Source organism: Burkholderia sp. ZZQ-2, assembly GCF_050768715.1.
Classification (GTDB): Bacteria; Pseudomonadota; Gammaproteobacteria; order Burkholderiales; family Burkholderiaceae; genus Burkholderia; species Burkholderia cepacia.
The window spans coordinates 1-57,480 of the sequence record NZ_LDVA01000273.1 but is presented as its reverse complement, the minus strand read 5'-3'; the positions used below and the strand labels follow the sequence as shown (position 1 = coordinate 57,480).

Here is a 57,480-nt window from a genome sequence, read left to right as displayed (position 1 = left end):
ATCAGAAAAGCCGCGACCGCGGCGACGCGTGGCTGCGGGACCACGAGGGAACCCTCGCGAAGCTGTCGATGCGGCGAGAGATCCTGCGATGGGATGACCTGCTGCGCCGCGACGACTATTCGCAGTACTACCATCTGATCACGAACGAGTACTACTCGAATCCAGAATACCGTTACGCGATCAACGACACCATCGGCGTGTTCGCGGAGCGCAACGGGCTCGTGCAGGGCACCCGCGAACACGAGGACGCGTTCTATCGCTCGCTCTTCTACATTCTCGAGGAATGCCCGATCATCATGCCGATGTGGGCGCGGGACGGCATCGATTTCATCATCTACCCGAAGCAGATGACCGCCGCGATGAGCAAGACCCGCGAGATTTTCGTGCAGAACGGGAGCGATGCCCGCGCCAACTGGCTGGCGGTCAAGTTCAAGAAAAAATCGCAGTCGCACGCAGACGAGGAAACCGAGGCACTGGCGCATGACTAATTCATCGAGCAAGGTTCGGAAATACGCCGGGCTGACCGGCATCTGTATCGCGAGCTTCCTGGGATGTATCGATCTCACGGTCGTCAACACGATTCTTCCGGCGATCGGCCGCGACTTTTCGATCCCGATCCAGACGACGCAGTGGATCACGTCCATCTTCATGGTCGCGCTTTCCGCGTTCATGGTGCCGGTTGCGACGCTGGCCGACAACCTGGGCCGCAAGAAGCTGCTGATCGTCGGCCTCGTGATCTTCGGCGCGGCGTCGTTGCTGGCGGGTATCGCGCATCAGTTCTGGCTGCTGGTCGGGTTCCGCTTCCTGCAGGGCATCGGCTGCGCGATCCTGTATACGGTATCGGGCGCGATCGTCAGCTATACGTTCGACGAGAACGAACAGGGCAAGGCGCTGGGGATCCTGTTCGGCGCCAACGGCGTCGGGCTGGCGCTCGGCCCGATCATCGGCGGCCTGTTCGCCGGCGCGCTCGACTGGCACGACGCGTTCCTGATCAACATTCCGTTCATCGCGATCAGCCTGGCGCTCTGCGCCTGGGCGATACCGGAGTTCAAGGCGCAGGCGCGCAAGCGCATCGACGTGACGGGGTGCCTGCTGCTGGTCGTCGGCCTGACCACGCTCGTCAGCTATCTGTCCGTCGACGGCGGCCGGCTCAATCTCTGGTTGCTGCCGGTGTCGCTCGTCGCGCTGGCGCTGTTCGTCTGGCATGAGTTGCGCACGCGCGACCCGATCGTCGAGTTTCATTTCTTCCGCGAACCGAGGTTCCTGTCCGCGCTGCTCGCGACGTTCTTTCTCGCGTTCTTCTACTGCATCGTGCTGCTCACCCTGCCGATCTTCTTTTCGACCCAGCTCCACAAGAGCGACATCACCATCGGGCTGTATCTGCTGCCGGCGACCATCACGTTCTCCATCGCGTCGTCCTGGATCGGCGGCCGCAGCGAACGGCTCGGCCCGTCGCGGGTGATCGTGACCGGCCTGTCGCTGTTCGTCGTCGCGTCGATTCTGCTGTCGATCGTCGCGGGGCAGCCCGACGCAGCCTGGTTCGTCGTGCCGCTGCTGCTGTTCGGCATCGGCTGGGGCGCGATACTCGGGCCCTCGACGCTGGTGGCGCTGGGTGCGCTGCCGCGCGAAAAGGCGGCCGTGGCGATGGGCACGTCGTGGACCGTGCACAACGTGGGCGGCGCGAGCGGCATTGCGTTCGCCATCTTCCTGATGCGGCAGGTCGACGATTTCCGGCATGGCTACCAGACGCTGATGCTGGCACTCGCGGCCATCATCCTCGCCGCCGGCGCGCTGTATCACGTGCTGTCGCGCGAGTCGGTAGCGGTGGCCATCGACTGACCGGCCGCCGGATACGCATCGCTCGCGGATCGTCGAGCAGACGGGTTCCCATCAATAGCAGGCGGATGCCCGGGCGGTTGCCGGGCATCCGTCGTCTTGCCCGACAGGCGCTCGGCCTGGCTCGCGCGGGGCGCGCTCGCGCATGCGTGCTTTCCAGGCAGCGTCGACACGACGCCGCGGGCGATTCCCGTGCGGCGTCCATGCGATCCGGGCTGACGTGAAATCGGGCACGGCGCCCGAAACGTGGCAGACACCTCGTCGAGCCGGAACGATCTGCATTTCGAACATGAATTCGTATCTCTAAACAGATGCCGTTTCAAGAATACGCGCGGCCAGGCCGGCGATTGTGGGCGGGAAAAAAGATGAAGCAAAGCGTGGTGAGGGGGATTGCCGCAGCGTGGTTCTGCGCGTCCACGGCGGTGCCGGGAGCGTCCGCATGGGCGCAGTCGCAGCCGGCACCCGACGCGACGACGTCGACAGTGGCCGTGCCCGCGGCGCCGGCGTTGCCGGCATCGGGCGCGCACGAGGCGCTGACGGTCAAGCGTTTCGAAGTGACGGGGTCGTTGATCCGCAGCGCGGACAAGGTCGGCTTCAACCAGGTCCAGACGATCACGGCGAAGGACATCGTGAACAGCGGCCATACGACGGTCGCGGACTATCTGCGCAGCGTGACGGCCAATTCATCGAGCAGCTGGGGGGACGGCTCGACCGCGACGGCCAACTTCGCGGTCGGCGGATCGGGGATCGCGTTGCGCGGGCTGAGCGAAAAATACACGCTGGTACTCATCGATGGCCAGCGCGCCGCCCCGTATGCGTACGCGGCCAACGGCACCGATCAGTTCTTCGACCTGAACACGCTGCCGCTCAACATCATCGACCGGATCGAGATCGTCAAGACGGGCGCGGTGTCGCAGTACGGCTCCGATGCCGTCGCCGGTGTCGTGAACATCATCACGAAGAAGAACTATCGGGGCCTGGAGCTGACCGGCAGCTACGGCGGTGCGACGAACGGCGGCGGCGGCGCGGGCACGACCCGGTTCGCCTTGCTGGGCGGCTTCGGCGACATCAACGCGGATCGCTTCAACGTGACGGCGGCGCTCAGCTACTACAAGAACAACGGCGTGCTCGCTTCCGACCGGAACATGACGGAGAACCAGAATTTCTCGAACTATCCCGGCGGCCTGTCCAACCAGTCGACGTCGTACTGGGCGAGAGCGAACGGCAACGTGCCGCTCGACCCCTGTGCGTTTGGCGGCAAGGTCGCACCCGGCAACGCGAATTCCCAATCGTTCGGCGCAGGCGGCACGATCTGCCAGCGCAACACGGCAGGCGCGTCGTCGCTCTCGCCGTGGACCGAGCGCCTGAGCGCGAAGCTGCATGGCGAGTTCAGGATCGACGACGCGATGCAGGCCTTCGCCGATCTGTGGGAGAGCAACAACACGACGGTCGCGAACCGGGGCGTCGGCCGCCTGACGACCAGCACGCAGACCTACGATCCGGCGACGGGCAGCGTTGCGCTGGTATCGAACGTCGTGCCGGCCGGTAATCCCTACAATCCGTTCGGCGTGCCGACGCAGTTGCGCTATGCGTTTCCGGCGTCGCAGTCGGTGCATGTCAGTTCGAACTACTGGCGCGCCGCGACGGGCGTGAAGGGAATGTTCGCGGTGCCGTCCGCGGGCGACTGGGACTGGAGCGCGTCGTATGCGCATTCGCAGGACACGGTCTCGCAGAACTATTCGAACCAGATGAGCGCCAGCGCGCTGACGAACATCATCCGGAACGGCACGTTCGATTTCTCCAACCCGTCCGCGACGCCGAACGGACTGAACGGCCTTTACCAGAGCACGTCGAACCAGGCGATCACGAAGCTCGACGTGCTGGATGCGACGCTGTCGAGCCCGAACCTGTTCAGGCTGCCGACGGGCAACGTGGGCCTCGGGCTCGGCGCGCAGTTCATGCATCAGAGCCAGTACATCGGCACGGGAGCGGGCTGGGCGAGCGGCCAGCTGACGTCGCCGTCGATCCAGTCCGTCGACGGCGAGCGGAATGTCGCGGCCGTCTACTATCAGCTCGACATTCCGCTGCTGAAGACGCTGACGTTCAGCCAGTCGGGCCGCTACGATCACTACAGCGACTTCGGCGGCGCGTTTTCGCCGCGGTTCGCGCTGCGTTTTCAGCCGGTGCGGGAACTCACGTTGTACGGTTCGTACAATCGCGGCTTCCGTGCGCCGACGCTGATCGAGAACACGTCGTCGCGGACGTTCGGCTCGCAGGGCGTGGTGGACGCGCGAGATCCGAACAATCCGGGTTCGTACAACATCGTCGAGGAAATTCGCGCGGGCAATCGCGGCCTGCAGCCCGAGCGCACGAAGAACTATAACGTCGGCTTCCAGTTTTCGCCGACACGTACGACCGATATCGGTTTCGACTGGTACAAGATTCACATCGACAACGTGATCGGCACGGACGACGTGCAGGTCGTGGTCAATCAGAACGATCCGTCTCAGGTGGTTCGCAATGCCAACGGAAGCATCGCCTATGTCACGCTGCCGTATCGCAATCTGTCGTCGCTGGACACCGACGGTTTCGAGGCCACGTTCCGCCAGACGGTCGCGACGAAAATCGGTACCTTCACGTTGTCCGGCGATTGGGCGTACATGTGGCACTTCAAGATGCCGGTTGGCGGCGTGGAAAGGGATTACGCCGGCAACAACGGCGCACTTCACCAGCCGTTCGGCGGCAGTTCGCCGCGCTGGAAAGGGAACACCGACCTGAGCTGGAACCATCACCAGTGGAACGCGACCCTGAGCTGGCTCTATGTCGGCCCTTACGCGCAGGCCATTCTCGCGCCGGGCACGTACCCCGGCATGGCGGATGGCGTTGCGTCGTACAGCCAGTTCAACCTGATGATCGGCTACACGGGATTCAAGCACTGGACGCTGTACGCGGGGATCGACAACCTCTTCAATCGCAAGCCGCCGTTCGATCCGGTATGGATGGCGGGGCCGACCGGCTACGATTCGTCGCTCTATACGTATGTCGGGCGATTCGCGCAGGTGGGGGCGACGTACCGGTTCTGAGGGCCGTCGCCTTTGCCGTTGAATGGCAACCGCTGATGGTCACGCGCCGCGCGGCGGCGTGCCGCCGCCGGTCATGCTGCCGAGCCGCTTTCGATCAGCCCGGCGGCGCGACGGATGCGCCGGTGATGCCATGCCGTCGCAGCGCATCCGCGACGAAGCCCGACGCCTTCATTTCCTCGACGAACGCATTCAGCGCCGCCGCGGCGGATTCGCCGCGACTCTTCGGCACGCCCATTGCCTGCCGGATCACCATGAACCGTTCGTCGAGCAGGCGCAGGCCGGGCGTTTTCGCCGCGTCGGTCTCGAGCTGCTGCTTCACGCCCGCCGCGACTTCCAGCTGTTGGTCGACGAAGGTCTGCACGACGGCTTGCGACGACGGTGCACGCACGATCTGCGCGGCCTTCAGCTCGCGTGTGAGGAACAGGTCGTACGCGCTGCCCTTGCCGACGGTCACGCGGTTGTGCGGTTGGTCGACGTCCGCGTTCGTGCGGATCGGCGACGCGTCGCGCACGAGATAGAACCCCTCGATCAGCACGTACGGCGCCGTGAACGCGATCGTTTCGCCGCGCAGCGGGTCGACCGCGAAGAAACCGAAATCGGCACGCTCGTCGGTCAGCGCCTGCACCGATTTGGCCGCGGTGTCGAACACCACGAGTTCCAGCTCGGCCGACAGGCGTTCGGCGAACGCGCGCGCGAGGTCGATCGACACGCCGAACGGTTCGCCGGTTTCCGGGTCGCGGTTCGCGAGGATCGGGTTGCCGAGATTGATCGACGCGCGCAGCTTGCCGGTAGGCGTGAACGCGGAGAGGACGGAGGGGGCGAGAGGCATGGGTGGCTCGTTGCGGTCGTGGGGTCAGGGTTCCGGGCGTGTCGATGGGTGTGTCGATGCGAGTCGAAGCACGACAGCGCGCCGGCATCGAGCTTATCACCCGGCTTTCGTGACGGGGCAGCATCGAGCGTCGCGAGCCAGCGTTCGTCGCCGACCCGGAGAGAGGCGATACATCAGCCTTTCCGTCACGGCGCAGCCTGACCGTGGGCCATGAAGCCATGGAAAGGCAAATGACCGACCGGCGGCGAGCGCGCTTTTGAAGTGGAAAAGGGGCTGGAAGCGCTTTTTGCTTTACGCCCGTGGCGGCTTCCGGTTTGCCGTGCCGTTCCACGTCGCGGGCTTCCGGCCGGGCGCGGCGGGCCTTGATCCGTCCGGCAACCGCTAGAATTGCGGTTTTAGCCCGGAATACGTCCATGTCTTTTGCCTCGCTCGGCCTGATCGATCCCTTGCTGCGTAACCTGCAGGACCTCAATTACCAGGCTCCTACGCCGGTGCAGGCCAAGGCGATTCCTGCCGTGCTCGGCGGCAAGGACGTGATGGCCGGGGCCCAGACCGGCACCGGCAAGACGGCGGGTTTCGCGCTGCCGCTGTTGCAGCGGCTGGTGCAGCACGGCCCGGCGGTGTCCAGCAACCGCGCGCGCGTCCTGGTGCTGGTGCCCACGCGAGAACTGGCCGAACAGGTGCTGCAAAGCTTCATCGCTTACGGCAAGGGCCTCGACCTGCGATTCCTGGCCGCTTACGGCGGCGTGAGCATCAACCCGCAGATGATGAAGTTGCGCAAGGGCGTGGATGTGCTCGTGGCCACACCGGGCCGATTGCTGGATCTGAATCGCCAGAACGCGGTGCAGTTCGATCAGGTGCACACGCTGGTGCTGGACGAAGCCGACCGCATGCTGGATCTCGGCTTCGCGCGCGAACTGAACGCCGTTTTTGCCGCGTTGCCCGCCCAACGCCAGACGCTGCTGTTCTCGGCCACGTTTAGCGACGAGATCCGCACGATGGCGGCGAGCATTCTGCGCGGCCCGGTCAACATCAGCGTCAGCCCGCCCAACGCCACGGCCAGCAAGATCAAGCAGTGGGTGGTGCCGGTGGACAAGCGGAACAAGCCCGACCTCTTCATGCACCTCGTGGCCGAGAACAAGTGGGAGCATGCGCTGGTGTTCGTCAAGACGCGCAACGGCGTGGATTACCTGGCGGCCATGCTGGACGAAGCCGGTTATGCGGTCGACACCATCCACGGCGACAAGCCGCAACCCGCGCGCTTGCGCGCGCTGGAGCGCTTCAAGACGGGCGAAGTCCAGATGCTGGTCGCCACCGACGTGGCGGCGCGCGGGCTCGATATCGACGATCTGCCGCTGGTGATCAACGTCGATCTGCCGATCGTCGCGCAAGACTATGTGCACCGGATCGGCCGTACCGGGCGCGCGGGCGCCAGCGGCGTCGCGGTGTCCCTGGTGTGTGCCGACGAAGCGCCGCAACTGGCCGCGATCGAAGCGCTGATCCGGCAAACGCTGCGCCGTGAAGAAGAGCCGGGTTTCGAGGCCGAACACCGCGTGCCGGAAACCAGCGCGACGGGTCAGATCATCAAGAAACCCAAAAAGCCGAAGAAGCCGAAAGTGCAGCAAGCGGTGCCCGCTGCCAGACAGGTGCCCGGTAAAAAGCCGCGCCCGCAAGCGCAAGGTGGAGAAAGCAGGCACAAGCCTGCGGCGGCGCACGCAAAGCCGGCCGGTAACGAACCGGATTACACGATCGGCAGCCCGTTCAGCGTGCAGAAACCGCGCGGCAAACCGGCGGGCAAGCCGGCTGCGGGATCGCGCAAGCCGGCCGGCAAACCCGCCGGTGGCCGTGGCAAGCGGCAGCCTTGACGTGTCGGGACGAGTCACGCCGGTCGTTGAATATGGCTGGCGGCCCGCCGGCAGCTTCAAGGAGGTTGCATCGACGGGATGAATCCGGCGTAACGCCAGGCCATTCGCGTCGGCGATCTGGCAATATGCATCGACGGACTTCGGACACGGGCACCCCATGCACATCGCCATTCTGACCTTTCAGGGCTTCAACGAACTCGATTCCCTCATCGCACTGGGCGTGCTCAATCGCATCAAGAAGCCCGACTGGCGGGTCACGCTTTCATGCCCGGAGCATTTCGTCACATCGATGAACGGGGTGACCGTACAGGCGCAGTCGACATTGGCCGACGCATGCACGGCGGATGCCGTCATCGTCGGGAGCGGCATTCGAACCCGGGATGTCGTCAACGACGCAACGCTGATGGAGCAGTTGAAACTCGATCCTGCCCGGCAACTGATCGGTGCCCAGTGTTCGGGCACGCTGGTTCTGGCCAAGCTCGGCTTCCTCGACAACGTCCCGGCCTGTACGGACCTCACGACCAAACCGTGGGTAGTCGAGGCAGGCGTCGAAGTCCTCAATCAGCCGTTCTTCGCTCGAGGTAACGTCGCAACGGCAGGCGGCTGTTTTGCTTCGCAATACCTGGCCGCATGGATCATCGCGCGCCTCGAGGGCGAGGAAGCCGCGCGCAGTGCACTTCATTACGTTGCGCCGGTCGGGGAGAAGGATGAGTACGTTTCCCGTGCGCTGACGAACATCACGCCTTATCTGCCGTAGTGCGATAAAAAATCGCACTGCGTTCATCGCGGGTCATGCGGTGTTCGCGATGGCGGCTTCTTCGGCGCCCTCGGTTCGCAATCGCCTTGCCGGCGGCAGCCGTGATTTTCGTTTTCCCCTGCTTGCGGATGTCGGATACCACCGAATCGGGAAGCGTGATGGGGGGCCCGATCCGCGAGGTTCAATGCACGTCATTCGCGACGATGGACGCCAACGCTCGAGCGCCGTCGTGCTGGGCCGTGTCTTTAGTGGAAAAGATGTGGTGGCTGAATGCGATCAGTTTGAAGCCGGACCCCGTCGGACGAGGGACGGTGATACCCCAGTGCCAGCCACCGTCCTGCTGGAACACGTGGAGGGCAGGGGGTGCCTGATTCAGTGCTGATGAAAAAGTCGTCATGGCGTGCTCTCCCGTCATGGGGCGACTACAGGGCAACTACATCGGATGCGCGAACCCAGTCTACGGGCACTTTTGCTGCAGCGCAATATCCGGATGACGCGAACATGCCGATGTGCGGCGCGCCACAATTTTGAAATACAAATATGCAGCGTCGTCGATGGCTGGCATATTGATGTGACGATTAAGAATGTTCGGAGGCTTCATGGACCGCAGTTCGCTTGTGTGGGCGGGGGTACCGCATAGCAGCGATGGCGTCGTGTTTCAGGCTCGGGTCGGCCGCGGGCTTCAGCGCTTTCATGTTTCCCGGTTGATTCTCGAGAAGGCATGCGACCTCGAGCGACTGGCATCCGATGCGCGACAGCTCGAATGCTTTTACGAGCATCTGGCCTCGATCCTGGCAGTCGCCCGGAAGACGCGCTCGAATGCGAAAGCCGATACGGTTTCGCTGAAGGTTTCCGATTTTGCCCGAACGGGCAGCGTGCGTGCCGGGCAGGATGCCCGGGCGGGGATGCGATGAGTATCGCGGAGGCCTCAGATGTTGTCCGCGCGCCAACGACGCGGTGACACGCCGGTGACGCGCGTAAATGTTCTGGTGAAGTGGCTCTGATCCGCGAAGCCGCAGATATCCGAGATCATGTGCAGCGGCATGGATGACGTGCGCATGTACGTGATTGCGCGCTCGATGCGCTGATTGATCAGCCAGCGATGGGGCGGCAACCCGGTCGTCTGATGAAAGGCTTTGACAAAGTAGCCGCGAGACAGGCCGCACGCTTTTGCGACATCGGCAATCGAGACGTTCCCGGTCAGGTGCTCGAGAAGAAATCCTTTCGCCATTCGCTCCTGCCACGCCGTGAGCTTGCCCGTCGACTTCTCCCGCCGCTCGCTGACGCCGCCGTACTGGCGCGCGACATGCGTCTGAAAGGCGAGCGCGACGTGGTCGACGAAGAGCCGGGAGGCATGCCCGGGCTGCGCCAAAGCGGGGAGCAGGGCCTGGCCCAGGCGATGAATGATCGGGTCCACCTTGCTCAAATGCGGCGGCAGGTAAAGCTGTGGCCGCTGCCTGCCCCCGAGTTCATCGACTGTCTCCTCCAGCGTTCGGCGGGGGAGGTGAAAATGGATGCAGTCGAACGTTCCCTTCAGGTCGGAAACCCATCTGCGATCGAGGTCATGGATCGTGACGGTTCCTGCTTGATAAGGGACGAAACGAGCGACACGTCCGTCAAGCCACAATTCCTGTTCGCCGAACGCGCGCAATTGCAACACGACGAGATCGGCGTCTTCAAGTTCGTATGGCGCGGTTCGGCCGATATCCCTGCGAGATGTCTTCAGCCGACTGATGCTGACCTGTGAGTGCGGCAACGTCTGCGTGACGACGCTTTGCCTGAGGTCGGCCGGCATGAAATCAGATGATGCGTTGTCCGACTGTGCGGCAGTCATAAGTCCGCGGGAACGTGAAGAATGGGGCGGCGAAGTATATCAAAGCAAAATTTGGCTGGCGTGCGTCGTGTGTCGCCGATGTAGTGGCGGAGCGTGAATACGGCGTGACGTGGGCCGCGCTCCTGTCCCGGCCGAGCCGATGTCGGCGATTGGACATACGGACAATCGATCAGCGCGTAAAGGACGTTTTTCCCTCGTTTCAGGCGGAATGTCGTTATTTGAGGGTTCCGGATAAAATGCGACTTTCCGGGTTTTCAGTTAACGACTTCGTCATGCATCGAATCGGATTCTTCGTTTGCCGTGGCTACGATGTGCTCGATCTGGGTGGGCCGCTGTCGGCCTTCAATCAGGTGGCCACCGTGGCGGGCCACACGCCGTACGACCTCCAGGTCATCTCGCAGTCCGGCGGCCCGGTTCCCGGCAATACGGGCGTTTCGATCGAAACGCGGCCGATCGGACGGCGCACGTTCGACACCGTCATTTTCGTGGGCGGGGAGATCGAGCCGATGCGGGCTCCGGAGAACATCGCCGCTGCCAGGAAACTCGGCGCCCGGGCCTCGCGGGTGGCAAGCGTGTGTACGGGGGCGTTTCTGCTGGCGGAAACCGGCTTGCTGGACGGCGTGAGAGCCACGACGCACTGGCTGTACGCGGCTCAGTTGCAGTCGCGCTTCCCGCGCACCCGGGTCGAAGGCGACAGTATCTATATCGAGGAGGGCCGCATCTGGACGTCGGCGGGCATCGCCTCCGGAATCGACCTGGCGCTCGGCATGATTGAACGGGATATGGGTGCGGAGATTGCGCGCGCTGTCTCCAGGTATCTGGTCGTTCCGTATCGCCGACCGGGCGGCCAGTCCCAATTCTCGGCGATGTCGCAGATGGAGCCGGAATCGGACCGGATCCGCATCGCGCTGAATTTTGCCCGGGAGCACCTGGCCGAAGCGTTGCCCGTCGAACGGCTCGCCGATGCCGCACGATTGAGTGTGCGGCAGTTCGGACGCGCATTTCGCCGGGAAACCGGTGAAACACCTGCGAAGGCGGTCGAGCGCCTGCGAGTCGAGGCGGCGCGGCTGCGCCTGCAGAGTGGTAGCGAACCGATCGAACAGATTGCGCTGGCGGTGGGGTTCACCGATCCGGAGCGGATGCGCAGGGCCTTCATCAAACTGCATGGGCACCCGCCGCAAGCGATTCGACGCGAGAGCCGATCGAACGGCGCGCGCTGATCGGCTGCCAGCCGATCAGCGCACTGCCCATGAATGTCCGTCTAACGGATTAGTCGTGCTGCGGGCAGGTCATGATCCGTTTCGCCGGATGCTCAATGGTCATTCGTCGGCAGCGGACCGTAATCGTTCCACATGTCGCGATGCAGCTTCCACGCGCCGCCCTGCTTCAGGAAGATGAGCGTCTGCTTGCCGCGGTATTTGAGCTTTCCGTCGTGGTCATGGATCTCCGTATCCGAAACCTCGGTCACGACCCGGTCGTTGCCGTAGAACTCGTAGTTGCTGAACGATACGGTGACAGGCTTCGATCCGCCATACCCTTTGGTGAGGTATTCGGTGATCGCGCGGCCCCCCGTTACCTTGTCGCCGCCGGGCGGCAAGAGTGTGCCGTCGCGGGTATAGAGGCGACCGATTGATTCGTAGTCTCCTCGCGCGAAGGCATCCGCCCATCGTGCATTCTCGGCTTTGATGGCCGCTTCGGGCGGATGTTGCGAACCACCGGCAGATGCCGGCGTTGCAAACGCGAAAAAGGTGACGCAGGCTGCTGCAAGTGCGGTAGCGAAAGTACGATTCTGTTGCATCGGGTGATTTCCGGTTATAGCTCGAATTGAGAGGACTGCGAAAATTGTCAGGGCGGGCAGGCAATGTCGGAGCCGGCGATCATCGAGGCCTGCAAACGGCCCGCGCGCATTGCCTAGCCATGTTTCACCGAACGCCAGGAATGCGTGCGAGCCCCCTGGAGGCGCCGGGCAATTCCTTGTCGACCATTGCGACGACTTCCGGCCGCGCGTCCCTCGGATGGCCGGAGTGGAACGGCGGCGCGGGATCGTATTCGATCACGAGTTGCGTGAATTCGGCCGCCTGTCGGCCGCGCAGCTTCTCCGCCACGCGAAGCGCGAAGTCGATGCCCGCCGTCACGCCGCCGCCGCTCATGAACCGGCCGTTGTCGTCTTCCACGAAGCGGTCGGGAACGGGAATCGCGCCATATTCGGCCAGCTTGTTGACGAAGGCCCAATGGCACGCGCTTCGCTTGCCCTTGAGCACGCCCGTTGCAGCGAGCACGAGCGATCCGTTGCAGACCGACGTAACGTGCCTGGCGCTTTCCGCCAGGCGCCGGATCTGCGCCTGGTACGCGGGTCGCATCGGCGCCGTCAAATCGGACCCGCCGGGGACCAGAATCACGTCCGTCTTGTCGATGTCGGCCAGCCGCTCGGTCTTGCCGTACACGACGCCGAATTCGAGCGTCACGTTGCCGCCATCGAGGCTCGCGTAGCGAACGTTCGTATTCGGCAGCCGATGGAAGATCTCGCTGGGGCCGGCGAAGTCGAGCAGCGTCCCGCCGTCGTAATTGACGATCAGGATGTTGAGCGGTTCATTCGGAGCAAGTTCGCCCTTGCTGCCGGCCTGCGCAAGAGCAGGGGTGGTGTGCGCGAGCAACGCGCTGCCGCCCAGGATGGCGCCGAGGGTGGCGGCGCCCCCCAGCTTGAGGGCATCGCGGCGCGAACGGCCCGCTCTCGTGAGCGGTGTTCCGGAAGCATTGTCTTCGCTACGGTCGGTCAAGATCGTTTCTCCTTGCACTTCGGCCCCTCTGCGAGCGCAACCAGATTGGGCCGGATTGAATGGCCGCCGCGACGAACGGCGTGGCGGACGTGAGATCGGGATGGGGATGAGCCCGCATGATTTGCAGGGCTCAGGCATCGCGCGCCGCAGGCTTAAAGCTGCGACGCGCCGCCATCGACGACCAGTTCGGTGCCGACGACATACGACGATTCGTCGCTGGCGAGATAGAGCGCCGCGTACGCGATGTCCGTGGCGTTGCCCATGCGGCCCACCGGAATGGATTCGGCGAATTCGGCCTTGCGGTCGCGAACCCATTCTTCGGGCATGCCCCACTTGGTGAGCAGCGGCGTGTCGATCACACCGGGCGCGATCGCGTTGAAGCGGATCTTGCGGTCGAGAAACTCGTAGGACCAGCTGCGGGCGAGCGATCGCACGGCGGCTTTCGCTGCCGCGGTCAACGAGATGCCGTGCTTGCCGGTCTGCGCGACGAACGATGTATTGAGAATGAACGAGGCGCCTGGCCGCAGGTCCGGCAGCACCGCCTGAAGCGTGAACACCACGCCCTTGACGTTGATGTCCATGATCTCGCCATAGAGCGCGTCGTCGATGTCGTTGACCGCGGACGGGAACGCCCAGCCCGCGTTCGCGAATACGACATCCAGGCCGCCGAACGTCTCCTTGACCTCGGCGGCAATCGCCCGCATGTCGTCGAGCGAACGGACGTCGCCCTTGAGAACGAGCGCATGCTCGCCAAGCTCGGCCTTCACGCGCTCGAACACCGTCTCGTCGCGGCCCGTCACCGCTACGCGGGCGCCTTCCGCAATGAACAGCTTCGCGGTTGCGAGGCCGATGCCGCTGGTACCACCGGTGATTAATGCTGACTTGTCTTTAAGCCTCATCTTCTGCTCCATTTTTACGTCGTGATTGATCGGGCCGAAGGCTTCAAACGCAATTGCGTTTGTGTGCCTTTTCCGGCTCGATCTTCCACGTGCAGTATGGAACGCGAGGCGTATGGCGCAAAGGTCGTATAACCCTCAAAAAGCGCCACTCGGTTCAAACGGGGGGGATAACGCGGCTCGGCGTTTGGCGGGGGCAATGCCCGTTCGCACGCTTCATGTGTGGTCTCGCTGGCGGCGAGTGACATGTGAAGCAGGCGTGCGCGAAGGTCGGACGCGCAGCGGTCGCGATGCGGATGTCCGCGCGATCGCAACGAGTGGCCGGTATCTGGAGGCCGTCTGCTTCATTCCTCGCGCTCATAACGCAAACGGTATCCCCCATTCGTTCGCTCGATGCGTGCGAACCCGCGTTCCCCCAGATGCATGCCGGCGATCAACAGCCCCTCCGAACTGACCTGATCCAGAAGCCGTGACCGCGTAGCGGCGGCCAACGACGCATCGTGATCGAAGGCAATCGACACCTCCGGTCGCTGAATCTGGATATGCGGGAAATGAACCACGTCTCCCCACACAAGAAGCCCCTGATCGCGGGATTCGAGCACATATCCGGTGTGTCCATCGGTGTGCCCCGGTATCGGCAGTGCGTCGATGCCGGGGAGCACTTGTCCGCTGTCGAAAAGACGAAGCCGGTCGCCATAAGCATCGAATACGCGACGCGCCACCAGGAAATTTCCGCGTGCGCGTTCGCTGGCGCGACTCAGATTCGCGTCGTCCTGCCAGAACCCGACCTCGCGTCGATGCACGACCAGTTCCGCATTCGGGAACGCGATCTCTCCGGCACCGTTCACGAGCCCCCCGACATGATCGGGATGCGCGTGGGTCAGCAGGATGGTGTCGATCGCGGCGGGCTCGATACCGGCCAGCGCCAGGTTCGTCTTGAGTTGGCCGCCCCATTGCCTGAACCCGCCCGCCCCGGCATCGATGAGCACGGTGCGGCCCGCGCCGCGTACGACGTAGCAATTGATGTGTACGGCTTCTGGCTCTTTCTGTCCGGCGTCACGTTGCATGTTCGACGCGTCGGCCGGATCGATATTCGACAGAAAGTCGAGACTCGCGGTGAGGTAGCCATCGCTGATGGCGGTAATCGTGAAATCCCCGACTTGCTGGCCGGGAAAGGTAAGCGTGGCCATCGTGCTTCTCCGGATCGGCGAATGGTGGGCTAGTTGCGGGCGTGAATGTTCGACGCGGTGTAACCAAAACACCGGATGCGCGCGGTGAGGCCGGTGCGCTGAACGATCGCACGATCCAGCGCTTCCATGAACCGGTCCATGACCGCCGACGTGCGGGGCGCCCCGGCGCGATACCGAATGTCCGCGTAGACAGGATGCCCGTGCCCGTGCAGAACCGGCTGAAAAATGATGTGGACGTTCTTGAGTTCTGCGCCGAGCACATGCGTACAGAGCTCGACGCAGTCGCGCGACAGCTCGGCAAGATTTTCGTCAGCGGGCATCCGCTGTGCATCGATCGAGAAAGTGACGTTCGGCATCGTGGGCTTACTCCTGGGCGGTTGAAAGGGCGCGTGCGCTCGTCAGTTGCTCCGTCATCGGCGCGTAAAGGTGAACGCCTTCCGCGCGTTCGTCGACAAGCAGCGTGCTGTTGCGCGGCACGACGGCGAGCCAGCGTCGTGCCGGAAACTGCTCCAGCGCGACCGCTTGCATGGCCAGCGGGTCGAGGCCCAACCGGATCAGCGGATCAGGGCCGCCGGCGCACAGCGCGAGGTATTCGCTTTCCTCCACCGCCGGGGCCAATCCGATAGCGCCATAGAGATTGCGATGCCAGTCGGTGATGTGCTGCTGCCACTTCGCAAAATTGCCGCCGCCTTTCCGGCGATATTCGTCGCCGGTCAGGACATCGAGACCGTCGATCGTGTGAATCGCCAGATAGACGGGGCAACCGCTGCCGATCGCCTTGAACCGCTGCGACGTGTGAAACCCCGTCACCGAGATCAGGGCAGGCAGCTTTTCAAGGCTGTAGAAGTCGTTCCATTCGGCTTCGCTGTCGACGTCGGCGAAGCTGCATTCCACGGTGTAGATCATCGGATCGTCCTTTGAACAGGGTGCACTTCCGTCAGCGAGCGCTTGATGGTCAGTGCGGTAACGTAATGCTAAGCTCGCATTTGCAGCCCATAAAACGAAATAAAGTCAGCCTTCAGTGATATTTGATCAAGCTGACGTCGAACCCACCCTGACCGGCGAGCCACGCATGCCCCGCAAGATCCCGAGCAATTCCGCGCTGCAGGCGTTCGAAGCCGCGGCCCGACACGGCAGCTTTGCCCGAGCCGCTGATGAACTCGCGCGAACCGAGGGCGCCGTCAGCCGTCAGATCGCCCGGCTGGAGGCGTTCCTGGGTGTCACGCTGTTCGAGCGGATCGGCAACCGGGTACGGCTGGCACCGAACGGTGCGCGGTACGCGGTGCAGGTTCGCGAGATTCTGGACCGGCTGGAACGGGACAGCCTGTACCTGATGGGGCAGCCCGTCGAAGGCGCGAGCATCGATATCGCCGCCATTCCGACCTTCGCCACGCGCTGGCTGATCCCCCGGCTGAAACACTTTCAGGACCGGCATCCGAACGTCACGGTGCATATCGCCGAGCGCATGGAACCGTTCCTGCTGGCCGGGAGCGGTTTCGATGCCGCCATCCATTTCGAGCATCCGGCATGGGCGGGGATGCATCTGCATCCGCTGCTGGAGGAAGTGCTGGTGCCCGTGTGCAGTCCGGCGTTGCTGGCGGGCACCGGGGCGAACCCGTCGCTGGATGCACTGCCACGCCTTCACCGGCGGCAGAACCCGGACGCGTGGCAAGCCTATGCGCAGGAGTCCGGCATCGTGCTGGGCAATTCGGCGGTTGGCGCGCGCTACGATCTCCATTCGATGCTGATCGAAGCGGCGCTCGCGGGCCTGGGTGTCGCGCTGGTGCCGCGTCTTTACGTCGACGCGGAGCTCGAGCAGGGGCGGCTGGTCGCACCCTGGCCGGCGGGCAGGTCCGTCACGAAAAACTTCTGCCTCGTCCTGCCCGAACCGATCGAACTGGCCCAGGGGCCGTTGCAGGCTTTCGCGACGTGGATGCTGAATGACGCCCCGGGCCTGGCACCGTACGGCAGCGCGCGACGCACACCACGAAGCAGACGTCAGCGCGGCGCTTCCTCTCCACGTTGATTCGCCGCACGCAGGCCGCGATCGGGTGCGCTCGTTCTGCGAGACACCGCCTGCCGAATGCGCCCGTCAGTCGGGCGTATGCGCCCATCCGACTGGCCTGCAAAGCCCCAAGACCAACCGTGCTGCCGACACTGAAAACCGGTTCCACCCGCGCAATGCGGGTTCTTCCACATGATCGTTTGGTCTCCTTTGCATCCTCGATGACCATTGCTCCATGACGGCAACTCGATAAGGCACGTCGGGTGGGCGACGTGCCGGTGCAAAGCCGTCACGGCGGGATCACAAGACGTCGAGGAAGATCGGTGGATTTAGCGGTTGATGCACCCGTTGTCAACTGACTGGAGGGCCCTGTCTAACTGCCTGCACAGCGTTGTTGAACGTGATTCACTTCGCGTGCTGGTGCGAAAACGTTCGTTTGTGTTCGTTTTTATTCGTTTTCCGGCGTCGGAGCACGTCGGGCCAAACCGTCGCGCCAAGCCGTCGAGTCGGTACGGCCGACATCCCGCGCGCGGGCGACGCTTCAGTGCCGGAAGCGTCGCTGCATCAGCGATTTCCGCATCCTCATCCTCGAGCAACTGATATGCACGTAAAAAATGGAGAGAAAGATGAGCAGATCGATACGAGCGAAAGCAGTGGCGACCGTGGTGGCAATCGCAATGAACGCGGCCTCGGCCGCGAGTGTCGGAACCATTCTGTCGCTGGCCGGCGCGCAGGCTGCTACCGCCGCGACGACCGCCGTTGACGACTATGCGGCGACCCGGTACCCGATCATTCTCGTGCACGGGCTGACCGGCACCGACAAGTACGGTGGCGTCGTCGAGTACTGGTATCGCATTCCGGAGGACCTGCAGGCGCACGGCGCGGCGGTATACGTTGCCAATCTGTCCGGCTTCCAGAGCGACGATGGCCCGAACGGGCGTGGCGAGCAATTGCTTGCGTTCGTGAAGCAGGTGCTCGCGGCGACGGGCGCGCAGAAAGTGAATCTGATCGGCCATAGCCAGGGCGGCCTGACATCGCGTTATGTTGCGTCCGTTGCGCCGGAACTGGTCGCATCGGTGACGACGATCAGTACGCCGCACTGGGGCTCGCAATTCGCGGACTTCGTCCAGCAACTGTTGCAGACGGACCCGACCGGCCTGTCGTCGACCGTGCTCGGCGCATTCGCGAATGCGCTCGGCACGTTGACGAGCAGCAACTTCAATACGAACCAGAATGCGATTCAGGCGTTGTCGGTGCTGACGACGGCAAAGGCCGCCGCATACAACCAGAAATTCCCGAGCGCAGGGCTCGGTGCGCCGGGCTCGTGTCAAACCGGCGCGTCGACCGAGACTGTCGGCGGCAATACGCACCTGCTTTATTCGTGGGGCGGCACCGCGATCCAGCCGACAGCGACGGTGGCCGGCGTGACTGGGGCCGTCGATACGAGCGTGAGCGGGGCCATCGATCCGGCGAACGCGCTCGATCCGTCGACGCTGGCACTCCTCGGCAGCGGCACGGTGATGATCAATCGCAGCGCCGGTCCGAACGACGGCGTCGTGTCACAATGCAGCGCGCGGTTTGGCCAGGTGCTCGGCACGTATCACTGGAATCACACCGATGCGATCAACCAGATCCTCGGCGTGCTCGGCGCGAATGTGGAGGATCCGGTTGCGGTAATCCGCACGCACGCGAACCGCTTGAAGAATCAAGGCGTGTAATCGATGACAGGGAGCAAGCGCGGCATCGCGCGACGCCGGCATGTCCGGCGTCGCGCCTGCCGTGATCGAGCGGATCGTCGTGCATCGAGTGGTTTCTTTAGCGCGTCGTCGATAACGGTCACCAGGGCGTGGCCTGTCGGTGCTTCGGCGCGGTCGATACGCGCTTCATCGAGGAACCGTTCCGGAGGCGCCGGCGCGCTGTCGTGACGGCAATCGGCCATGCGGTCGCGTCAGTCTCGAACGCGTCAGGATCTCATCGTGCGGGCGCAGGGCGCAACGACGTCGATTACCCCGCACTCGCGAGTGCGGTGCCGGTCTAGAGCCACCGCTCTGGATTCCCGTTGCGCTGCCGCATAAAACGATCGTCATCCGCAGGGAGTGCACGGAGAAAATCGCTTCGTACTCCATCTAAAAAATTCATCGCGATCCGGGAGTATGACCGTCCAGCAAGGAATGCCGGGCGTTTGACGATTTCATTCCCGGCTCGCAGGGGACGCGCTCGATCGTCAGATTCGCGATCTGCATTCAAGCGACGAATGTGTGCATCGCAACAATCCATTTCATTCACGGCAATCGTAACGGTAAGGTGAACGCACGTTCGAATTTGATCGAGCGATGCGAAACCACCCTGTGACGATGCCATGACAACGAACCGCGATCGACCTGCCAAAGTGCCAGCCCCGCCTTCCGGTGTCACGCCGGCAGGCGGCAATGCGCGTGCGGCGGGCCCGCGCCTGCCGGCCAGGCTGGTGGGCCCCATCGTGCTCGGCACGCTGCTCAACGCGCTGAACTCGTCGATGATCGCGGTCGCGCTCGTCAGCATCCAGCAGGCGTTCAACCCGCACGGGCAGGAACGCATCGACACCATGTGGCTCGTGTCGGGCCTTTATCTCGCGACGGCCGTCGGCCAGCCGACGATGGGGCGGCTCGCCGACCGGTTCGGCGCGAAGCGGATCTTCTGCATCGGCCTCGCGATCGTATTGATCGCATCCGCGCTCGCGCCGTTCGCGCCGTCGCTCGGGTGGCTGATCGCGTCGCGCGTCGCGCTCGGCATCGGCACGTCGGCCGCGTATCCGGCCGGCATGGCGATGATCCGCATGTGGTCGCAGCGGCACGCGAACGGCGCGACGCCGACGGGCGGACTCGGCGCGATCTCGGTTGCGGCACAGGTGGCCGTCGCGTTCGGGCCGCCGCTCGGCGGCGCGCTCGTGCAGTTCGCCGGCTGGCGTGCGATCTTCTGGATCAACGTGCCGATCGTGCTGCTGGCGTTCGCGCTGGCATGGTTGTGGATTCCGGCCGACGTCGTCCCGCGCGGCGCGCAGCAACGCCGCACGCTGCGGGGCACGCTGAAGGAGCTGGACCTGCCGGGCGTCGTGCTGTTCGTCCTGACGCTCGCGAGCCTGCTGCTGTTCCTGCAATCGGTCACGCACGATCCCGACTGGCTGCTGCTCGTCGCGACGCTGGTGCTGTGCCCGGTGCTGGTCGGGCACGAGCGGCGGGCCGCGACGCCGCTGATCGACATCCGCATGCTCGGCGACAACCGTGCGCTCACGAGTACGTACCTGCGTTGCGTCGGCACCTACGCGGTGTTCTACGCGATCTTCTATGCGCTGCCGATGTGGCTGCAGGAGGCCAAGCATCTGTCCGCCGCCGATGCCGGCCTCGTGATGCTGCCGGTCGCCGGGATCGGCACCGTGGCGACGATGCTCGCGACCCGCCTCGCACACCGTCACGGCTCGCGGCCGGTGCTGATCATCGGTTCCGCGATGCTGTGCGTCGGCAGCGTCGTGATGAGCCTGCTTACCAGCGCGATGCCGGTCTGGTCGATCGTACTGCTATCTATCGTGTTCGGCGTGCCGAACGGTTTCAACAATCTCGGCAACCAGGCCGCGCTCTACCAGAGCGCGCCGCACGACCGGATCGGCACGGCTTCGGGGCTGTACCGCACTGCGCAGTATGTCGGCGGCAGCCTGTCGTTTGCGCTCGTCGGGCTGGCGCTCGGCCATCCGGCGAGCGATCGCGGCCTGCGCGAGCTGGCCATCGTCCTGGCGGTCATCAGCGTGCTGCTGCTGCTCAACGCAGCGTCGAGCCGGCACCTGGATACCGCCGCTTCTTCCATCCCCCAACAGAAGTGAGGTTTTGACATGTCCACTCCGACGCTCAATCGCACGGTCGCCCTGGTCGCCATCGATCTGCAGAACGGCATCGTGTCGCTGCCGGTCGTGCCCTACACCGGCGCGCAGGTCGTGGCGAAGACGGTCGAGCTCGCGACCGCGTTCCGCGCGTTGAAGCTTCCCGTGATCTACGTGCACACGAGCTACCAGCCGGACGGCGGCGTCGCGCTGAAGGTCAGGACGGATGCGCCGTCGGCGCCGCCGAATCTCGACCCCGAATGGAGCGCGTTTGCGCCGGCGCTCGGCGTCGGGCCGTCCGACATCGTCGTGACGAAGCACCAGTGGGGCGCGTTCACCGGCACCGACCTCGACGTGCAGCTGCGCCGGCGCGGCATCACGGACATCGTGCTGACCGGGATCGCGACCAACATCGGCGTCGAATCGACGGCGCGCCAGGCATACGAGAACAACTACAACGTCGTCGTCGTCAGCGACGCGGTCAGCACGTCGTCCACCGACGCGCAGACCTTCGCGCTGACGCAGATCTTCCCGAAGCTCGGGCAGGTCGCCGCGACGGCCGACGTGGAGGCGGCACTGAAGCAGGCGTATTCGCGCTGAACGAAGCGGTGTGTTCGGCGTGCACCATTCAAACAGAGTCATTTACCGAGGCATGACGATGATCAAGACCGATGCATGGGTTCTCTACGCAGGACCGGAACCGAGCAGGAAGCAGGCGCCCGTGGCGGGCGAGCTGCGTCGCGAGACCTTCGAATTCTCCGATCTGGAAGCCGACGAGGTGCTGGTCGAGCCGCTGTACGGATCGTGGGAGGCGAACCTCGACCACGCGCTGTCGCGCAATCCGGTCGACATCTGCCGGCAGCGCCGCGAGGACAAGATCGTGCTCGGCAACGGTGCGCTGGTGCGCATCGTCGAGCGCGGCAGCGGCGTGAAGACGCTGAAGGAAGGCGAGATCTGCATGGTGATGCCGTTCGGCAAGCGCGACGAATACGGGTTCGCCGAGCTCGTCTACGCGTACGACGCGCCGGGCACGATCGGCGTGATGGCGCAGCGGACCAAGATGCGCGCCGACAACCTCGTGGCGGTGCCGACGGACAGCCGTCATTCGCTGCTGCAATGGGCGACGTACGGCCGCTACTTCACCGCGTGGGACAACTGGAAGGTGGCGTCGACGTGCTGGCGCTCGCAGCTGCCGGACGTCGATCCGGCCGACTACCTGGTGTTCGGCTGGGGCGGCGGCACGACGCTCGCCGAACTTCAGCTCGCGAAGCGCGAGGGTTTTCGCGTCGCGATGACGGCGAGCAACGACCGGCGCCTCGAGGAGCTCGCGAAGCTCGGCATCACGCCGGTCGATCGCCGCAAGTTCCCGAACCTCGCGTATGACGACGAGCGCTACAAGACCGATCCGGAGTACCAGGCGAGCTATCGCGAGTCGGAGCGGGTGTTCGCGGAGACGATCGCGGAGCTGAGCGGCGGCCGCGGCGTCGCGATCTTCCTCGACAACCTCGGCGGCGCGCTGTATCGCGCGACGATGCGCGTGGTCGGCCGCACGGGTATCGTCACGACGGTCGGCTGGAAGACCGGGATGCGCCTGTGGAACCTGCGCGCGACGGAGTGCATCAACCGCCGCCTGCACATCCACACGCACGCGTGGCGCTACGACGACAGCATCACGATCCGCGATTTCCAGGAAACGAGCGGCTGGATCGGCGAGGAACCGACCGAGATCTTCGATTTCGACGAGGTGCCGAAGCTCGCGTCCGACTACCTGAACGGGAAGATCCAGACGTATTTCCCGATCTACCGGATCAACGCCGTCTGAGCGGCAGGTCGCGCGCCGCGCCCGCATCGCTGCAAGACGATTAGTCGTGCAGATGATGGCGATGTGCGGCGCGCCGTGCAATCCATCTGACTGGAGAACGGCATGGCCACTGTGGAAATGGGGGGCGTCGACGCCGGTGCGGCGTCGGACGCGTCCAAACCGGCGCCGCTCGACGGCATTCGCGTGATCGACGCCGCGACGTTGTTCGCGGGCCCGCTCGCGGCGACGATGCTGGCGGACTACGGCGCCGACGTGATCAAGGTCGAGCATCCGGACGGCGATCCGGCGCGCAAGTACGGCGCGCGTCGCGACGACGTGCCGTTGTGGTGGAAGGTGCTCGCGCGCAACAAGCGGGCCGTCACGCTGAATCTCGGCACGGCCGACGGCCAGCGGATCTTCCGCGAGATGGCGGCGCAGGCGGACGTGGTCGTCGAGAATTTCCGGCCCGGCACGCTCGAACGCTGGGGGCTCGGTTACGACGTGCTGTCCGCGATCAACCCGCGGCTCGTGCTCGTGCGGGTGACGGGCTTCGGGCAGTTCGGCCCGTATGCGAGCCGCCCCGGCTTCGGTACGCTGGCCGAGGCGATGAGCGGGCTCGCGTCGGTCACCGGCGAGGCCGACGGGCCGCCGCTGCTGCCGTCGTTCCCGCTCGCGGACACCGTCGCGGGGCTGAACGCCGCGTTCGCGATCATGACGGCGCTGAAGGCGCGCGAGCACACCGGGCGCGGCCAGGTCGTCGATCTCGCGATCATCGAGACGATGCTCGCCGCGATGGGCGCGCAGGTCGCGAGCTACGACCAGACGGGCCGGGTGCCCGAGCGCACCGGCAATCGTTCGCCGAACAATTCGCCGCGCGGGGTGTACCGCACGTCGGACGGCAAGTGGGTCGCGCTGTCGACGTCGGCGCACAGCATCGCGGAGCGCGTGATGCGCCTCGTCGGCCGTGAGGACCTGATCGACGAACCCTGGTTCGCGAACGGCGCCGAGCGCGCGAAGCATGCGGATGAACTGGATGCGGCGGTCGGCGGCTGGATCGCGCAGCGCTCGCGCGACGACGTGATCGCCGAGTTCGAGCGTGCGCAGGCGGCGGTCGCGCCGATCTACGACGTCGCCGACGTGCTCCGCGATCCGCAGTACGCGGCGCTCGGCTCGGTCGTGTCGGTGCCCGACGCGGAGCTCGGCGCGTTCCGCACGCACAACGTGCCGTTCCGGCTGTCCGACACGCCCGGTGCGATCCGCTGGGGCGGACCGGCGCGCGGCACGCACAACGACGAAGTATTCGGCGCATTGGGGCTGGAGCGGCACGAGATCGCCGATTTGACCGAACGGGGCATTGTATGAAAACCAGCGCAACCTACCGCAGTTACCTCTACGTGCCCGCGCACAAGGCGCAGGTGGTGGACAAGGCGTATGCAAGCGAAGCCGACGCCATCGTGCTCGACCTCGAGGATGCCGTGCCGGCCAGCCACAAGGCCGAAGCCCGCGAGGCGGCCGCCGCGATTCTCGCGGAAGGCCCGCCGAAGCCGACCTACGTGCGGATCAACCCGATCGGCAGCCCGTGGTGCCGCGACGACGTCGACGCGATCGCGCAGCCGGCGCTCCAGGCGCTGCGGCTGCCGAAATGCGACCTGCCGCAGCATATCCAGGAAGTGGCGGGCTGGCTCGACGCGCTCGGCAGCGATGCGGGCATCCAGATCCTGATCGAGTCGGCGTACGGTGTCGAGACGGCTTACCAGCTCGCGACCGCGTCGCCGCGGCTGGAGCGCATCGGGCTCGGCGAGAGCGACCTGCGCGCGGACCTGCAGATCGGCGTCGACAACTTCACGCTCGAGGTGTGCCGCGCGCGCTGCGTCGTGGTGTCTCGCGCGGCGGGGCTCGCCGGGCCGATCCAGACCGTCTATCACACGCTGCCCGATCTCGACGGGCTGAGGGAATCGACGCTGCGCGCCAAGTCTATGGGGTTTCTCGGCCGCTTCGCGATTCATCCGTCGCAGCTCGCGGTGATCAACGAGGTGTTCACGCCGTCGGAAGACGAGATTCGCGCAGCCGAGCGGGTGCTCGAGGCGGTCGATGTGGCAGCGGGCAAGGCCTCGGCGTCGTCGGTCTTCGTGCTGCCGGACGGCCGCGTGGTCGCGCCGCCGCTGATCGCCAACGCGCGCGTGACGCTCGCGCTCGCGAACAATCTTCGACTCAGTGGAGCACTGGCATGAGCACACCCGAGACGCTTTCCGCTCCGGCGGCCACCGCCGATCCGGTCGCACCGGGCCGGCCCGCGCCGCCCGACGGCATCGTCGGCGCGCTCGGCCGCTTTGCGGCGGAGGTGCGCGCCGGAGGGCTGGAATACCGGCTGCGCGTCGAGGCCGCCGCGCGCGTGCTGGACGTGGTCGGCAACAGCCTGATCGCGCACGACGAACCGGTCGTGCAGTCGGTGCTGCAAGTCGCGCGGCGCTGGGCGGGCACCGGCCCGGCGAGCGTGATCGGCGCGCCCGACCGGCTGCCGGCCGCGAGTGCCGCCCTCGTCAACGGCACGCTCGCGCATGCGATGGATTTCGACGATTCGCACATGCTGTCGGTGCTGCATCCGAGTGCGTCGGTGATTCCGGCCGCGCTCGCCGCCGCGCAGGCGAGCGGCGCGTCGGGCGCGGCGCTGCTCGATGCGATCACGGTCGGCACTGAGGTGTGCATCCGGCTGGGCGTCGCCGCCTACAACGAGCGGCTCGGCAATTCGGTGTTTTTCGAGCGCGGCCAGCACGCGACGTCGATCTGCGGCACGGTCGGCGCGGCGGCGGCCGCGGCGATGCTGCTCGGGCTCGACGCCGCGCAGATCGCGGCGGCGCTCGGCATTGCCGCGAGCATGGGCGCGGGCCTGCTCGAAGCGAACCGCACCGGCGGCTCGGTGAAGCGGATCCACTGCGGCTGGGCGGCGCATGCGGGCGTGAGCGCGGCGGAACTGGCGGGCGCGGGCGTCACCGCGCCGCCGACCGCGCTCGAAGGCCGCTTCGGCTTCTTCCATGCGTGGTGCGGCGACCTCGCCGACGTCGACGCGGTGCTGCGCGACCTGGGCGACGAATGGGAGACGAGCCGGATCATCTTCAAGCCGTATCCGTGCAACCACTTCACGCATCCGGGCATCGACGCGGCGCTGCAACTGAAGGCGCAAGGCGTGACGGCGGACGACGTGGTGTCGGCCGAGCTGCGGGTCGCGACGTCGACGCTGCGCACGATCGGCGAGCCGGCGGAGTTGAAGGCGAATCCGCCGAACGGTTATGCGGCGGCGTTCTCGGGGCCGTACACGGTCGCGGCGGCGCTGCTCGGCGGCGGTGGGCTCGGCGTCTGGTTCGACGATTTCGACGATGCGCTTGCGCGGGACCCCGCACGGCGCGCCCTGGCTGCGAAGGTGCGTTGCGTGGCCGATCCGTGGTGCGATGCGCGCTTCCCGCATTTCCTGCCGGCCGTGCTGCGCGTCGAGCTGCGCGACGGGCAAGTGCGCGAGGCGTGGATCGAGTCGAGCAAGGGCACGAATTCGCGGCCGCTGACCGAACAGGAACTCACCGCGAAATTCGTGCTGGCGGCGAGTTCGGCGCTCGGCATGGAGCGCGCGCTCGCGCTGCGCGACGCGGTACGGTCGCTCGCCGACGATGCGCCGCTCGATGCGCTCGCGGCGCTGACGTCGGGCACTGAAGGAGGACACCGATCTTGAATGCACCCCGCTGGAAAAAGCGGCCGCCCGGCTCGAACTGGGGCGACTTCGGTCCCGACGATCAGAAGGGGCGGCTGAACTGGCTGACGCCGGACAAGGTGCGGCAGGGCGCAGCCGAAGTGCGGGAAGGGCTGTCGTTCTCGCTGAGCCTGCCGCTCGACGTGCCGCGCGGCGGCGGGCTGAACGCGCGGCGGCGGCCGCCGGCGATCATGCCGGCGCTGCTCGGCGACAAGCCGTATTTCGGTTATCGCGCGGACGAACAGGTTGCGAACGCAACCGATGTGGTCTGCGACGATTCGTTCTGCATGCACTCGCAGTTCTCGACGCAATGGGACGGCCTGTCGCACGTGGGCGGCGTGTTCGACGCGGACGACGACGGCGTGCCTGAAATCGTGTTCTACAACGGCTTCCGGATGGGCGAGCATCTGCGGGTGCCGCAAGAGGGCGACGCGACGGGCGGCGCGCGTGCGCTCGGCATCGAGGTGATGGCGCAAACGGGCGTGCAGGGGCGCGGCGTGCTGATCGACCTGCGGCGTCATTTCGGCGACGCGCGCACGAAGGTCGGCTTCGCGCAACTGATGCAGGTGATGGAGGCGGACCGCGTGCAGGTCGAGCGCGGCGACATCGTCTGCATTCACACCGGCTTTGCGGATCTGCTGCTGCATGACGACGGCGGGTCGCCGGCGACGGTCGCGAGCGCGTGCGTGCTGGACAGCAGCGATGCGCGGCTGCTGCAATGGATCGACGAATCGGGGCTGGCCGCGCTCGTGGCCGACAACCATGCGATCGAGGAACGTCCGCAACATGCGCAGCCGCTCGCGCAACCGGGCGCGCTGATGCCGCTTCATGAACTGTGCCTGTTCAAGCTCGGTATTCACCTCGGCGAGCTGTGGCACCTGACGCCGCTCGCGAACTGGCTGCATGCACACGGCCGGAACCGGTTTCTGCTGACCGCACCGCCGCTGCATATCCGCGGCCTGGTCGGCGCACCGGCGAATCCGGTCGCGACCGTTTGAGCTCGCGGGCGGCCGCCGGGGCGGCGGTCGTCCGCATTTTTTTGCAATGCGACCTTTTTTCAAAAATCGCGAATCAAATGGCCGATTGGCACGGTACCCGGAAGAATCGATGCGAAACGGACCCACTAATTTAAAAAATTAACCAATACCGCTCGATACCTAAAAATATAGATACGTCAAGATTGGACTATTCTTGTGCATTGCACTAAATATCAGGGGATTGCTCCGATTGCGGAATTTCGCGATCGCAATCGGAGGCGGTGTTTAACCTGTTTAGTGGATGGTCGCAAACATGAATCTACGTTCGATCGATCTGAACCTGCTGGTCATACTCGATGCGCTATTGACGGAGAAACAGGTCACACGGGCCGGCCAGAAGGTCGGCCTCACGCAGCCGGCCGTCAGCAACGCGCTGGCGCGGCTGCGGTTCCTGTTCAAGGACGAGATCCTGGCGCGCACCGCGGTCGGCATGGAGTTGACGCCGCGCGCACAGGCGCTGGCGATGCCGATTCGACAGATCATGCAACAAATCGAGGAATTATTTGAATCGGATTATCAATTCAATCCTTTTACGTCCGAGCGCCATTTCACGTTGCGCATGTCGGATCTCACCGAATTGCTTTTGCTGCCGGCTCTGCTGCGCTGCATGCGCTTGACCAGTCCGAATATCGGCATGGACGTCGTGCACATGAGTGCCGCCAAGACCGCCGACGCACTCGAATCGGGGCTGCTCGACCTGGCGATCAGCGCCGGCCTCGAACATTCGGGCACGCTGTCGTCGCAAATCGTGTTTCATGACCGGATGGTCTGCGTGATGAGCCGCAGCCATCCGGAAGCGGGCACGCCGCTGACGCTTGAACGGTTCCTCGCGCTCGATTTCCTCAACGTGACGATCAATCCGGTCGACCACAGCCTGGTCGACAACCTGCTTGCGAACATGAACTGCACGCGGCGCATCGCGCTCAACGTGCCGCACTGGCTCGTCGTGCCGAACATGCTGGATGCGCTGCCGTACGCGGTGATCATGTCGGAGCGGCATGCGCTGAGCCTCGACGATGCGCGGCTCGTGATCCGCGACCTGCCGCTCGCGATGGAGCCCGTCGCGTGGTCGCTGTACTGGCACCGGCGCTACGACGGCAGCAACGCGCACGCGTGGTTGCGCAGCCGCATCGTCGAGGTCGCGGAAGCGCTCGAACGGCACGGCGTCGCGGCGGAAGCTTAGGGTTCGTTCACGCAGGTCAGCCGACGACGAGCAGCGGCGGCAGCGTCGCGACGTCGGGCTGCTCGTCGAGCCGCCACAGGTAATCGAGCGCCGCGCGGATCTGCGCCGGGCCCCAGTGCCGCCGGCAGTTCTTCGCGAACTTCGCTTCGTAGTCGTCGCGCCGCATCGGCCGCGTCGGCGAGCCGGGCAGGTCGTCCACCTGCTTCGTGCAGGTCGACCCGTCTTCGCACACGGCCGTCACCCGGTTCGGCGCGTGCGCGGGATAGCGGGCGGTCAGCGCCGGGTCCTCGCGCACCGTGATCCGCTCGATCAACGCGCGCAGCGCCGGATCGTGCAGCGCGTCGGGCCGGTAGCTCTCGGTCGTGATGTCACCGTCGAGCATCGCGCGCGCGACGATGTACGGCAGGCTGTGATCGGCGGTCTCGTGCGTCGACGGCGCCCATTTTTCGCGGTCGCGGCCGGCCGTCACATAACCGACTGCGGTCGTGTCGATCTCGATGCGCCGGATGCGGCGCAGGTCGCCGACTTGCGCGGCGACGTCGAGCGCCGCCGGAATCGCGGTTTGCGTGAGCCCTTGCGCGGGATAGAACTTCACGAAGCACTTGCCGATCCGGAACGCGCCGCCGCGCCCGCCGAATTCGCGCGTGTCGACGGCGAACGGCCCGGACACCTGCGGAAAGAATCCCGCCATGCCTTCGAAGATCGGCGCGGGGCCGGTCAGCCCGGCCCGCGCGAGCTGCGTCGAGAACACCGCGTTGCGCGCCGCGTCCGCATCGGCGAGCGCCTTCCAGTTCGACAATTCCTGGACGCGCGTCTGGTTCAGCGCGAGATGGCTGTTGATCGACAGGTTCACCGCCTGCACCAGCTGCGGCGCGGGCATGCGCATCAGCTTGCCCGCGGCGAGCGCGACGGCGGGCAGGCTGTAGCACGTGTGATCCCAGCCGCGCGGGCTGATCGCGGCGGCGTCCATCAGCCGGCACGCGATCTCGTAGGCGATCGCGATCGACAGGATCAGGTCGCGGCCGTTCGCATGCTGCGCTTCGGCGACCGCGAGGCACGCGGACATGTTGTCGCTCGGATGGCCGGTCTCCTTGCCGGCGTACGCGTCGTTGAAATCGTAGTAGCGCAGTGCGGTGCCGGTCGCGAACGCGGCGAGATCGGGGCTCGTGCGCTGGTTCGTGCCGACGATTGTCGACACGCCGCCCGGCGACGCGAGCGCCGCGTCGCGCGCGATCCGCACCGGACGTTCGTCGTGCGCGGCGATCGCGCAGCCGAGCGCGTCGATCAGGTGCGCCTTGATCGTTTCGATCGTCGCGGCGTCGAGGTCGCGATACTGCAGCCCGGCCGCGTAGTCGGCGAGCTGCTGCGCGAGATCGGGGCGGCCGGGGCTGACGCCGGCGGCCGGCAGTGCGCCCGCGCGGGCGTGAGCGAACGGCAGCGCGAGCGCCGCGCCGGTCAGCGTGGAAAGGAAGTGGCGGCGGTTCATTGTGCGAAGACTCCGAAGGTTCCTGAGGCTGGGGAGAGGCGAGGTCAGAACAGCTTGCGCAGGCCGAGTGCCAGGCCCGCGCTGCTGGCGCGGTCGCCGGCCAGCGTGTAGTGGAGGAAGTTGTAGTTGTAATTGTCGAAATCGAGCGCGGCGCGGCGCGCGTAGCCGCCCGCCAGGTACAGCGTGACGGCTTTCGACAGGAAGTAGTTCAGCTGCAGCGTGACCTGCTGCGGGTTGGCCGGGTGCGGCGTGGGTGTCTGCGCGTTCGGCGCATTCTGCGCGCGGATGTCCTCGTAATAGAACGCGCCGATCGCCTGCAGGTAAGGGGTGATCGCGTAGCGCACGCCGGCCCACCAGAACGTGTAGCGCGTCACGACCGACGGCGCGGCGACGCCGCTCTGGCCGTGCGTGACGCCGGCCAGCAGCTGCGCACGTCCGATGGACGCGATCGCGGCGGCGGCGTAGCGGCGGAAATGCGCGAAGCCGCCCGGCTGCGGCGTGTTGACGTTGTCGAACGCCGCGGCGAGCGAGAATGCGCCGCCGGCATAGTCGAAGCCGGCGCCATAGGCGGCGTTCGACTGGAACGCGCCGGGCGTGCCGCCGAACGAATAGTGCGTTTCGAGCGTCAGCGGGCCGATCTTCGCCAGGTACTTGGCGACGTTGTTCTCGCGGAAGTTGACGCCGACGATCGCGCCGGCCGGCTCGTACAGCGTCGAGTACGCGCCCGTCGGCGAATAGCGCTCCATGACGTCGAACAGCGTCGTGTACTGGTGGCCGAGCCGCAGCGCGCCCCAGCGCTCGTGCTGCAGCCCGACCCATGCGGAGCGGTCGAAGCCGCCCGCGCCGGTGCCGGTACCGTTGTTCAGGTTGATGCCGCTTTCGAGCCGGAACGCGGCCTGCCAGCCGCCGCCGAGTTCCTCGACGCCCTTCAGGCCCCAGCGCGAGCCGCTCTTGCCGCCCGACGCCATCCGCACGAGCGATGCCGACGACTTGTCGCCGGGCGCGGCCTGATGGGTGAGGAATTCCGTATAGATGTCGGCCACGCCATACAGCGTGATCGTGCTCTGCGCGCAGGCGCCGGCCGATACGAGGCCCAGTCCGCACAGTGCGGACATCCGCTTGCCCATGGTTTGTCTCCTTCCAGGGTTTGTTCTTTGTTTGAGTTCGGCGCCGCGCCGGTCGAGCGGTGCGGCGGTGCGGCGGGGCGGCGCTATCCGGGCCGGGTGGTGAACGGACGGCATCGTGACGCGGCGCGTGCGCGCACCGCGCGACGCGCGCATGGACGCGCGACGATGAAGGGCGGCGCCCGCATTACCGGGGCACGCCGTCGGCGCGCGCCTGTACCGCCGCGTGACGTGCGAGCACGCGCTTCGCGCGGGCGACGCCGGGCGCGTCGACCATCCGGCCGTCGACGCGCAGCGCGCCGCGCCCGTTCGCGCGTGCGTCGTCGTAGGCGGCCAGCACCGCGTGCGCGTCGCGCACCGCGGCGTCGTCGGGCCGGAACGCACGGTTGAGCGCGCCGACCTGCAGCGGGTGGATGCAGGTCGCGCCTGCATAGCCGAGCTCCGCGGATGCGCGCGCGATGCGCTCGAACGCGTCGAGATCGCGCAGTTCGTCGAGGCCGCCGATGAGGCCGAGCGGCAGGATGCCGGCGGCGCGCGCGGCGATGATCAGCAACTGTTTCGGCACGCGCAGCACATCGGCGCTCGCGCCGCTTTCGCAGTTCAGCGCGAAATCGCCGCCGCCCAGCATCATCGCGACGACGCGCGGCGACGCCTGCGCGATCCGGTCCATTGCCTGGAACGCGCGCGGCGTTTCGACGATCGCGACGATCCGTGTGCGGCCGGGCGGCGCGCCGGCTTCTTCTTCGAGCGCGGCCAGCAGTTCGTCGATCGCCTCGATGTGCGAGCCGCCGCGCACCTTCGGCAGCACGACGCCGTCCACGCCGGCCCGGACGGCCGCGCGCAAGTCGGGCACGAGCTGGTCGAGCGGGCCGTTGGCGCGCACCAGCAAGTCGCGGCCCGGCGCGCGCAGCGCCGGCACGGCGTCGGCCAGCCCGTCGCGGGCGGCTGCCTTGCATGCGGGCGGGACGCTGTCCTCGAGATCGAGGATCAGCGCATCGGCGTCGCTCGCGGCGGCCGATGCGACGAAACGGGGGACGTGCGCGGGGACGTACAGCAGCGAGCGCCAGACGGGTTGTGACGATGAATTCATCTACGGTCTCATAAAATGAAAGTCACTTTCATTTTTGTGATGGATGACCGCATTCGTCAAGATTATCGTTAACGCCTAGTATCAGGGATCATTGCAGGATGATGACCGAGCGAAGCTCTGCGGATTCATGTTGATGTCATCGATGATCTGCGTATAATGAAAGTAACTTTCATTTTTCTATGCCGGCCAGCGTAACGTGGCACCGACCTGACACGAACAGCCCGGCATCGCACGAGGTGGACATGAACAAGGTGGAGACAAGCAGTCCGGCAGAGGGCGGCGTGGCCGCGGTCAACCGCGCGCTGACCGCGCTGCTGGCATTCGGCAACGCGCCCGGCGGGCTGATGCTCGCGCAGGTGAGCGAGGAGACGGGGCTCAACATGAGCACGCTGTTGCGGATGTTCGAGTCGCTCGAGCAGTTCCGCTTCATCAAGCGCTTGCCGGACGGGCGCTATGTGCTGGGGCCCGCCGTGTTCCAGCTCGGGATGATGTATCGCGAGTCGTTCCAGCTGCGCGAGTACGTGATGCCGATCCTGTCGAGACTGTCGGCGGAAACCGGCGAGACGGCCGCGTTCTACGTGCGTGAAGGCGACCAGCGCGTGTGCCTGTTCCGCATCCAGGCGCAGCGCTCGGTGCGCACGCACCTGCGCGAGGGCGACCGCTTCCCGCTCGACGTCGGCGCGGCCGGCCGTGTGCTGCTTGCGTTCAGCGGCACGCGCGGCGGCGACTACGAGAAGACGGCCGAGCAGGGCTACGCGGTATCGATCGCCGAGCGCGATCCGGAAAGCGCGGCGATCGCGTGCCCGGCATTCGGCGTCGGCCGCGTGCTCAGCGGCGCGATCTCGCTCGGCGTGCCGCGGTATCGCTTCAACAAGAAGGTGCTGGCCGACTACCTGCCGCGCGTGCAGGCGGCCGCCGCCGAGCTGACGCATGCGCTCGGCGGCGATCTGCCCGCCGCAGGCGCGGCATTTCGCGCGGCCGACCAGCTCGGCGCGCTGCTCGAGTAGCGCCGCGCGCGGCTGAGCGCGCCTCGAAGTCCGCCTTGCAGTCCGCCTCGCACGACGCATACACCAACCAGGAGACAAGCATGTTCGTTCCCGACCCGCAGGCCGCTCACGCGGCCGGCGCGCACCGTCGCGCGTCCACCGGCCCGATTCATCCGAAACCGTTCGACGCCGGCGCGCAGGGGCCGCTCGCGGGCGTGCGCGTCGTCGACCTGTCGCGCCTGATGGCCGGCAACATGCTGAGCGTGCAGCTCGCCGATTTCGGCGCGGACGTCGTGAAGGTCGAGAGCGAGCGCGGCGATACGCTGCGCGCGGTCGGCGCGGGCGGGATCAGCACGAACTGGAAGGTATACGGGCGCAACAAGCGCAGCGTGTGCGTCGACCTGCGCGCGCCCGAGGGCATCGACATCGTCCGCCGGCTGGTGCGCGACGCGGACGTGTTCGTCGAAAGCTTCAAGCCCGGCGTCGCCGAGAAGATGGGGCTCGGCCCGGACGACCTGCTCGCGATCCGCCCCGAGCTGGTGATCGCGCGGATCTCCGGCTGGGGGCAGACCGGGCCGTATCGCCACAAGCCGGGCTTCGGCACGCTCGCGGAAGGATATGCGGGGTTCGCGGCGATCAACGGCTTCGCCGATCGCGAGCCGGTGCTGCCGCCGATGTTCCTCGGCGACATGACGGCCGGGCTGTCCGGCGCGATCGCCGTGCTGGTCGCGCTGCATGCGCGCGACGCGCACGGCGCGGCGGGGCAGGTGATCGACGTGTCGCTGTTCGAGCCGCTGCTGTCGATCCTCGGCCCGGCCGCCGCGAACTACGTGATGACCGGCAAGATCAAGGAACGCACCGGCAGCCGCTCGTCGAACACCGCGCCGCGCAACGCGTATCGGACCCGCGACGGCAAGTGGCTGTGCCTGTCGAGTTCGACGCAGGCGATGGCCGAGCGGCTGTTCCGCGCGATCGGCCGCGCGGAGCTGATCGACGATCCGCGCTACGCGACCAACGTGCAGCGCGTGCAGCACGCGGAAGCGCTCGATGCGATCGTCGGCGAATTCATCGCCGCGCGCGATCTCGATGCCAATCTCGCGTTCTTCGAAGAAGCGGGCGTGACGGTCGGGCCGATCCAGGATATCGCGCAGATCGTTCAGGATCGCTATGTGATCGAGCGCGAGGCGCTCGTCGAGCTGCCGGACGACGACGTCGGCAGCCTGCCGATGCACAACATCACGCCGCGCCTGTCGGCCACGCCCGGCACGTTCCGCCGGCCCGCGCCCGCGCTCGGCGAGAACAATCGCGAGATCCTGCTGCCGCTGCTCGGCGAACGCGAATACGAGCGGCTCGCGGGGCTGGGCGTGATCCGCACGCGGTAGGCGCGACGTGCGACGCGGCCGCGAAGGACGGCCGCCGCACCCTGGACATTGCATGGAGGAGACAACCATGAAGCCACGCTGGACCCATCGGCCGCCCGGCTCGAACTGGGGGGATTTCGGCCCGGACGATCAGAAAGGGCGCCTGAACTGGCTGACCGCCGACGCGGTGCTGCGCGGCGTCGCGGAAGTGCGCGAAGGCCGCGTGTTTTCGCTGAGCCTGCCGCTCGACGTGCCGCGCGGCGGCGGGTTGAACGCGCGGCGCCGGCCGCCGGCGATCATGCCGGCGCTGCTCGGCGACAAGCCGTACTTCGGTTATCGGGCGGATGAACAGGTTGCGAACGCAACCGATGTGGTCTGCGACGATTCGTTCTGCATGCACTCGCAGTTCTCGACGCAGTGGGATGCGCTGTCGCACGTCGGCTCGTTGTTCGATCCGGCGGGCGACGGCGAGCGGGCCCGCATGTTCTACAACGGCTACCGGATGGACGAGCACATCCGGGTGCCCGAAGCGGGGGCGCCGCGTGGCGGCGCGCGCGCGCTCGGCATCGAGGTGATGGCGCAGACGGGCGTGCAGGGGCGCGGCGTGCTCGTCGACCTGCGGCGCCACTTCGGCGACGAGCGGCGCAAGATCGGCTACGCGGAGTGGATGGCGGTGCTGCGCGCGGACGACGTGATCGTCGAGCGCGGCGACATCGTGTGCGTGCATACGGGCTTCGCCGATCGCCTGCTCGACGCCGACGCGCGCGGCGAACCCGCCGCGCCGGACGTGTGCTGCGTGCTCGACGGCGACGACCCGCGCCTGCTCGAATGGATCGACGCGTCGGGGCTCGCCGCGCTCGCGGCGGACAACCACGCGGTCGAGGAGCGACCGCGCGATGCGCGGGCGCGCGAGCGGCCCGGCGCGCTGATGCCGCTGCACGAGCTGTGCCTGTTCAAGCTCGGCATTCACCTCGGCGAGCTGTGGCACCTGACGCCGCTCGCCGACTGGCTGCACGCGCACTGGCGCAGCCGCTTCCTGCTGACCGCGCCGCCGCTGCACCTGCGCGGGCTCGTCGGGTCGCCGGTCAATCCGGTCGCCACCGTATGAACGCCGGCGCCGCGCGCATGCCGCGCCGGCGCCGGGTCTGCCGCTTCGCCGCTTCGCGCAGGCCGCGCGGGCGGATCATCGAGGAATCGCCATGTCCCATTCCCATGCGGCGTCGATCGCCGCCCGCATCGACCGCCTGCCCGCGACGGCCAGCATCTGGACGCTCGTGCTGTTCCTGAGCGTCGGCGGGTTTTTCGAGGTCTACGACCTGTTCCAGATGACCTACCTGCCGCCCGGGTTGATCCGCGACGGCATCTTTCACGCGGGCTCGCACGGCGTGCTCGGCATGTCGGACCAGGGCGCGCTCGGTGCGGCGACGTTCGCCGGGCTGTTCGTCGGCGAGATGTTCGTGTCGCGTCTCGCGGACCGCTTCGGGCGGCGCGCGTTGTTCACCGGCGCGCTGCTGCTCTACACGGCGGCGAGCCTGGCGATGTGCGTGCAGACGCATGCGCTCGGCATCCTCGTGTGCCGTTTCATCGCGGGCTGCGGCATCGGCGCGGAGCTGATCACGATCGGCGCGTTCCTGACCGAGCTGGTGCCGAAGGCGGTGCGCGGCCGCGCGTTCGCGCTGTGCTTCGCGGTCGGCTATCTCGCGATGCCCGTGCTGGCGCTGGTGTCGTGGTTATGGGTGCCGCACGATCCGCTCGGCATGTCCGGATGGCGCTGGGTCGTGCTGCTCGGCGGCAGCGGCGCGGTTTTCGTCTGGTGGCTGCAGTCGCGGTTGCCGGAGTCGCCGCGCTGGCTCGCCCACACGGGGCGCGAGGCCGAGGCCGAAGCCGTGCTGCGGCGGCTCGAGCAGGCCGTCGAGCGGGAATCCGGCCGGCCGCTGCCCGCAGTCCCGGCGCCGGTCGCAGCGGCCACGGCCGTGCAGCGCGCGCCGTCGATGTGGGATGCGCGGCATCGCGGCCGCACGACGATGCTGATCGCATTCAATGCATTCCTGAGCATCGGTTTCTTCGGCTTCAGCCAGTGGCTGCCGACGCTGCTCGCCGCGCAGGGCGCGAGCGTCACGAAGAGCCTCTGGTATGCGTTCGTGATCGCGTTCGCGTATCCGGTGTCGCCGTTCGTCGCCGGCCTGCTTGCCGACCGGATCGAGCGCAAATGGCTGATCGTCGCGTCGGCGTTCGGCGTCGCGCTGTTCGGCACCGCGTTCGCGATGTCGGCGCAGGCGCCGTTCGTGATCGCGTTCGGCTTGCTCGTCACGCTGTCCAACACGGTGCTCGCGAGCAACGGCACCGCGTACCAGTCGGAAGTGTTTCCGACCGAGATCCGCGGGCGCGCGCTCGGCTTCGTGCATTCGATCGGCCGCCTGACGGGGATCGCGAGCAGTTTCATCGTCGCGCTGCTGCTCGAACGCGCGGGGGTGTCGGCCGTGTTCGTGCTGATCGGCGGCAGCATGCTGATCGTGATGGTGTCGATCGGCGTGTTCGGGCCGCGCACCAACAACCGGGCGCTGGACGAGATCGCGGACGGCGCCGAGCACGCGGCGGCGTTGCGCGGGCTCGCCGAAGCGCCGACCGGGCGTGTCGATGGGCGGCGAAAATTGGGCTAGCATCCTGATTCATCGCGGCAACCGGGCACCTCGCCCATCGACCATCGCCATGAAACCCGTTGCCGTCGTATTGCACGGCCCGACCAGTGCAGGGAAGAGCAGCCTGGCCAGGGCGCTCCAGCAAGGGTCGGACGTGCCGACGTTTCACGTCTCGCTCGACGCGTTCGTCGAGATGTCGCGCCGGCGTGACATGCGATCGGACGAGGAGCTGAATCAGGCGCTGAGACTCCACCAGCTCAACCTGCAGTCGACACTCGCACGGATCGCGGCCAGCCATTTCGAGATCGTGCTGGATCTCGTGCTCCGGGATCCGGCCGCGCTCGACGCATGCATTGCCGCGCTGTCGCCGCGTCAGACCTTCGTCATCGGCGTGACGTGCCCGCTGGATATTCTCGAACAGCGCGAACGCGCGAGGCCGGATCGCGGCGAGGGCATGGCCCGCTCCCAGTTCGGGCATCCGGCTTATTCGCGGCCTTACGCGCTGCGCATCGACACGTCGACATGCACGCCGGAAGAGGGTGCGCGCCGCATCCGTGCCCACGTCGACGCGCTGCGCGAGTGATCGTCGTCGCGCTTGATCCTGACAGGCTGCGTTCTCCCTTAAACTCGCCGGCACCGAATGTCATCGGCCACGCGGATGATGTCGTTCGCACGCGACAAATCGCATTGTGCCGACAAGCGGGAAATTCGCGATGAAACCGATTCCGAAGCGTTCATGCCGATAACCGGTTTTGCATGTTTCGAACGAATTGAAAGCGAATTTCAAGCGGATTCACGCGCCGACAGGCCGTGCGAAGCGGTCCCAGCGGGTAAACGCCAGGTTATAGGCCCGTCGTGTCCAGACAGGGGATTCATGGATTGAATGCGCGCCAATTCAAAATATAAATTTCGGAAAGACTTTGGCACGGGATATGCTTCGCAGTTCTTATCCGAATGAATCATGCGCCGGCTATTCGTCGGAAAAATCAGGCTGGAGCATGAACCGCCCGGATCTGACAAGCCGATTGTTTAGAGGATGAACAGTTTGTGAATTCGGCGCGGCAGTGCGAAGCTGCCCGCGGAACAGCGTCGTACACGGATTGAGTTGGGTGACTTGAAACGCAGGCCGTAACTCCTAGCGACGGCCACTACTGACAGTTCAGGATATGACATTACTGATTGGGGTCCCTCTGGAGACGGCCAACGAGGAACGGCGCGTAGCGACGGTTCCCGACGTGGTCGAAAAGCTGATCAAGCTCGGGTTCTCGGTGGCCGTGCAAAGCGGTGCCGGCACCGGCGCGAACTTCAGCGACGACGACTACCGCACGGCCGGGGCCGAAGTCGTGGCGACGGCCGCCGATCTGTGGGGCCGCAGCGATATCGTCCTCAAGGTGCGCCCGCCGAGCAGCGAGGAAATCGCGCTGTTGCGTGAAGGCAGCACGCTGGTCGGCTTCGTCTGGCCGGCGCAGAACCCCGAACTGATGCAGCAGCTGGCCGCGAAGCGGGCCACGGTGCTGGCGATCGATTCCCTGCCGCGCACGCTGTCGCGCGCGCAGAAGATGGATGCGCTCACGTCGATGGCCGGCGTGAGCGGCTACCGCGCCGTCATCGAGGCGGCCCATGCGTTCGGCCGTTACTTCAACGGGCAGATCACGGCCGCGGGCAAGGTGCCGCCGGCCAAGGTGTTCGTCGCCGGCGCGGGCGTCGCCGGCCTCGCGGCCATCGGCACGGCCGCCGGCCTCGGCGCGATCGTGCGCGCCAACGACACGCGCGCGGAAGTGGCCGACCAGGTCAAGTCGCTCGGCGGCGAATTCGTCAAGGTCGACTACGAGGAAGAGGGCTCGGGCGGCGGCGGTTACGCGAAGGTGATGAGCGAAGGCTTCCAGCAGGCGCAGCGCGCGATGTACGCGCAGCAGGCCAAGGATGCGGACATCATCATCACCACCGCGCTGATTCCGGGCAAGCCGGCACCGAAGCTCATCACGGCCGAGATGGTGCAGTCGATGAAGCCGGGCAGCGTGATCGTCGACATGGCCGGCGAGCAGGGCGGCAACTGCGAGCTGACGGTGCCGGGCGAGGCCGTGGTCCGCCATGGCGTGACGATCGTCGGCTACACGGATCTCGCGTCGCGCCTGGCGCGACAGTCGTCGACGCTGTATGCGACCAACCTGCTGCGCGTGATCGAGGAGCTGTGCAAGGCGAAGGACGGCACGATCAACGTCGACTTCAATGACGACGCGATCCGCGGCCTCACGGTCATCAAGGAAGGCAGCGTGACCTGGCCGCCGCCGCCGATCCAGCAGCCGGTCGCGGCACCGAAACCCGCCACGCCGCCAGTCGCGGCAGCCGCGTCCAAGGGCCACGGGCACGGCAGCGGCGAGCCGATGTCGGCGAAGTCGCTCGCGATCGTGTTCGCCGTCGGCGCACTGGCGTTCCTGCTGGTCGGCCAGTTCGCGCCGGCCACGTTCCTGGCGCACTTCACGGTGTTCGTGCTGGCCTGCTTCGTCGGCTACATGGTGATCTGGAACGTCACGCCGTCGCTGCATACGCCGCTGATGAGCGTCACCAACGCGATCTCGTCGATCATCGCGATCGGCGCGCTGGTGCAGGTCGCGCCGCCGCTGGGCGAGGCCGCGGCCGGCGACCGGCCGTCGGGGCTGATCCTCGGCCTGGCGGTGGGTGCGCTGACGCTCACGGCCGTCAACATGTTCGGCGGCTTCGCGGTGACGCGCCGCATGCTGGCGATGTTCCGCAAGTAAGGAGACGACAACAATGACTTCCAACCTGACTACCGTCTCCTATATCGGCGCGGCCATCCTCTTCATCCTCAGCCTCGGCGGGCTGGCGAACCCCGAGACCGCGCGCCGCGGCAACCTGCTCGGCATGATCGGCATGCTGATCGCCGTGCTTGCCACCGTACTCGGCCCGCGCGTGTCGGCCGAAGGCATTCCGTATGTCGTGGCCGCGCTGGTCGTCGGCGGCGCCGTCGGCCTCGTCGCCGCGAAGAAGGTGCAGATGACGCAGATGCCCGAGCTGGTTGCGCTGATGCACAGTCTGGTCGGTCTCGCGGCCTGCCTGGTGGGCTTCGCCAGCTACATCGATACGTCGGTGCAGTTCAGCGGCGCGGAGAAGGCCATCCACGAAGTGGAGATCTACGTCGGCATCCTGATCGGCGCGGTGACCTTCGCGGGCTCGGTCATCGCGTTCGGCAAGCTCTCCGGCAAGATCGGCGGCAAGCCGCTGCTGCTGCCGGCACGGCACTGGCTCAACCTCGCCGCGCTGCTGATCGTGATCTATTACGGTCGTGCGTTCCTGCATGCGGAGACGATCCAGGACGGCATGACGCCGCTCATCGTGATGACGGTGGTGTCGCTGCTGTTCGGCGTGCACATGGTGATGGCGATCGGCGGCGCGGACATGCCCGTCGTGGTGTCGATGCTCAACAGCTACTCGGGCTGGGCGGCGGCGGCCACCGGCTTCATGCTCGGCAACGACCTGCTGATCGTGATCGGCGCGCTGGTGGGCTCGTCGGGTGCGATCCTGTCGTACATCATGTGCCGCGCGATGAACCGCAACTTCATCAGCGTGATCGCGGGCGGCTTCGGCACCGGCAGCGGTGCGCCCGCGGCGGCAGGCGCCGGCGCGCAGCCGGTCGGCGAAGTGGTGGCGGTGAGCGCGCTGGAGACGGCGGAGCTGCTGCGCGATGCCAAGAGCGTGATCATCGTGCCCGGCTACGGGATGGCGGTGGCGCAAGCCCAGCACACGGTGCATGAACTCACGAAGGTGCTGCGCGAGAAGGGCGTCGACGTGCGCTTCGCGATCCATCCGGTGGCCGGCCGCATGCCGGGGCACATGAACGTGCTGCTCGCCGAGGCGAAGGTGCCTTACGACATCGTGATGGAGATGGACGAGATCAACGGCGATTTCCCGGAAGCCGACGTGTCGATGGTGATCGGCGCGAACGACATCGTGAACCCGGCCGCGCAGGAAGATCCGGCCAGCCCGATCGCCGGCATGCCGGTGCTCGAGGTGTGGAAGGCCAAGACGTCGATCGTGATGAAGCGCAGCATGGCGTCAGGTTATGCGGGCGTCGACAATCCGCTGTTCTACAAGGACAACAACCGGATGCTGTTCGGCGATGCCAAGAAGATGCTGGACGAGGTTTTCGGGGCGTTAAAGGCCTGACGGTAGGGGCGCATGGGCGTGTGCGTGTTCGGGTCTAGCGCTCAGCCGGCCGTGGAGTCAAACGGCGGCTTGATCGGGGCCCGGCACGCCCGACATGCGCATCGGGAAGATCACGGAAGTGCGAGACGGGATCGGATGTTTCGCACTTCCGGGAAAAGAGCGCGATTGATCGTCGGTGCGCGGATCGACGAACCATGCGAATGATGCCGTTGGAGCGGGCGGCGGCTCCATCATCGGCGTGACGATTGCCGGAGCCTGGCCGGCCGCCGGAATGATGCTGGTCGACCGCTGTCCCGTGTGAACGTGCTATCGCACTTATCCGCACGAATCAGGCACCAGATCCTCGCCAGCCGCCGATACCGCAGCTTGCCGCAAACGGTACCGGCGCCTCTCCTCTCCGTTCCGCATGTCACGCAGCCGCGCCGGTGGTTCCCACACGACTGCGCGTGACGATGTCGCCTATCCAGCCGCTCCCAGTTCCGCGAAACCGGTGATCCTTGCGTCGCATGCACGCGCCAGCGCCAGGTCGTGACTCGAAAAAAAGACGGCACGGTCCGCGGCCAACGTCCTGAACAAGTCGACGAGCACCGCACGCGACGCGGCGTCGAGCCCGTTGCCCGGTTCGTCGGCGATCACGACGGTGGGCGCGCCGAGTGTCGTCGCCGTCAGGAACAGTTTCTTGCGCGTGCCGAGCGACATCTGCTCGAAGCGCTTGTCCATATGCGGGGCGAGCCCGAATCGATCGGCCAGTTCGAGGGTGCGGGTGTCGACGACGGTTTTCTTGGCCGCGGCCACGAGATCGAGAAACGCGCGTCCGGTCTGGAACGGATACGTCAGGCAATCGTCGGGTACATAGGCCAGCGCGGATTTCGCCGCGAGCGGCGCGGTGCGCAGGGAATGGCCGCCGAGCCAGACTTCGCCTTCGTCCGCGTCGATCGTGCCGGCGAGAATGCCGAGCAACGTCGATTTGCCGCTGCCGTTTTCGTCGCACAGCGCCACGCACCCGGCGCCGGATGCGAAGTTGAGCCCTTGGAAGATGACGCGCTTGTCGAAGCGCTTGCCGAGATTGTCGAAGCGGAGCATGGATCGGGTAATCAAACGAAAACTTGCCAGGCCAGCGTGACCCAGACTACGGTCAGCGCGATGCCCAGCAACACGGATTGTCGGGACGCGTAGCGTTGCGGCAGATAGTGTAATGCGACGAGCGGTGCGCCCGAGCACACGAGCGCCGCCGCCATCTGCGATGACAGCACGCCGTGCGTCACCAGCAACAGCGGGGCGACGGCGGCGAACGGCAGCGCCAGCGCGGCAACGGTCAGACAGTCGGCTCGGCGCTTCGCGAAGGTCGACAGCGGCAACGATTGCATGAAGTGCGATGCATACAGGTGCGCCGCCTGCAAATCGCGATACGTCGTCGCCGCGATCAGCGCGATGACGGCCTGCGCGATCAGCGTCAGCGGAACGGCGCGGTGGTCGAACCCCCAGAGCGCAAGCAGGAAGCATGTCGAAGCGGTGACCGCACCCATCATCAGGCAGTGCCCGGCGGTGCTCGCGGCGCGATCCCGCAGGATGCCGATCTGCAGCCTCGCGATGGGCGGCAGCCCGTTCCGGACACGGACGCGGATCGCATCCGCGATGCGACGCGAGAACGCCCCCGGCATTTCCGAACGGGCGGCCCGCGCAGGGGCCGTATGCGCAATCGTGAAAGCGGCGAGCAACAATGCCACGGTCAGCCACGCGGGACGTAACGCTCCCTCGGCGTGAAAGCCGCCGATCAGGAAGACATTCGCAACGATCAACGCGATTGCATTGCGCAGGTTGCGCGACAGCGCGGTCAATTGCCATCCGAGCGTGATCAGGAACAGGTCGAGAACGAACAGGTAGTTGATCGCCTTTTGCGGCAGGAAGGCGAGCGCGATGGCGGCGGCGAGCACGGGCAGCAGCAGCGGCGTACTCGCGACGATCACGACGATCGTGTCGATGGCGCGACGGCGGCCGCTGGAGACGGGCAAGGACGCGAGGAAGGTGGCGAACGGCCCCCCGGTGATGGCACGACGCTGCGCCAGCACCCACAGGATGCCCACGGCTTCGAGCAGGTGCACCCACGCGAACCGCCATTCGATGCCATGCGACGGTGCCAGCGCCGCGAGTACCGGCGCACCCAGAATGCGCGTCTGCGAAAACACCGGCATCGCCGGCAGCAACAGCATGGCCAGCAGGAGCAGCGCCTGCCAATGCCTGCGCAGCAGGTTTGACGTCGCGAGCGCGTACCACCTCAGTCGGCAAGACAACATCGCTTCCAGCTCCCTTTCACCGTGCAAACGAACCCGGCATCCTGCCACGGTGGTCGTCGCCGCACAACCATCCCCGCCTTTGGCGGCCGGGGCGAGACGCACGAGATCACCGTGCCGCATGAGAAACCGATGCTGCGAATCGCCGCGTCGGCGGGCGGGGCACGGTGGCACGAGGCATCCGTGAGCGTAGCGGATTCATGCGCACGACGCCGACGCGAATCGTTCGGCAGATGCGGGACAGGTGCGCGGCAAGTCGAGACACGCGCGTCATACGGCTCGGGTATGCTGGACGAATGCCGGGCGGATGAACGGGCAGGACCGCAACACGGCACGCCACACCACACGCGATCGCATCGCAACCACCGGCCGCACCGGGCCGATTTCAACTCAGGAACAGGGATTCGACATGGCGGAACTGGACAACGAGCTGTATGAGCGCATCGGCGCGCTGAGCGACGCGGGCGATGCGTTGATGGAAGACGGCGACTACGAAGGCGCACTGGAGAAATTCCGGGCGGGATTCGACCTGCTTCCCGAACCGAAGACCAACTGGGAGGCCGGAACGTGGTTGATGGCCGCGATCGGCGACGCGAATTTCCTTCAAGCGGACTACGCGGCCGGGTGCGAGAATCTCGGCCAGGCGATGCACTTCCCCAACGCGATCGGCAACCCGTTCCTGCACCTGCGGCTCGGCCAGTGCCAGTTCGAACTGGGCAATCTCGACCGCGCGGCCGACGAACTGATGCGCGCATACATGGCGGGCGGGCCGGAGCTGTTCGAGGACGAGGATGCCAGGTACTTGCGATTCCTTGCCACGCGTGCGGAAGGCATCGAGACGCCCTGACGCGCGCCGTGGGGGCCGGCTGGCATTGCGTGCAGGCTTTGGCGGCCGCGCCGCGATGCCGGGCGTTTTCTCCACGTGTGCACGACCTGTCCATGAACCTGACCTTTCCCCTCGCCACGCGGTCCGATGCCGAAACGCTGGTCGCCATTCGCATCGCCGCGATGCGCGACAGCCTCGAGCGCATCGGCCGCTTCGATCCGCGGCGTGCGCGCGAACGCTTTCTCGCGTCGTTCGACCCGGCGTTATGCCGCTTCATCGAAGCCGATGGCGTGAACGCGGGTTTCTTCGTGGTTCGGCCGCAGGAAGACCACTGGTTGCTCGACCATCTGTACATCGTGCCCGCGCACCAGGGAAAGGGCATCGGCGCGGCCGTGCTGCAACGGATCTTTGCCGAGGCGGACGCGCAGCGCGTGCCCGTGCGTGTCGGCGCGCTGCGCGGCAGCGATTCGAACCGTTTCTATGCGCGGCACGGCTTCGTGCAGGCCGACGAAGCGGAGTGGGACATCTACTACGTGCGCGAACCGGGTTCGGCGACGGCGTAGATCGCACATGCCCGCGCGTCGTGACGACGCATGCGGGGTGTGATTCGGGTAAGCGCATCAGCGTTTTCCCGGATATCGAATGCGCGGCGCATGCCGATGATGCAGAGAGAATATAACTACATGATCCGAGGCCAATCATGACGACATCTGCAACAAACGGACCGAATGCGGTATCGCCTGAAACGACCGGGGCGGCAGCGACATCCGACGACGCGGATGGCGTGCCGTCGATCCTGCTGGTCGACGACGAGCCGAGCGTGCTGTCGGCGCTCCGGCGCGTGTTCCGGCCCGCCGGCTACGAGATCCTGACCGCGGAAAGCGGCGAGGCCGCCCTCGAGGTGCTGGCGTCGACCGAAGTCGACCTGATCGTGTCCGACATGCGGATGCCGGGCATGAGCGGCGCGGAGTTCCTGGCCCGTGCCCGGGCGCTCTACCCGGACACGATGCGCATCCTGCTGACCGGTTATGCGGAGATCGCGTCGGTCATGCAGGCCGTCAACGAAGGCGGCGTCTATCGTTACCTGAACAAGCCGTGGGACGATCACGACCTGCTGCTGACCATCGAACAGGCGCTCGAGCAGCGCCGTTTGCGGCACGAGGCGGCGCGGCTCGCCGCGCTGACGGAAGCGCAGAACGAAGCGCTGCGCCGTTTCAACACGGAACTCGAAACGCAGGTTCGCGCGCGCACCGAGGAACTCGGGCAGACCGTGATGTTCCTCGAAGCCGCGCAGCGCGACCTGAAAAGCAGCTTCACCGCGATGGTCCAGGTGTGCGCGAGCATGATCGAGATGCGCTGCGGGTCGGCCAGCGGTCACGCGATGCGGGTCGGCGAGATTGCGCGACGGCTCGCGCTGGCCTCCGGGATGAGCGAGCTGCATGCGCAGGACGTCTACTTCGCGGGGCTGCTGCATGGCATCGGCAAGCTGTCGCTGCCGGACGAATTGCTGCACAAGCCGCTCACGCGGATGACGGCGGAAGAGCACGGCCTGTTCCAGCAGCATCCGCTGCGCGCGCAGATGGTGCTGACGCCGGTCGCGCAATTGCACAAGGTCGCGTCGATCGTGCTGCACCAGTACGAGCGCTTCAACGGGCGCGGCACGCCGGACGGGCTGGCCGGCGACTCGATCCCGCCCGGCTCGCGGATCGTCGCGATCGCACGCGATTTCGAGGGGCTGCGCAATGGCGACATCGGTGCGCCGCATTCGGTCGAGCAGGCGCTCGACGCAATGCGTTCGCAGGCCGGCGTGCGTTACGACCCGCGCATCGTCGAAAACCTGGCCGAACTGATGCGGGACCCGGCGAGCCTCGGCATCGCGGCGTCCGTCGCGGAGATCAAGTCTGCGCAGCTGCGTGAAGGGATGCAGCTCGCCGACGATCTGCGCACGCATCGCGGCGTGCTGCTGATGACCAAGGGCAGCGTGATGTCCGCACACCAGATCGAGCTCGTGCGCCGCTTCGAGACACGCGAGGGGACGGCGTTCGACATCCTCGTGCTGGCCGGCCAGGCGGCGAAGCCGGTGCAGGGCGTGCCGAATGCCGGCGCGGCGCCTGCCTGAGCCCGGACGCGCGGCCTGACGGCCGCGGTGCGCACGCGCGCCGCGGCAACGCACTCACCTCGATTCGGGCGCTCGATCATGCACGGCACCTACAATCTTCCGCTCGTCCTGCTGTCGGTCGCGATCGCGACGCTGGCCTCCTATACGACACTCGACCTCGCCGCCTTCATTTCGCTGCTCGACAACCCGAAGCTCAGGCGCATGTGGCTGGGCGGCGGCGCGGCGGCGATGGGGACGGGCATCTGGTCGATGCATTTCGTCGGCATGCTAGCGTTTTCACTGCCGATTCCGCTCGGCTACGCGTTGCCGGATACGGGCGCGTCGCTGGCGATTGCCGTGCTCGTGTCGTACTTCGCGCTGTATGTCGTCACGCGCGCGCGGCTGGGCTGGCGGCGGCTGCTCGCGGGGGGCGTGCTGATGGGCGGCGGGATCGCCGGCATGCATTACGCGGGGATGGCCGCGATGCGCATGGCGCCCGGCATTCGTTACGATGCCGTGCTGTTCGCCGCGTCGATCGGCATCGCGGTGATCGCGTCGACCGCCGCGTTGTGGATCGCGCAGGCGCTGCGCGCGCGGCAGGCGCGCCATGCGACCGCCCAGCGCGTCGGCGCGGCCGTCGTCATGGGCGTCGCGATTACCGGCATGCACTACACGGCGATGGCGGCCGCGCATTTCGCGCCGGACGCGCGATGCGCGGCCGCGAACGGAGTCGACACGCCGTGGCTCGCGACGACCGTCGCGCTGTTTACGACGGGAACCCTGGTCGTCACGCTGTTGCTCAGCCGATTCGATGCGCGCACAACCTTCCTGCGCGGGATGACCGATACGCTCGAGCGGCTCGTGCGCTTGCGCACCGTCGAACTGGAACGCGCGCTGCACCGCTACGAACAGACGACGGCGATGCTGCAACGGACCCGCGAGAACATGGCGACCGAGATCGACGAGCGCAAGGCCGCGCAGGCGCGGCTCGAACAGGAGAAGGAGGAGCAGCGGCGCCTGTTGCATGCGCTCGAGGAAACCCACGTGCAGCTGCTGCAGTCGGAAAAGCTCGCGTCGATCGGTCAGCTCGCGGCCGGTGTCGCGCACGAGATCAACAATCCGATCGGGTTCGTCAGCGCGAACCTCAATACGTTGAAGACGTGGGTGCGCAGCCTGCTCGACGTGATCGCCGCGCATGAAGCCGCGCTGCCGCAGCTCGATCCGGCCGCGCGCGATGCGCTGACGGCACTGGGCCGCGCGGCGGACCTCGACTACGTGCGCGGCGAGATCGCGACGCTGATCGACGAGTCGATCGACGGCGCGCTGCGCGTGCGGCGCATCGTGCAGGACCTGCGCGATTTCTCGCGCCCGGCCAGCGACGAGTGGAGCGTGGTCGATCTTCGTGCAGGGCTGGAAAGCACGCTCAACGTCGTCCACAACGAACTCAAGTACAAGGCCGAGATCGTGCGCGACTACGGCGACGTGCCGCAGGTCGAATGCCTGCCGTCGCAGTTGAACCAGGTATTCATGAACCTGCTGGTGAACGCGGCGCAAGCGATTCCCGAGCGCGGCGTGATCACGATCCGCACGTCGAGCGACGGCGAGCAGGTGTCGATCGCGATCAGCGACACCGGCACGGGCATGACGCCCGATGTCGTCCGGCGGATCTTCGATCCGTTCTTCACGACGAAGCCGGTCGGGCAGGGCACGGGGCTCGGCTTGTCGGTGTCGCACGGGATCGTCGAGCGCCATCGCGGCACCATCGACGTGACGAGCGAACCCGGGCGCGGCACGACGTTCTGCGTTCGGCTGCCGATCCGGCGGGCCGGCGGAAACACGAACGAAAGCGTGAGCGAAAGCGCGAACGAGACTGCGGCCGTGGCGGAGGTTAGCGCCGGTCCAGCAGCGTATCGCTCAGGACACTGAACGCCGCGCCCGGCAGCTCGTGCAGATGCTCCACCACGCTGCTGACCGGATAGAACGCTTCGACCGAATCGTCGAGAATCCCGACGCCGATCAGTTCGACGCGCCGCTCGCGCAACGCATCGACGCGTGCGCGCAGGTCGGTGCGCAGGATCGCCGGGTTGCCGTCGCCGGTTGCCGGATAACCGTCCGACAGCACCATCAGGATCCGCCGCCGCGCACGCTGCGCCAGCAGCCGTTCGGCGGCCCAGCTCAACGCCTCGCCGTCGGGATTCTCGTGGCCGCATTCGATGCACGCGAGGCCGCTCGGGTTGTCGGAATCGAACCGCTTGTAGACGCGCAGGTCGAGCCGTTCGACGAAGCGGTTATAGCCGAACGTGTCGCGGCCGGCGTCGATCCAGCGCTGGTAGTGCGCGCGCATCGCGGCGTCTTCGACGGAGCTGTAGCCGAGCGCTTCGCACGCGAAGCCGAGCTGCATCAGCGCATCGCACAGCGCCGCCGCGCACAGCCGGGCGAGCTCGATCTTCCTGCCGGCCATCGACCCGCTGCAATCGATCAGCAGGCCGACGGCCGCGTCGCGTCCGGGCGCGGCGCGCCGGACACGGAACGGCGTGCGGTAGCCGGGCGACGTGACGAGGCGGGCGAGCGCCATCCGGTCGAGTTCGCCGCGCTCCTGTTCGCGCTTCCAGCGCGTCTGTTCGTCCACTTTCAACGCGCGTTCGAGTCGCAGCTTGAGCGGCTCGGTCTGCGCGCGGGCCGCGCTTCGCAGGCGGTGCCAGCGCGCCGCGTCGCCGTTGCCGGTGAAGTCCGTCACCGTGTCGAATGCGGTGGTCAGCGGGACCGACAGCAGCGGCCGATGGTCCGCGGACAGGCGGATCGTGCCGGGTGCCGCATCGCCCGGTGTCGGTGATGCCGTGGACGATTCCGTGTCGGCGATCGCGCCGGCGCCCGATTCGGCCGAAACCGGCGCACGTGCATCGTCCGCCGAGCCCGGTCCGTCCGATTCGAATTCGGCGGCGACGCTGTCGCTGTCGACCGTGCTGCCCGGATCGGCCGTGAACATCATGTTGTTCGCACCGGCCGAGGCCAGCGCGCGGACGCGCTCGACGATCCGGTGCGCGGCGCGGATGCTGTCGGCCGTCGAAGTCGCGGCGCGTGCTTCGTCGACGAGATCGTCCGACGCGGCGAGCGTCGCGTCGAGCGACGGGATGCGCTCGATCGTAGATGGCGGTTCGTCCCACAGCGCGCGCTCGATGCGCCATACGAGCCTGTCGCGCCACGCCATCCGTGGCCATCGTCGAAGCGTGTCGGCGGCCGACGCCACCCGCATTTGCCGCAGGAACGTCATCGCGCCGGGATAGCGCGCAACGAGGCGGCCGGCCGCGCGCCGGTCGTCGATCGCCTGCGCAATCGCGCGCACCGCGGGCGACGCCAGCGCGGCAACGGCATCGATCGCGCCGAAGCGGACACGCGCCGCATAGAGATCGACGAGGCCGACGATCGCGTCGTCGTCGACGTCGCCCGCGAGCAGCGTGTCGGGCAGCACCAGCAGGTCGCGCCGCGCGAGCGGGCCGTGGCGCGCGAACCGTACCTCGATGCCGTGTCGTTGCGCGAGCGTGCGGGCCAGCCGGGTCAGGTGGAGCGCGCGCGCATCGTCGTCCCGGTCCATCGCGTCAGGCCCCGACGTCGATGTAGTGGCGAATGATGCTGCGGATCAGGTCGGCGTCTTCCGCGCCGACCTTCGCATAGATCGTCGGGCCGGCGGCCGCTTCGGGATCGCCGGTGCGCAGCATCAGGTCGGCCCAGTCGATCAGGCGCCGTGTCGAGAACGCGCTGGCCAGATCCTCGCGGACGAACGCGGCGCGGCAGTCCGCCGCGATCGCCGCGAGCGTGCCGGCCATCGCCTCGGTCATGGCCGCGCCGAACGTGCGCTGCAGCACGCGCGCCTCGTCGGACGGCGGCAGGTAGTCGAGGCGGTACACGCGCCAGCGGTCGAGAAACGCCTCGTTCATCACGTTGGCGCCCTGGTACAGGTGGCGGAACTGCCCCATCGCGCCCGCCGCGTTGGCGGTCGCGAACAGCCGGAACGACGGATGCGGGACGACGATCTCGTTGCCTTTCTCCTTCAGCAACAGGCGTCCGGCCGGTTCGAGCACGGCGGTGAGCACCGCGAGGATGGCCGGTTCCGCGAAGTCGATCTCGTCGACGATGAGCCACAGCCCTTCGCGCATCGCGGTCGGCAGCACGCCGTCGACCCAGCGGGTCTCGCCGCCCTTGACGGTCCAGAACCCGACGAAGTCGCCGACCGTCGTCTGCCCGTTCATGTTCGAGCGCAGCACGCCGTGGCCGGCCAGCGCGGCGGCCTGCTCGATCAGGCTCGTCTTGCCGGTGCCGGTGTGGCCGATCAACAGGATGCGGCGGTTCTCGACGATGTCTTCCAGCACGTCCGTCGCGCGCGCGGTGAACAGGTAGGCGGGGTTCCGGGGCGGCACGAGCGGCCCGCCCGGGCCGCGCGGCATCGGCACGCCGCCCACCTGCACGACGTGCGCCGCATCGCCGGTGGCCGCCGGTCGCGATGCGTGCGCGTGTCGGAGGTCCTGCATGAACCGGTCGCGATGCGCGGTGGCCGCATGGTCGCCCGTTTCGCGCCGGACGAAACCTTCCTGGATCCACTTGTGCAGCTTCGCATCGAGGTTGTCCGCGTCGACGACCGTATCGACCGACGTGCTGCCGTCGGGACGATGATGCTGGATGCGGTACATGTGCGCGCGTTCGGAGCGGCTGACGATCCATTGCCCGGCGGACGGGTCCGCCAGTTGCCGATAGACGCCGAGTACCGACGGGGCGGAGGGAGTGGGGTCAGCGGGTGCGTTCATGGTGGCGAGTGAGAGTGGGCGGCCGGCGCTTCATGCCTTCGATGCATCGCGACGATTGTATATTTTTGCCGCGAAGGGCGACATGCGCGCGGGAATCGTTTCGTTTCGATGCGGCGCGTCGGCCTGCCGTCATCACGTGACGGCCAGGTGTAATGCGCCGCAGCATGATCTCTCGGCACCCTCGCGACGGAATCGAACCGCTTTTACTGTGCCGATCCATCTGCAATGCCGCGACGCGTTGCAGTCCGTCGGCAACCTCCATGCGCGTCATCGTCGCTCGACACCTCGCCTGACGCCGACCTCCGGGGCGTGCGACGAAGCCAACCCGTCACGTTGGATCGTGGGCCGTCACGCCTTGATCAACGGGGTGGAATTTCAGTACCGTAGCAGGCTTGATCGCCAGGCTCCCATCGTGCCTCCCCGGGTAGCCCGGCGTGACATCCAACCATGCGCCGGTCGTCGATGCCGGCGAAGGAGTGTTGAACGTGACGGTGACAGGAACGAACGAGCGGGTGATCCGACGTGCCAGCGCGCTGGATGCGCCGGCCGTGCTGGAGATCTTCGATGAAGTGATTGCGTGGTTCGTCGACATCGGCAACGACGGGCAATGGGGGCGCGAGCCCTGGTCGACGCAACCGAAGCGGATTGCGCTCGTGACGGAAGCCTGTGCGCTGCCCGACGCGTGGGTGGCGGAATCGCCCGACGGCCGCATCCTGGGCGCCTTGATCCTGGGCGAATCGATGCCCTACGTGCCGCCCGCGATCGAGCCGGAAATCTACGTGAGAGTGCTGGTTGCGTCGCGCGATGCGCGGGCGCGTGGTGTCGGCCGGCGGCTCATGGCCTTTGCGGATGAGCGCGCCCGGGCTGCCGGGGTGCAGCGCTTGCGGGTGGATTGTTATGGGGGCGGGACCGGCGCGCTGGTGCGCTTCTACGAGTCCTGCGGGTATGAGCGGCTGTCGACCTTCGACGTCGACGGGTGGCCGGGGCAGTTGTTGGGGCGCAATCTGTGACGGTGCGGGTCAGCCGCTTCGCATGCGACGCATCAGCCGACGCTCGATGCGCCGCCCGTGAAAAGGCTGCGGTACCGGTCGGCAGTGTAGCTTTGCCGAATCCGCCTCGTTATATTCGCCCGTTTCCGCGCGGCGTGATGTGGACGGGTGGCCGATTCCGATTTGCCGCCCCCGGTTTCCAGTGTGATGACGGTTTGAACGCGCGTGCCGGTCAGCCGGAAACGGCCGGTGGTGCGACAGACGCCCGGTGGGCCGACGAGCCGGGATGCGCGGGCGTCTCGCGCACATCGTGCGTAACCGGCAGCGCAACCCGCACATAAAGAAACGCCCGCCGCTCGCGATCGGGCAACACCTGCGGCCCGTAGCTGATCGTGACCGTGCCGTCGCGGATCTCGCCCGCCTGCGCGAAACGCCATGCGCCGGGGTCGCTGTCGAGCAGGAATTCGGCGCGCGCATACGCGAGCGGTTCGAACCGCTCGGGAATCGCGACCGGGCGCCCGTCGAGCTTGTCGAGCAACGCTTCGGCCACGTCGAAGCCGTAGCCGTCGCGCACGATGTCGCAGATGAAGCTGCCGGCGATGCGCGGATTCAGTTCGATCACGTGCGGCACGCCGTCGTGCACGATGCAGTCGAGGTGCACCGGCCCCCATGTCAGCCCGGCGGCCGCCGTTGCGCGCGTACCGACGTCGATCAGCGCGCGCAGCGTCGGCGTGTCGAGATCGAGTTCGGACGTATAGCCGCGTTCGAGAAAGCCGGCGCCATGCCGCTTCAGCTTGCGCATCGCGCCGACATAGCGCCCGTCGAAATACTCGACGCAGTATTCGCTGCCGCCCAGGAATTCCTCGATCACGATGCGCTCGGTCGCAAGCGCCTGTGTATCGGCTCGAGCGGCGGCTCGAGCGGCGGCGAGCGCGTCGAGTTGAGCGCGCACGTCGGCGATGTCCTCGCAGCGCCGCACGCCGTCGCTCGCCGAGCCTTCCGACGGCTTGACGACGACCGGGAAACGCAGCGGAGCGGCCGCGGCTGCGAGTGCCGCCGGCGCGGCCAGCGTGCCCGTGACGAATTGCGCGGCCGGGATGCCGTGCGCGGCGAGCAGTGCCTTCTGGTTCGACTTCGACACCGCGTGCGCGACGTGGCGCGCATCGGGGCCGGGCAGGCCGAGCGCGTAGGCGACCGATGCGGCGGTGCGCGCATAGGTGTCGTGCGCGGTCGTCACGCGCAGCGTGTCGATCTCGTCCGGATAACGCGCGCGCAGCCAGCCGGCGAGCAGTGCGGCATCGGGTTCGAGATGGATCGTCTCGACGCCGTCCGGAAAGACGCCGTCCAGACTGTGACCGGGCGCGGTGATGACGGTCACGGCCGCCTGGCGGGCGAGCGCGCCGCGCACGAGCGCGAGGCTGCTGCCGGTGGCGCGTGCGCCGATCACGATGAGTCGCTTCATGCTGGATCCTTGATCGGTGAAGAAGGGGGCATTGCGTGCCGGTCAACGTGCGCGCCGGCGCAGGCGCTGTGCCTCGAGGCGCGGCAGCAGATGCTGGACGACGCGCGGGAGCGTGTAGATCGGCAACTGCGCGCACGTGAACACGAGCGCCATGGTGGGCGTCGCGGCGAGCCCGAGCGCGGCCCACATCAGGCCGACGTTGCGATTGGCGACGATCAGCGCGACATTGAGCCGTGTGCGGACGTCGCCGGGCGTGAGCCCGTACGCGATGATCTGGAAGCCCGCGTTGACGGCGAACGCGAGTGCGATCGCGGTCAACGCGCGGTGCGGCGCGTCGATGATCGATTGCTGCATGCCGGCCATCGTGCCGAGCGCGAACACCAGCAGCGCGGCGACGACGGTCGCATCGATCGGCGTCGCATAGCGGTCGAGCCGGGACCCCGCGAACCGCCGCACGAGCAGCGCAACGCCCTCGGCGCTGCCGATCAGCAGCGCGAGCCGCAACGCGAGATTCAACGGCGAGATCGACACGGCCGCATCGTGGCTGAACCAGGCCGTTAGCAGCGGCGCGGTGAGCGGGACGAACACCATCGACGCGAGGGTCGCGACGAGCGCGACGCTGGCGTCGAGCGACAGCATCCGCGCGATCGTCGACGTGCCGCTCGACGGCGGCGCGCAGTACGCGATCACGAGCGCGACCACCCAGTCGTACGGCATGCCGGCGAGCCGCGCGGCGATGCCGAGCGCGACAGGGCACGCGATCATCGTCGCGGCGGGCAGCAGCAATGACACGGCCGGCCGCCGCGCGACCGCGCGCACGGCGCTCGGCTCGACGCGCAGCAGCGTGCCGAGCACGAACAGGAACACGGTGACAGGCATCAGCGGCCGCGCGAGGTCCGCGAGCGGCGGCACCAGCAGCCCGAGGCCGACGCCGCCCGCGAGCACCGTCGGGCCGCGCCGCACCAGCGCGGCAATCAGCGTGCGCACGGGGGCGCCTCGGGCCGGTGGTGAACGGCGGCGAAGCCGGGGCAGGCGGCGGATGGCATGCGGTTTCCTCGAAAGGGGGCGGGCCGGTACGGGATATCCGTCAGGCTATTCCCGATTATTGGCGAAGTAAAATGATATAAACTGCATCGGTAACAAGAGATAGTGATATGAACATTCCTCTGCTCGAAACCTTCCGGGCCGTCGTTCAGGAAGGCAGCGCGCTGCGCGCGGCCGAACGGCTCGGCTGCACGCAGTCGAACGTCACCGCGCGCCTGCGCCAGCTCGAGGAGTCGCTCGACGCGCCGCTGTTCGACCGGCACGGCAAGCGGCTGGTGCTGAACGACGCGGGGCGCCGGCTGATTCCGTATTGCGACCGCATCCTGCGCCTCGTCGACGAAGCGACGCAGGTGGTGCGCGAGACGCCGGTCGCGCGCAGCTTCCGGCTCGGTTCGATGGAAAGCACGGCGGCCACGCGGCTGCCGGCGCTCGCCGCCGCGTTGAAGGCGCACGATCCGGCGCTCGGCCTCACGGTGCAGATCGGCAGCGAGCCGGATCTGGCCGACGCGCTGCTGCGCGGCCGGATCGACGCCGCACTGACCGCGCGCGCGGTCGTCCGGCCCGGGTTGCGCTACGAGCCGGCGTTCGCCGAAGAGATGGTGCTGGTGAGCGCGGCCAGCGTCACGCGGCGGCAGGTGCTGGCCGACAACACGGTGCGGCTGCTCGCGTTTCACGACGGCTGTCCGTATCGCGCGGTCGCGGAGCACTGGCTGAAGGCGCGCGGCATCGCGATCGGGTCGGTGGCGTCGTTCGGCACGTTCGGCGCGATCCTCGGCTGCGTGGCAGCCGGCATGGGCGTCGCGATCCTGCCGAAGCGGATCACGACCGAGCACGTGGCGCGCAAGGAGCTGCGGACGCACGCGTTCGACGATCTCGACAACGTGACGACCTATCTCGTCACGCCCGAAGAAGCGCCCGCGCTGCCCGAGCTCGACGCATTGCGCGCGGTGCTCGGCCGGCAGGCGGGCGCGCTGCTCGCGCGTTAGCGGAGTACAACGCAAGCGCACCGCACCGCATGCGCGGCGCCGATCGCACCACGCGGAGACACTAGGCCGACTCGACCGCCCGTTCGTCCGCGAAGAAATCGGCCTCGATCTCGCGGATGCGCCGGCAATCCTCGAGCAGGCGCTCGAACGTCGGGCTGTAGAGGCCGACCGTGCCGAGCGCCGTCTGCAGGTCGGTCGTCACGCGCAGCGTGTCGCCCACCTTGGCCCATTGCTTGAGCCCGACGAACGACGGCAGCGCCTGGATCGCCTGCCAGGTGAAGTCCTGCCGGAGCACGCCGTTGCGCGACGACAGCAGCAGCACGTGCCCGCAGTAACCGCGGAAATCCGTCGGCGCGGCGGCTTCGCCGAACAGCCGCTCCGGATGCAGCACGGCCTCGACGGCGGCCGATACATGGTTCTCGCCGCTGACCGCGCTCGTCAGCCGCGGATCGAGGCTGCCGTGCAGCCGCGCGTTCAGCTCGACGATCGTCGGGCCGTCGGCCGTATCGAACAGTTCGAGATGGGTCGGCCCGAAGCGGACTTCCAGCGCGTCGAGCACGTCGGCCGCGTAGTCGAGCAGCGGCGCGTAACGCGGGTCGGCGTGATTCAGTACCAGCATCTTGTCGAGCCGTGGTGCATGCGTGCGGTCGCGGTGCACTTCCCACAGGCTGACCACCCGATGGCGGCCTTCGAAGGACACCGAATCGACGATGTATTCCTGCCCCTCCGAATAACTCTGGATCACGATGTCGTCGTTCGGCTGGTTGTAGAGCGAACGGGTGGCGAGCACGTCGCGTGCGGCGGCCTCGACCTGGTCGAGTGTCCGGCAGATCTTCACGCCGGCCACGCCCGCGCTGCGGGCCGGCTTCACCACGAGCGGCAGCCTGCCGTGCGCGCGCGCCCAATCGAGCGTGGCGTCGACCGACGTGCTGTGGAAGTGGGCCGGTGCGCGCAGGCCGGCCTGGCGGATGCGCTCGTTCATCGCGTACTTGTCGCGGCGCGCGGCCGAGGTCGCGAGCGGATTGCGGTACGGCACGTCGAGCCGCTCGGCCAGCGTGTCGGCCAGTTCGAGCGCCGCGTCGAGGCCGTGCAGCACCGCGCCGATCCGCAGGTCGGCCAGCTGCGCGAGCGTTGCGTCGAGGTCGCCGCGATGCTGGACCTGGCGGATGTAGTCGGACGGGACGAACTGGTTCCGGTAGATCTCCGGCAGATCGGGGTCGCTGATCACGTGCGCGCAACGGATGCCGTAGGCGCGAAACGCGGGCGCCAGATAGGCGGCTGTCGACGCGCCGTCGACGATCAGGACGGTATCGATGAAACGATGCGGCATGGATTCCTCGCTGGGCTGTGGGATCGGTTGAAGGAGGCGGCCGGTGCGGGATCAGGCCCGCGTGCCGGGTTCGGGCGCATCGCCGGGCCAGCGTGCGGCCAG

General features: G+C 66.9%; 49 protein-coding genes (1 of these 49 only partly in view). 30 read left to right on the top strand and 19 right to left on the bottom strand.

The annotated features are described in order from the left end of the window. The 3 genes from ABY44_RS21295 to ABY44_RS21285 all read left to right on the top strand — a co-directional run. On the top strand, positions 1–488 hold the 3' portion of the coding sequence (locus ABY44_RS21295; RefSeq protein WP_048027334.1) for a hypothetical protein. The gene continues 223 nt to the left of window position 1, outside the view; 488 of the gene's 711 nt are visible here — the last part of the coding sequence; its start codon lies off the left edge, out of view; the stop codon is at positions 486–488. Beyond that, on the top strand, positions 481–1,839 hold the full coding sequence (locus ABY44_RS21290) for an MFS transporter (protein WP_431641845.1): 1,359 nt from the start codon (positions 481–483) through the stop codon (positions 1,837–1,839). Before ABY44_RS21295 ends, ABY44_RS21290 begins: the two co-directional genes overlap by 8 nt. Positions 1,840–2,201: 362 nt before the next feature. After that, positions 2,202–4,919 carry a TonB-dependent receptor domain-containing protein gene (locus ABY44_RS21285; protein WP_060174428.1) on the top strand — a complete coding sequence of 906 codons (2,718 nt, stop codon included), beginning with the start codon at positions 2,202–2,204 and terminating at the stop codon, positions 4,917–4,919. Positions 4,920–5,013: 94 nt separating this feature from the next. Here the strand turns inward: ABY44_RS21285 and ABY44_RS21280 are convergent, their stop codons facing one another. Continuing rightward, the gene (locus ABY44_RS21280; protein ID WP_060174427.1) at positions 5,014–5,748 is read right to left on the bottom strand and encodes an ABC transporter substrate-binding protein; all 735 of its coding nucleotides are present in this window, start codon (positions 5,746–5,748) and stop codon (positions 5,014–5,016) included. A gap of 413 nt (positions 5,749–6,161) precedes the next feature. On the opposite strand from ABY44_RS21280, the gene ABY44_RS21275 reads away from it, so the two are divergent. After that, entirely contained in the window at positions 6,162–7,613 is a 1,452-nt protein-coding gene (locus ABY44_RS21275; RefSeq protein WP_431641839.1) for a DEAD/DEAH box helicase, read from the top strand. 157 nt (positions 7,614–7,770) lie between these two features. Beyond that, the gene (locus ABY44_RS21270; protein ID WP_060174425.1) at positions 7,771–8,370 is read left to right on the top strand and encodes a DJ-1/PfpI family protein; all 600 of its coding nucleotides are present in this window, start codon (positions 7,771–7,773) and stop codon (positions 8,368–8,370) included. 181 nt (positions 8,371–8,551) lie between these two features. Here the strand turns inward: ABY44_RS21270 and ABY44_RS21265 are convergent, their stop codons facing one another. Then, the gene (locus ABY44_RS21265) at positions 8,552–8,767 is read right to left on the bottom strand and encodes a hypothetical protein (RefSeq protein ID WP_060174518.1); all 216 of its coding nucleotides are present in this window, start codon (positions 8,765–8,767) and stop codon (positions 8,552–8,554) included. A gap of 202 nt (positions 8,768–8,969) precedes the next feature. Between ABY44_RS21265 and ABY44_RS21260 the strand changes: the two genes are divergently transcribed. Further along, a complete protein-coding gene (locus ABY44_RS21260; RefSeq protein ID WP_027792775.1) occupies positions 8,970–9,284 on the top strand; it encodes a hypothetical protein in 315 nt (104 codons plus the stop codon). Positions 9,285–9,298: 14 nt separating this feature from the next. Here the strand turns inward: ABY44_RS21260 and ABY44_RS21255 are convergent, their stop codons facing one another. Then, on the bottom strand, positions 9,299–10,204 hold the full coding sequence (locus ABY44_RS21255) for a helix-turn-helix domain-containing protein (protein ID WP_060174424.1): 906 nt from the start codon (positions 10,202–10,204) through the stop codon (positions 9,299–9,301). Positions 10,205–10,476: 272 nt separating this feature from the next. On the opposite strand from ABY44_RS21255, the gene ABY44_RS21250 reads away from it, so the two are divergent. After that, positions 10,477–11,424, top strand: a complete 948-nt coding sequence (locus ABY44_RS21250; protein WP_027792773.1) for a GlxA family transcriptional regulator — start codon at positions 10,477–10,479, stop codon at positions 11,422–11,424. A 92-nt stretch (positions 11,425–11,516) separates the two neighbouring features. Here the strand turns inward: ABY44_RS21250 and ABY44_RS21245 are convergent, their stop codons facing one another. From ABY44_RS21245 to ABY44_RS21220, 6 genes are all read right to left on the bottom strand, one after another. Further along, positions 11,517–12,002 carry a YybH family protein gene (locus tag ABY44_RS21245; protein WP_060174423.1) on the bottom strand — a complete coding sequence of 162 codons (486 nt, stop codon included), beginning with the start codon at positions 12,000–12,002 and terminating at the stop codon, positions 11,517–11,519. 124 nt (positions 12,003–12,126) lie between these two features. Then, positions 12,127–12,999, bottom strand: coding sequence for a DJ-1/PfpI family protein (locus ABY44_RS21240; protein ID WP_374702471.1), 873 nt, complete (start codon positions 12,997–12,999; stop codon positions 12,127–12,129). A gap of 134 nt (positions 13,000–13,133) precedes the next feature. Then, complete coding sequence (locus ABY44_RS21235) at positions 13,134–13,880, bottom strand: SDR family oxidoreductase (RefSeq protein WP_060174517.1); 747 nt, start codon at positions 13,878–13,880, stop codon at positions 13,134–13,136. 341 nt (positions 13,881–14,221) lie between these two features. After that, entirely contained in the window at positions 14,222–15,067 is an 846-nt protein-coding gene (locus ABY44_RS21230) for an MBL fold metallo-hydrolase (RefSeq protein ID WP_060174421.1), read from the bottom strand. Between the two features lie 29 nt (positions 15,068–15,096). Next, positions 15,097–15,423, bottom strand: coding sequence for a hypothetical protein (locus tag ABY44_RS21225; protein WP_027792768.1), 327 nt, complete (start codon positions 15,421–15,423; stop codon positions 15,097–15,099). Between the two features lie 7 nt (positions 15,424–15,430). Continuing rightward, a complete protein-coding gene (locus ABY44_RS21220; protein ID WP_060174420.1) occupies positions 15,431–15,973 on the bottom strand; it encodes a hypothetical protein in 543 nt (180 codons plus the stop codon). Between the two features lie 166 nt (positions 15,974–16,139). Here ABY44_RS21220 and ABY44_RS21215 point away from each other — a divergent pair, with 166 nt between their 5' ends. The 10 genes from ABY44_RS21215 to ABY44_RS21170 all read left to right on the top strand — a co-directional run bounded on the left by ABY44_RS21215 (position 16,140) and on the right by ABY44_RS21170 (position 28,682). Continuing rightward, positions 16,140–17,093: a LysR substrate-binding domain-containing protein gene (locus ABY44_RS21215; RefSeq protein ID WP_060174419.1), complete on the top strand. Its 954-nt coding sequence runs from the start codon at positions 16,140–16,142 to the stop codon at positions 17,091–17,093. A gap of 605 nt (positions 17,094–17,698) precedes the next feature. Beyond that, on the top strand, positions 17,699–18,790 hold the full coding sequence (locus ABY44_RS21210) for a triacylglycerol lipase (protein WP_060174418.1): 1,092 nt from the start codon (positions 17,699–17,701) through the stop codon (positions 18,788–18,790). Positions 18,791–19,431: 641 nt separating this feature from the next. Continuing rightward, positions 19,432–20,925, top strand: coding sequence for an MFS transporter (locus tag ABY44_RS21205; protein ID WP_060174417.1), 1,494 nt, complete (start codon positions 19,432–19,434; stop codon positions 20,923–20,925). Between the two features lie 9 nt (positions 20,926–20,934). Continuing rightward, entirely contained in the window at positions 20,935–21,522 is a 588-nt protein-coding gene (locus ABY44_RS21200; protein WP_027792763.1) for a hydrolase, read from the top strand. 58 nt (positions 21,523–21,580) lie between these two features. After that, on the top strand, positions 21,581–22,744 hold the full coding sequence (locus ABY44_RS21195) for a quinone oxidoreductase family protein (protein WP_027792762.1): 1,164 nt from the start codon (positions 21,581–21,583) through the stop codon (positions 22,742–22,744). A gap of 102 nt (positions 22,745–22,846) precedes the next feature. Further along, complete coding sequence (locus ABY44_RS21190) at positions 22,847–24,085, top strand: CaiB/BaiF CoA transferase family protein (protein WP_060174416.1); 1,239 nt, start codon at positions 22,847–22,849, stop codon at positions 24,083–24,085. Then, positions 24,082–24,954 (top strand): HpcH/HpaI aldolase/citrate lyase family protein, encoded by an 873-nt coding sequence (locus ABY44_RS21185; protein WP_060174415.1) that lies wholly within the window; start codon positions 24,082–24,084, stop codon positions 24,952–24,954. The genes ABY44_RS21190 and ABY44_RS21185 overlap by 4 nt, the downstream gene beginning before the upstream one ends. Then, on the top strand, positions 24,951–26,444 hold the full coding sequence (locus ABY44_RS21180) for an MmgE/PrpD family protein (RefSeq protein WP_060174414.1): 1,494 nt from the start codon (positions 24,951–24,953) through the stop codon (positions 26,442–26,444). Before ABY44_RS21185 ends, ABY44_RS21180 begins: the two co-directional genes overlap by 4 nt. Next, positions 26,441–27,460, top strand: coding sequence for a cyclase family protein (locus tag ABY44_RS21175; RefSeq protein ID WP_059699430.1), 1,020 nt, complete (start codon positions 26,441–26,443; stop codon positions 27,458–27,460). Before ABY44_RS21180 ends, ABY44_RS21175 begins: the two co-directional genes overlap by 4 nt. A 292-nt stretch (positions 27,461–27,752) precedes the next feature. Next, positions 27,753–28,682 (top strand): LysR family transcriptional regulator, encoded by a 930-nt coding sequence (locus tag ABY44_RS21170; RefSeq protein ID WP_059699660.1) that lies wholly within the window; start codon positions 27,753–27,755, stop codon positions 28,680–28,682. Between the two features lie 16 nt (positions 28,683–28,698). Here ABY44_RS21170 and ABY44_RS21165 read toward each other — a convergent pair whose 3' ends face one another. The 3 genes from ABY44_RS21165 to ABY44_RS21155 all read right to left on the bottom strand — a co-directional run bounded on the left by ABY44_RS21165 (position 28,699) and on the right by ABY44_RS21155 (position 32,382). Beyond that, positions 28,699–30,168, bottom strand: a complete 1,470-nt coding sequence (locus ABY44_RS21165; protein ID WP_060174413.1) for an MmgE/PrpD family protein — start codon at positions 30,166–30,168, stop codon at positions 28,699–28,701. A 44-nt stretch (positions 30,169–30,212) separates the two neighbouring features. Continuing rightward, positions 30,213–31,295, bottom strand: a complete 1,083-nt coding sequence (locus ABY44_RS21160; RefSeq protein ID WP_060174412.1) for a porin — start codon at positions 31,293–31,295, stop codon at positions 30,213–30,215. A 184-nt stretch (positions 31,296–31,479) separates the two neighbouring features. Next, a complete protein-coding gene (locus tag ABY44_RS21155) occupies positions 31,480–32,382 on the bottom strand; it encodes an HpcH/HpaI aldolase/citrate lyase family protein (RefSeq protein WP_060174411.1) in 903 nt (300 codons plus the stop codon). Positions 32,383–32,624: 242 nt separating this feature from the next. Between ABY44_RS21155 and ABY44_RS21150 the strand changes: the two genes are divergently transcribed. The 7 genes from ABY44_RS21150 (at position 32,625) to pntB (ending at position 41,553) form a co-directional block, all read left to right on the top strand. After that, complete coding sequence (locus tag ABY44_RS21150) at positions 32,625–33,389, top strand: IclR family transcriptional regulator (RefSeq protein ID WP_048027293.1); 765 nt, start codon at positions 32,625–32,627, stop codon at positions 33,387–33,389. Positions 33,390–33,469: 80 nt separating this feature from the next. Then, on the top strand, positions 33,470–34,750 hold the full coding sequence (locus ABY44_RS21145; RefSeq protein WP_059699422.1) for a CaiB/BaiF CoA transferase family protein: 1,281 nt from the start codon (positions 33,470–33,472) through the stop codon (positions 34,748–34,750). A gap of 67 nt (positions 34,751–34,817) precedes the next feature. Then, on the top strand, positions 34,818–35,837 hold the full coding sequence (locus ABY44_RS21140) for a cyclase family protein (protein ID WP_060174410.1): 1,020 nt from the start codon (positions 34,818–34,820) through the stop codon (positions 35,835–35,837). A 91-nt stretch (positions 35,838–35,928) separates the two neighbouring features. Beyond that, positions 35,929–37,389, top strand: a complete 1,461-nt coding sequence (locus tag ABY44_RS21135) for an MFS transporter (protein ID WP_063809893.1) — start codon at positions 35,929–35,931, stop codon at positions 37,387–37,389. Beyond that, a complete protein-coding gene (locus ABY44_RS21130; RefSeq protein ID WP_081066317.1) occupies positions 37,367–37,951 on the top strand; it encodes a chloramphenicol phosphotransferase CPT family protein in 585 nt (194 codons plus the stop codon). The genes ABY44_RS21135 and ABY44_RS21130 overlap by 23 nt, the downstream gene beginning before the upstream one ends. 583 nt (positions 37,952–38,534) lie before the next feature. Beyond that, positions 38,535–40,127, top strand: coding sequence for a Re/Si-specific NAD(P)(+) transhydrogenase subunit alpha (locus tag ABY44_RS21125; RefSeq protein WP_060174409.1), 1,593 nt, complete (start codon positions 38,535–38,537; stop codon positions 40,125–40,127). A 13-nt stretch (positions 40,128–40,140) separates the two neighbouring features. Continuing rightward, positions 40,141–41,553, top strand: coding sequence for a Re/Si-specific NAD(P)(+) transhydrogenase subunit beta (pntB, locus tag ABY44_RS21120; protein ID WP_060174408.1), 1,413 nt, complete (start codon positions 40,141–40,143; stop codon positions 41,551–41,553). Between the two features lie 459 nt (positions 41,554–42,012). On the opposite strand, the gene ABY44_RS21115 is transcribed toward pntB, so the two are convergent. Together ABY44_RS21115 and ABY44_RS21110 are read right to left on the bottom strand one after the other, a co-directional pair. Beyond that, the gene (locus ABY44_RS21115) at positions 42,013–42,636 is read right to left on the bottom strand and encodes an ABC transporter ATP-binding protein (protein WP_060174407.1); all 624 of its coding nucleotides are present in this window, start codon (positions 42,634–42,636) and stop codon (positions 42,013–42,015) included. An 11-nt stretch (positions 42,637–42,647) separates the two neighbouring features. Then, a complete protein-coding gene (locus ABY44_RS21110) occupies positions 42,648–43,967 on the bottom strand; it encodes a hypothetical protein (protein ID WP_155638001.1) in 1,320 nt (439 codons plus the stop codon). Between the two features lie 184 nt (positions 43,968–44,151). Between ABY44_RS21110 and ABY44_RS21105 the strand changes: the two genes are divergently transcribed. From ABY44_RS21105 to ABY44_RS21090, 4 genes are all read left to right on the top strand, one after another. After that, positions 44,152–44,691, top strand: coding sequence for a tetratricopeptide repeat protein (locus ABY44_RS21105; protein ID WP_230949280.1), 540 nt, complete (start codon positions 44,152–44,154; stop codon positions 44,689–44,691). Between the two features lie 92 nt (positions 44,692–44,783). Continuing rightward, on the top strand, positions 44,784–45,233 hold the full coding sequence (locus ABY44_RS21100; RefSeq protein WP_060174405.1) for a GNAT family N-acetyltransferase: 450 nt from the start codon (positions 44,784–44,786) through the stop codon (positions 45,231–45,233). A gap of 137 nt (positions 45,234–45,370) precedes the next feature. Beyond that, on the top strand, positions 45,371–46,789 hold the full coding sequence (locus ABY44_RS21095) for an HD domain-containing phosphohydrolase (protein ID WP_060174404.1): 1,419 nt from the start codon (positions 45,371–45,373) through the stop codon (positions 46,787–46,789). 78 nt (positions 46,790–46,867) lie between these two features. Further along, complete coding sequence (locus ABY44_RS21090; RefSeq protein ID WP_060174403.1) at positions 46,868–48,694, top strand: histidine kinase; 1,827 nt, start codon at positions 46,868–46,870, stop codon at positions 48,692–48,694. Here ABY44_RS21090 and ABY44_RS21085 read toward each other — a convergent pair. Then, complete coding sequence (locus tag ABY44_RS21085) at positions 48,657–50,360, bottom strand: cobaltochelatase CobT-related protein (protein ID WP_060174402.1); 1,704 nt, start codon at positions 50,358–50,360, stop codon at positions 48,657–48,659. The genes ABY44_RS21090 and ABY44_RS21085 overlap by 38 nt on opposite strands. 4 nt (positions 50,361–50,364) lie before the next feature. Beyond that, complete coding sequence (locus ABY44_RS21080) at positions 50,365–51,567, bottom strand: ATP-binding protein (protein ID WP_060174401.1); 1,203 nt, start codon at positions 51,565–51,567, stop codon at positions 50,365–50,367. Between the two features lie 434 nt (positions 51,568–52,001). Here ABY44_RS21080 and ABY44_RS21075 point away from each other — a divergent pair, with 434 nt between their 5' ends. Continuing rightward, a complete protein-coding gene (locus tag ABY44_RS21075) occupies positions 52,002–52,577 on the top strand; it encodes a GNAT family N-acetyltransferase (RefSeq protein WP_230948778.1) in 576 nt (191 codons plus the stop codon). 211 nt (positions 52,578–52,788) lie between these two features. On the opposite strand, the gene ABY44_RS21070 is transcribed toward ABY44_RS21075, so the two are convergent. Next, positions 52,789–54,018, bottom strand: coding sequence for an ATP-grasp domain-containing protein (locus ABY44_RS21070; protein ID WP_431641808.1), 1,230 nt, complete (start codon positions 54,016–54,018; stop codon positions 52,789–52,791). Positions 54,019–54,060: 42 nt separating this feature from the next. Continuing rightward, entirely contained in the window at positions 54,061–55,005 is a 945-nt protein-coding gene (locus ABY44_RS21065; RefSeq protein WP_059855770.1) for a hypothetical protein, read from the bottom strand. Between the two features lie 167 nt (positions 55,006–55,172). On the opposite strand from ABY44_RS21065, the gene ABY44_RS21060 reads away from it, so the two are divergent. After that, positions 55,173–56,048 carry a LysR family transcriptional regulator gene (locus ABY44_RS21060; RefSeq protein ID WP_060174400.1) on the top strand — a complete coding sequence of 292 codons (876 nt, stop codon included), beginning with the start codon at positions 55,173–55,175 and terminating at the stop codon, positions 56,046–56,048. A gap of 61 nt (positions 56,049–56,109) precedes the next feature. Here the strand turns inward: ABY44_RS21060 and ABY44_RS21055 are convergent, their stop codons facing one another. Further along, entirely contained in the window at positions 56,110–57,378 is a 1,269-nt protein-coding gene (locus tag ABY44_RS21055; RefSeq protein ID WP_060174399.1) for an ATP-grasp domain-containing protein, read from the bottom strand. Between the last annotated feature and the right edge of the window lie 102 nt (positions 57,379–57,480).

Bases quoted from the DNA above. Each gene is read 5' to 3' on its own strand.
- ABY44_RS21290 (WP_431641845.1), top strand. From the start codon at position 481: ATGACTAATTCATCGAGCAAGGTTCGGAAATACGCCGGGCTGACCGGC.
- ABY44_RS21285 (WP_060174428.1), top strand. From the start codon at position 2,202: ATGAAGCAAAGCGTGGTGAGGGGGATTGCCGCAGCGTGGTTCTGCGCG.
- ABY44_RS21280 (WP_060174427.1), bottom strand. From the start codon at position 5,748: ATGCCTCTCGCCCCCTCCGTCCTCTCCGCGTTCACGCCTACCGGCAAG.
- ABY44_RS21275 (WP_431641839.1), top strand. From the start codon at position 6,162: ATGTCTTTTGCCTCGCTCGGCCTGATCGATCCCTTGCTGCGTAACCTG.
- ABY44_RS21270 (WP_060174425.1), top strand. From the start codon at position 7,771: ATGCACATCGCCATTCTGACCTTTCAGGGCTTCAACGAACTCGATTCC.
- ABY44_RS21265 (WP_060174518.1), bottom strand. From the start codon at position 8,767: ATGACGACTTTTTCATCAGCACTGAATCAGGCACCCCCTGCCCTCCAC.
- ABY44_RS21260 (WP_027792775.1), top strand. From the start codon at position 8,970: ATGGACCGCAGTTCGCTTGTGTGGGCGGGGGTACCGCATAGCAGCGAT.
- ABY44_RS21255 (WP_060174424.1), bottom strand. From the start codon at position 10,204: ATGACTGCCGCACAGTCGGACAACGCATCATCTGATTTCATGCCGGCC.
- ABY44_RS21250 (WP_027792773.1), top strand. From the start codon at position 10,477: ATGCATCGAATCGGATTCTTCGTTTGCCGTGGCTACGATGTGCTCGAT.
- ABY44_RS21245 (WP_060174423.1), bottom strand. From the start codon at position 12,002: ATGCAACAGAATCGTACTTTCGCTACCGCACTTGCAGCAGCCTGCGTC.
- ABY44_RS21235 (WP_060174517.1), bottom strand. From the start codon at position 13,880: ATGAGGCTTAAAGACAAGTCAGCATTAATCACCGGTGGTACCAGCGGC.
- ABY44_RS21230 (WP_060174421.1), bottom strand. From the start codon at position 15,067: ATGGCCACGCTTACCTTTCCCGGCCAGCAAGTCGGGGATTTCACGATT.
- ABY44_RS21225 (WP_027792768.1), bottom strand. From the start codon at position 15,423: ATGCCGAACGTCACTTTCTCGATCGATGCACAGCGGATGCCCGCTGAC.
- ABY44_RS21220 (WP_060174420.1), bottom strand. From the start codon at position 15,973: ATGATCTACACCGTGGAATGCAGCTTCGCCGACGTCGACAGCGAAGCC.
- ABY44_RS21215 (WP_060174419.1), top strand. From the start codon at position 16,140: ATGCCCCGCAAGATCCCGAGCAATTCCGCGCTGCAGGCGTTCGAAGCC.
- ABY44_RS21210 (WP_060174418.1), top strand. From the start codon at position 17,699: ATGAGCAGATCGATACGAGCGAAAGCAGTGGCGACCGTGGTGGCAATC.
- ABY44_RS21205 (WP_060174417.1), top strand. From the start codon at position 19,432: ATGACAACGAACCGCGATCGACCTGCCAAAGTGCCAGCCCCGCCTTCC.
- ABY44_RS21200 (WP_027792763.1), top strand. From the start codon at position 20,935: ATGTCCACTCCGACGCTCAATCGCACGGTCGCCCTGGTCGCCATCGAT.
- ABY44_RS21195 (WP_027792762.1), top strand. From the start codon at position 21,581: ATGATCAAGACCGATGCATGGGTTCTCTACGCAGGACCGGAACCGAGC.
- ABY44_RS21190 (WP_060174416.1), top strand. From the start codon at position 22,847: ATGGCCACTGTGGAAATGGGGGGCGTCGACGCCGGTGCGGCGTCGGAC.
- ABY44_RS21185 (WP_060174415.1), top strand. From the start codon at position 24,082: ATGAAAACCAGCGCAACCTACCGCAGTTACCTCTACGTGCCCGCGCAC.
- ABY44_RS21180 (WP_060174414.1), top strand. From the start codon at position 24,951: ATGAGCACACCCGAGACGCTTTCCGCTCCGGCGGCCACCGCCGATCCG.
- ABY44_RS21170 (WP_059699660.1), top strand. From the start codon at position 27,753: ATGAATCTACGTTCGATCGATCTGAACCTGCTGGTCATACTCGATGCG.
- ABY44_RS21165 (WP_060174413.1), bottom strand. From the start codon at position 30,168: ATGAACCGCCGCCACTTCCTTTCCACGCTGACCGGCGCGGCGCTCGCG.
- ABY44_RS21160 (WP_060174412.1), bottom strand. From the start codon at position 31,295: ATGGGCAAGCGGATGTCCGCACTGTGCGGACTGGGCCTCGTATCGGCC.
- ABY44_RS21155 (WP_060174411.1), bottom strand. From the start codon at position 32,382: ATGAATTCATCGTCACAACCCGTCTGGCGCTCGCTGCTGTACGTCCCC.
- ABY44_RS21150 (WP_048027293.1), top strand. From the start codon at position 32,625: ATGAACAAGGTGGAGACAAGCAGTCCGGCAGAGGGCGGCGTGGCCGCG.
- ABY44_RS21145 (WP_059699422.1), top strand. From the start codon at position 33,470: ATGTTCGTTCCCGACCCGCAGGCCGCTCACGCGGCCGGCGCGCACCGT.
- ABY44_RS21140 (WP_060174410.1), top strand. From the start codon at position 34,818: ATGAAGCCACGCTGGACCCATCGGCCGCCCGGCTCGAACTGGGGGGAT.
- ABY44_RS21135 (WP_063809893.1), top strand. From the start codon at position 35,929: ATGTCCCATTCCCATGCGGCGTCGATCGCCGCCCGCATCGACCGCCTG.
- ABY44_RS21130 (WP_081066317.1), top strand. From the start codon at position 37,367: ATGGGCGGCGAAAATTGGGCTAGCATCCTGATTCATCGCGGCAACCGG.
- ABY44_RS21125 (WP_060174409.1), top strand. From the start codon at position 38,535: ATGACATTACTGATTGGGGTCCCTCTGGAGACGGCCAACGAGGAACGG.
- pntB (WP_060174408.1), top strand. From the start codon at position 40,141: ATGACTTCCAACCTGACTACCGTCTCCTATATCGGCGCGGCCATCCTC.
- ABY44_RS21115 (WP_060174407.1), bottom strand. From the start codon at position 42,636: ATGCTCCGCTTCGACAATCTCGGCAAGCGCTTCGACAAGCGCGTCATC.
- ABY44_RS21110 (WP_155638001.1), bottom strand. From the start codon at position 43,967: ATGCGGCACGGTGATCTCGTGCGTCTCGCCCCGGCCGCCAAAGGCGGG.
- ABY44_RS21105 (WP_230949280.1), top strand. From the start codon at position 44,152: ATGAACGGGCAGGACCGCAACACGGCACGCCACACCACACGCGATCGC.
- ABY44_RS21100 (WP_060174405.1), top strand. From the start codon at position 44,784: ATGAACCTGACCTTTCCCCTCGCCACGCGGTCCGATGCCGAAACGCTG.
- ABY44_RS21095 (WP_060174404.1), top strand. From the start codon at position 45,371: ATGACGACATCTGCAACAAACGGACCGAATGCGGTATCGCCTGAAACG.
- ABY44_RS21090 (WP_060174403.1), top strand. From the start codon at position 46,868: ATGCACGGCACCTACAATCTTCCGCTCGTCCTGCTGTCGGTCGCGATC.
- ABY44_RS21085 (WP_060174402.1), bottom strand. From the start codon at position 50,360: ATGGACCGGGACGACGATGCGCGCGCGCTCCACCTGACCCGGCTGGCC.
- ABY44_RS21080 (WP_060174401.1), bottom strand. From the start codon at position 51,567: ATGAACGCACCCGCTGACCCCACTCCCTCCGCCCCGTCGGTACTCGGC.
- ABY44_RS21070 (WP_431641808.1), bottom strand. From the start codon at position 54,018: ATGAAGCGACTCATCGTGATCGGCGCACGCGCCACCGGCAGCAGCCTC.
- ABY44_RS21060 (WP_060174400.1), top strand. From the start codon at position 55,173: ATGAACATTCCTCTGCTCGAAACCTTCCGGGCCGTCGTTCAGGAAGGC.
- ABY44_RS21055 (WP_060174399.1), bottom strand. From the start codon at position 57,378: ATGCCGCATCGTTTCATCGATACCGTCCTGATCGTCGACGGCGCGTCG.